Genomic DNA, 57,287 nt, shown 5'->3' with positions numbered 1-57,287 from the left:
AAGTATGGTTTCGCCCCGAAAAGCCCGCCCGCGCCCTCAGGGCGTGAGCGGGTAGGTATTTTTGATTAAGCGGCGATGGCTACCGGTGCCAACGTAGTAATAGACATCGGTATTGACGGGCCGGATAAGCAGGTCGTCGGCCAGCAGGTCCCGGTTTTGGTAGATGACTTCGATGCGTACGACCTCCGGCGTCACCCGGAACGGCACAATTATCCGCACCCAGTTGCCCAGCACCTCGGTGGCTTTGCGCCCATCAACCACGGTTGCGGTGGCTTCGCCTTTGGCGTTATAGGCCTTCACCTGCATGTTGCCGTAGCCATAGTCCGACTTCCCGTTCATCCACACCGAGGCTTCGTAGCGGCCGGTATCGGCGGGGGCCGGCACGGGGCCATCATACAGCGTCGAGAAGCCGTCGGCGGCCTGGTAATAGGCCCCCGCCCCGAGCCGCCCCCGCCGGTCGGGCGCCTGGTCGAACGACTGCACCAGCACCCCGGCCGGGGTAGTGGCGCGCAGCCCCCCGGCGCGCACCGGCAGCGTGGGCAGCAGCGAATCGGCCAGGATGCGCGCCCGGGGCAGGGCCGTGGCCGCCAGGGCCGCAATCGGCAGCTCGTAGAGCGAGGCCTCGGGCGTTTCCACCAGCAGGTGGCCCAGCTTGATGAGGCGCTGCTCGGCTTCGGTATAATAGTCGGGGGTGACGAGCAGCAGAATGGGCTTATCGTTGGGGAAGTGGGCCAGCAGCTCTTTGGGAACCATGTCGCTGCTGAACAGCTGAATATGCTGCATGGCCTGGCCCACCGAAGCCCGCGATACGTAGGTGGCCAGCAGGGGCAGGCCGGTGGTGGCCGCCGCCTTATCGCCCTGGTAAATTGAGTTACTGCTTCCGCTCAGGTCAAACTTGTCAGTGCCCATATTGTAATATGGCACCGGCAGAATAGCCTGAAAATCGGAAAGCTGACGCCCTGCCCACGACAGCCGGGAAACCACGCCAGTAGCGGGGTCCAGAAAGGTGCTGGCCCCGGTGCCCACCGTCACCTGGTCGGCCTTGGTGGATACCTGCAGCCAGGCCTCGGTGGCCCAAAACAGCAGCAGCGGCAGCCCCACCCACGCCAGGGCGGGCACGCGCTGGCGGCGCAGGTACCGCCACATGCGGTACAGGCAGTAGGCCGTGTAGGTAGTGGCTACGTAGTAAAAAGGCCAGGCAAAGCGGCCCAGCGAGCGGAACTGCTTCACGGGTCCCGCATGGTCCGTCACCCACGCGAACCACTCCCACTTAAATGGCATACCGAAGGCCAGCAGCAGCAGCAGGCTGGCCGCCCACAGCCCCGTGCGCAGGTGCAGCGGCAGGGCGGGCCGCCACAGCCGCTGCCACTGGCGCCGCCGCACCACGGCCACCAGGCCCAGCACCACCGACACCGCCAGGGTGAGCGTGCTCACCAGCCCGACGTAAGCAAACCCTTCATCGTTGTACTCGTCGCTCGGCCAGTGCGCCTGCCACCAGTCATGCAGCGGCCCTAGCACGGGCGTAAATACCGATTGGGTGTTGGAGATGTACACCGTGAGCCCGTAGGGATTGGGGGGGCGGTCGGCGACGTGGTCGGTGGCCCAGATGTAGCCCCGAAACAGCAGCAGCGGCAGCAGCGCCGCCAGCACCATGCGCCCCAGCCAGGGCCGCATACGGGGCTGCTGCCAGGCCAGCACCGCAATGTGGCCCATCAGAAAAAAGCAGCCGCAGGCCAGAAAATACAGCATCATGCCGCCCATCAGCAGGGTGCCCACCCCAAACAGCACGTACCAGCGCCACTGCCGCGGGGCCTCCTGCATGCGGATGATGCAGTACCAGAGCAGGGGCACGAAGCAGGCGTAGCTGAGCGAGATGTGGCCGTCGAGCCGCAGAATTTGCGGCGACATGAAGCCGATTAGCAAGGCCAGCACTGCCGCGTACAGAACCGGCAGCCGCGTGCGACGCAGAATGGCATACATCACCACCGGTGTGAAGGCGACCGAAACCAGGGGCAGCAAGTTGGTGATGGCCACCGTGTAGCGGCCCGTGGGCACCCCGTGCCGCTGCAAAAAACCCATTATGGTGGCCAGCAGGGGCTGGAGGTTGGGGTAGTTGAAATGCTCGCCGTAGGGGTAGTTCATGCCCGTGAAGCGGTTACCCACATCGTGCATGGTGTAGAAAGCCGTGGCGAAATAGCTTTGCAGCGCATCGCCGCCGTCTTTGAAAAAGTAGTCGTTCGGGTTAACCAGTATCGGCCAGAATAGCACGGCCGTTAGCAGGGCGGCCACCAGGGCCACCCCGGCCATACCCAGCCGGTGCGCGTTGCGGAAAGTTGGACTCATACGGAAAGGAATACGTGGCCGGTAGACCGTCTGGAAACAGCAAAGAATACCTGGCACTTTTCAGCCCGCTTTCAAATGCGGCCTGAATACTCGGTATTTACACGCTTCAAAACTACAGCCCAATCCCCGAGCGCGCATTATTCATCCGGGTTGCGCTTCTACTTTTGCCCGGCGGCGGGCAGCGCGAGCAATGACTTCGGGCGAATCCTCCAGGCACCAGCTCTGCATCGCCTCCTGCTCCTTCCCTGCATTTGCCATGGCGCTGAATTCTATAATCCGAGTTATTATCCTCGTTGTCCTGCTGGGAGCCGGCACCCTCCCCGGCAGGGCCCAGGGCCCGGTGAACTACGCCAACTGGCGCCTGGAATGGGCCGAAGAATTCAATACGCCCATCGATACCGCCAAGCTGGCCGAGCGGTGGCGCTTCTTCTATCCCTGGGGCCACGTCATCAACCCATCGTTTGAGGCGGGCTACTACACCGGCGAGGGCCTGCATACCGGCGACGGCCTGCTCAACATGACCATGCGCGAGCTGGCCGAGCCGCGGCCCTACCGGGGCAAAAACATGCGCTACGATACCCCCATGCTCATGAGCCGGCACCCCGCCGATTCGCTCCTGCCCTACAACTGCAACGCCGGCGAGGGATTCAGCTACGGGCTGTTTGAGGTGCGGCTGCGGCAGCCCCGGCACCGGGAATCATTTCCCGCGTTCTGGCTCTTTGGGGGGGTTCCTGATGAGATTGACATTTTTGAAGCCGCCGCCGACAACTTCAGCAACAATTTTCATCTGGCGGCAAACGAGTACTGGCGGCCGACAAGGCGAACATCGATGGCCTGCCAGTGCGAATACTACAACGTGGACCCCTCCGGCAACCTGCACGACCAGTTTCATACCTACGGCATGAGCTGGATGCCCGACGGGGTTATTTTCTATTACGACGGCATTCCCATCCGCCACGAAACCCGGTACATTCCGACCGGTTGCGGCATGGCCGTTATCCTGAACCTAGGCGTGGTCGACTGGGCCCGGCACGCCACCGATACCATGGCCGTCGATTACATCCGCATCTACCGGCCCCGCCAGCTGCCGCCCGTGCCCGTGGTGCAGCGCCCAGGGGCCGAATACCCGCACAACGAACAGGACTGGATGCCGGCCGAAACGCAGCCCGGCCGGGCCGACCAGGCCACCCGCCAGGACTGGCTACTGGCCCCGGCCCGCCGCGCCCCGCAGCAGCTCACGCTTCAGCTCACGGACAACTATAATCCGACCTGCGATTTGCACATGTCGCTGCCCGTAGCCGGCCGCTGGGCCCCCACCTGGACGCAAACCTATGGCACCCCCGAGCTGCGCGTGCGCATTCCCGCGCCCGACTCGCTGCATTGGACAATGCGTGATGCCTTTGGACAATTTGTTGGCAGTGGCACCAGCCCGGGCGGCAGTACGTGGCGGCCCAGCCTGGCGGCGCTCCCGCCCGGGGCCTACGCCCTGCACCTGCGCCAGGGCGCGGCAGCTACTGTGCAGCCCCTCAACATCATAGGCCGGGCCGTCCATTCGGCGCCCGATAGTGTGTGGCAGAAGCCGGCCATAGTCCCACTGGACACCGAATGAGCTGCCCCGCCAGCGCCGGGGGCGTGGGCCGGCTACTCCCTTTTCTCGACGGTCCGCAACCCGGCATCTGGTGGTAGTTGCCAAATTTACAATTCCTTATTTCCCCGTATTTATTTATGCGGGCTACTAATTCTCGTTCGGCCAAGAGCAGGGTGAGTGGGCTGAATGCTGTAGTTTTGCCCCATTATTCTCCATCCACTTTAATACAATGAGAAAAAATATTCTCAATTCGCTGGTCGTACTGGCCGGTACCAGTCTGCTGTTAGTTTCCTGCTCCAAAGACGAAGACAAGGTAAAGGGCACCCTGGTAACCCACAACGATTTTGAAGCGGTACTGGGCTGGGGCGGCACCACCGACATTAGCGTGAACACCGAAAAGGCCCATTCGGGCAAATATTCGATAAAAACCGGGCCGCAGAACGAGTATGCCTACACCTACTCGCAGACCCTGGGCCAGATGAGCCCGACGAAAATAAAGGAGCTGACCCTCTCGGCCTGGGTTTGGGTGCCCAACGCGCAGGCGTCCAGCACCCTGGTGGTTTCCATCAACCACTCCACCATGGTGAACACGGTAGTATACTACGGTGGCATCGACCTGAGCAAAGACGTGACCAAGTACAAGAGCTGGCAGCACGTGTCGAAGACCTTTACCCTGCCCGATTCGGTGCAGTCGACCAATCACCTGAAATGCTACCTGTGGCGGGCCGGCAACAGCGAAGCAGTCTATGTTGATGATATGACCCTGAGCGTTGGCGAATAAACTTCTCCGAAAAATCGGCCGGCTGGCCGCAGCGGGGCTCCTGTGCTTCGTTGCGGCCTGCTCCGGGTCCGACGCCGGCCATTGGGTGGGCGACTACGTGACGGACAACGACTTTGAGGCCATGCGCGGCTGGCTGCCCGATGCCTCCAGCCTCACCCGCGACCACGCGCACTCCGGGCAGTTTGCCACCTACGTGGGCCCCGAGCGCGAATACGGCCTGACCTTCGACCTGCCCCTGCGCGATGCCAGCGTGCACACGCTCAAGGGCGTGGCCGTGGAAGCCTGGGTTTATCTGCCCACGCCGGAGGCCGCCGCTTCGCTCGAAGTGCAGGTGCCCCTGGCCGGCCCCGACAGCCGCATGGGCTTTGCGGGCAGCATCAAGCTGGCCGACCAGGTGAAGGAAACCGCGAAGTGGACCCGCGTCCGGCAGGAGTTTGCCTTTCCGGCGGGCCTGCCCGGCGATGCGCACCTGCGCATTTTCCTGTGGCGCAATGCTACCCAGGCAACGGCTTACCTTGACGACTTGCGGGTGAAGGCCCTGGAGTAATTGCTGCCGGGCCGGCGCGTTGCGCGGGCCATATCCTTTCTGCTGATGCGTTTTCTTCCAACTTTGGGGGCCGTGGGCCCATTCCGGCGCGCCTGGCTGTGGCAGGCGGGGCTCTACCTCAGCTTCTGGGCCGAGCTGCGCCTGTTCACCGACCTGCGCCTGAACTATGGCCCGTTTCTGAACCCGGTGCTGTTCTACCTGTCCTCGGTGTTCCTGTGCGGGTTTGCGGCCCTCTACTGGCTCGACCGCCCCGTGGCCCCGGCCGATGCGGAGCGCACCAGCCGCCGCTTCCCGCTGGCCTGGATTGGGCTGTTGCTCGGCGCCGTGCAGGTGCTTTATGTGCAGGCCCCGATTATTGCGACGCAGGCCATCGACGTGCGCTCGTCCGACATCATCCCCATCCTGCAGGCCGACGTGAGCCGGTTTCGCGCGGGCGAGGTGGTGTACCGCTACATCACCACCCTGCCGTACCCACTGTTTCCGAACCACTTACCGCTCCAGTGGCTGCCCTACGTACCCGCCGACCAGCTGGGCATCGACTACCGCTGGTGGGCGCTGGGCATTTTGCTGTTGGTGGGGTTTGGCGCTTACCAGGCCACGCTGGCGCGGCAGCCCCTCAGCCTGGTCAATTTCCTGCTCAAGGTGGCCCTGCCAGCCTACGTGCTCTACCGCCTCATCTCCCGCGATGGGCAGCTGTACGCGCACCCCGTCGAGCCCACCATCATTGCCTACTACTGCATTCTGGCGGCCAGCGTGCTGAGCCGGTCGGCGCTGTTGCAGGGGGCCGCCCTGGTGCTGTGCCTGTTATCGCGCTACTCGGTGGTGTTCTGGGTGCCGTTTTATTTGTGGGTGCTGTGGCGTGAGGAGGGCCGCCGCCACGCCCTGTTAGTGGCCGGGCTGGTGCTGGCCGGCATCGTGGGCATTTACGTGGTGCCCTTCCTGAGCAAAGACTGGACGATTTTCACCCACGCGCTGAGCGAATACCGCATTTCGACCCTCGGCGAGTGGGGCCGCACCGACGGGGCCGGGGGCCTGCCGCCGCAGCTCTTCGGCGGCGTGGGCCTGGCCGCGTGGTTCTTCACCTACGGCCCCGATGATTTGAATGCCCGCATCAGCCTTATTCAGGCGGCCGATGCCCTGCTTTCAATAGGAGCGGTGGTGCTGGCAGCCGGGGTTTACTACTACTTCCGCCACCGCTTCGACTACCGCATTTTCGCCCTCATCGCGCTAAAGTTCTACCTGGCCACGTTCTACGCTTTTATCCAGACGCCCTACGCCTACCTGGAGTCGCTGGGCCTGTTCATTTCGGTATTTGTGGTGATGATGACCGGGGCCGGGCTGGCCACGACTACGCCCCGGGCCGATAAGCGCGCGCCGGCGGTCCTGCCGCCGCTGGTGCCCGCCACTGCCGCGTAAGGCCGCCGGGCTTACCCGCTTGGCGTGGTACTTCATAACTCTACTTTGGCAGGTTGTCGGTTGGGTGTAGGGGCGGGGCTTGCCCCCGCCCGTTGTTCGCGCCATTCCGACGGATTTCGTTCAACGATGGGCGGGGACAAGCCCCGCCCCTACACCCAACCGACATATGAAGTACCGAGCCAAGCGGGTAAGCCCGGCGGCCTACTGACCCAGCAGGCCGTATTTAATGATGCAATAGATGGCCCGAAACCCATCGCGCCAGCCAATTTTTTTGCCCTCGGCGTAAGTGCGACCGTAGTAGCTGATGCCGACTTCGTAAATGCGGGTGTCCTTCACCCGGGCCACTTTGGCGGTTACCTCGGGCTCGAAGCCGAACCGGTTTTCGACCAGCACCAGGCCCTGAATGATGTCGCGCCGAAACATCTTGTAGCAGGTTTCCATGTCGGTCAGGTTCAGGTCGGTCATCATGTTCGACATGAAGGTGAGCATCTTGTTGCCGATGCTGTGCCAGAAGAACAGGATGCGGTGCGGGTTGCCGCCCATAAACCGGGAGCCGAATACCACGTCGGCAAAGCCCTTCAATACCGGTCTTATCAACAGATTATATTCCTCGGGGTCATACTCCAGGTCGGCATCCTGAATGATGACGTAGTCGCCGGTAGCCTCGCGGATGCCGGTGTGCAGCGCCGCGCCCTTGCCCTTGTTTTCGGGGTGCTCCAGCAGGCGCAGGCCCATTTCGGGGTAGCGCGCCGCGTAGGCCCGAATGCGCTCGCCGGAAGCATCCGTTGAGCAGTCGTTGACGAGAATAATTTCCTTGCCGATATTATTCACCAGCTTCAGCTCGCGCAGCAAATCCAGAATCTGGTGAATAGTGCGGGCCTCGTTGTAGACCGGAATAACGATGGAAAGCGTATCGAATTTTACCACAGGAAAAAGGTTGGGCACGACAAAGGAGCCGTAAAGCTAGTGGTTCGCTGTTGGTTGCCGAGCTTTTTTTAAGCACCGGACTAACAACTGAAAACGAACACCTATAGCGTGCCCGTGCGGCCCCCATCCACGGGCACGCTGGTGCCGGTGATGTAGCCGGCCGCCGGCGAGGCCAGAAACGCGACAGCCGCCGCTACATCTTCGGCCAGGCCAAAGCGGCGGGCCGGGATGGCTTTCAGCATGTCGGCTTCGATGGCCGCGGTGGTCTGGCCGGTCTGGGCCGTTTTTTTCTCGATGAGGGACGTGTGGCGCTGAGTAAGGGTGGCGCCGGGCAGCACATTGTTCACAGTGATGCCGTGGGGGCCCAGCTCGTTGGCCAGGGTTTTGGCCCAGCTGGCCACCGCCCCGCGAATAGTATTGCTCACGCCCAGGCCAGCCAACGGAATCTTAACCGAGGTGCTCACAATGTTGATAATGCGCCCGAAGCCGGCGGCCCGCATGCCCGGCACCACCGCCTGCGCCAGCAAGTGATTGCAGATAACGTGCTGGTTAAAAGCTATTAGCAGGGCGTCTATCGGGGCATCGAGCAAGGGGCCACCGGCCGGTCCACCCGTGTTGTTCACCAGAATCTGAAAGCCATTGGCGTGTGTGGCCAGGTAGGCCTGCACCACCTCGGCCAAGTGGCTGGGGGCGTCGAAATCGGCTACCAGGTAGTCGTGGGTCTGGCCGGCGGGTATGGGCAGGGCGGCGGCCACTTCGCGCAGCGTGGTTTCGTTGCGGGCCAGCAGCGTGACGGTAGCGCCCTGGGCCGCGAGGGCTTCGGCCACGGCACGGCCGATACCTTGCGTGGAGCCGCCCACCAGGGCGCAGCGGGAGGAGAGAGGAAGGGCCATAGTCTGGGGCTGGGGCTGGGGCAAAGGGGATTGAGATGTTGCTTTGTAGCGGAGCTCGCGCAGGCGGGTTCAACGGGCCTGCAAGCCAGCCGGCGGCTTCCCGCTCATTCTACGCGTTTATTCCATGTTTTTATCGCAAGCAAAGCTACCAAACCGCCGCGTAGCGCTCCTGATAGTGGCCATTTTTGGCGCGGCCTACGGCTCGCTGGCGCTGGTGAATCATTACCTGTTTCGGACTTACGCCTACGACCTGGGCATTTATAACCAGGCCCTGTGGGACTACGCGCACCTGCGCCTGAACACCAACTCGGTGATGCGCTACAACAATTTGCTCGGCGACCATTTCACGCTGGTGCAGCTGCTGTATGCCCCACTATACTACCTGTTTGGCTCCTACACGCTGGTGCTGGTGCAAATTACGCTGGTGCTGGGCGGCGGCTACGGCGCCTACCGGCTGCACCTGCTGCGCACTCAGGGCCGGCAGGCGGGCGCGGCGCTGGGCCTTTTAGTGCTGTTTCTGAGTACCTGGGGCATTTATTCGGCCCTGGCGTTTGATTACCACGACAATGTGCTGGCCGCCATGCTGCTGCCCTGGCTGTTGTATTGGCTCGAAGCCGACCGCCGCGGCCGGGCCACCGGGGTGGCCGTGCTGATGGCGGCCAGCAAGGAAAACATGGCGCTCTGGCTGGTTTTTATTGCCCTGGGGCTGGCCGTGCTGCACTGGCGCGAGCCGGCGCGGCGGCGCTGGGCGCTGGCCGTGGCCGGGGCAACGGCCGTTTATTTCCTGGTCGTGGTCAAGCTCATTATTCCGGGCCTGGGCTCGGGCGATGCTTACCTCTACCAACAGCAGTATGTTGCGGTGGGGCGCTCGGCGGGCGAGGCCCTGAATACGCTGCTTACGCGGCCAAGCTACGTGCTGGGGCTGCTATTCAAAAACCACCTGGCCGACCCCAACGGCGACTACGTGAAGGCCGAGCTGCACATCATGGTATTGCTCTCGGGTGGCCTGGCCCTGCTGCGCCGCCCGGCCTACCTGCTCATGCTGGCCCCCATTTATGGGCAGAAGCTGCTGTCGGGCAATATTGCACACTGGGGCATTAGTGCACAATACTCGGTAGAGTTCGTGCCCGTGCTGCATGCCGCCCTGAGCCACTGGCTGGCCCCGGCCACCCCTCGCCGTGCCAAGTGGCTGGCCATAGGCGCGGCCACGCTGGCCCTTGCCGCCACCATTGTATCGATGCAGGTACGCAAAGCGCACGGGTACGACAAGAGTGCGGCCCAGTTTTTCCGTAGCCGGCACTATCATCGCGAGTTTGATGCCGGAGCGGTACATCGGGCCCTGGCCCTGATACCGGCCAACGCGCGGGTAAGTGCTACCTCGCCTCTGGTGCCCCACCTGGCGGCCCGACCCTACATCTACCAGTTTCCCTACGTGGGCGATGCCGACTACATCGTAGCCTTGCGCCTAGAGTCGACCTACCCGCTCACTGTAGCCGCCCTCGATTCGCAGCTGACCGAATACCAAGGTAGTAGCCGCTGGCGCATGTTGCTGGACCAGCCGCCCCTGCGGATATTGCAGCGTATCCACCCGCTGCCTGTGCCCAATCGGCGTTTTTTCGAGCGTCGGGGTATGGGCGGAAGTGACTCCGCGCGCGGGCCGGGTGCCCGGCAGTAAATTAGCCCCTGCAACTAACCCCACCCCACCCATGATAGCCCGCCCTTTCAACATCCAGCAGTGGATTGATGAACACCGCCATTTGCTGAAGCCCCCGGTGGGCAACATGCAGGTTTTCAAAAGCAACCAGGATTTCATCGTGATGGTGGTGGGCGGCCCCAACGCCCGCAAAGACTACCACGTGGATGCCGGCGAGGAGCTGTTCTGGCAGATTGAGGGCACGATGACCGTGAAAATCATCGAGGACGGCCAGCCGGTCGATATCACCATCGGCCCAGGCGAGATGTTTCTGCTGCCGCCCTACGTGCCCCACTCGCCGCGCCGCCCGGCCGGCACCGTGGGCCTGGTGCTGGAGCGCTACCGCACCGCCGGCGAGCTCGACGGCTTCCAATGGTACTGCGAAAACTGCAGCAACAAACTATATGAGGAATTTGCCGAAATCACCGACATCGTGGCCCAGCTGCCGCCCATCATGAATGCCTTTTGGGCCAACGACGACCTGCGCACCTGCAAGGTGTGCGGCACTTATATGGAGGCGCCCGCACCGGTAGTGCCAGCCGCCGAATAATTGCCGACCGTCATGCTGAGCGCGGTCGAAGCCCCTCTACCGCAACAGTAAATCTGATTACTTGCGCAGTAGAGAGGCTTCGGCTGCGCTCAGCATGACGGTCTTTTTCCCCAACCCCTCGCCCGCCCCGCCGTGTTGCCCCACCCTCTCAGCATCGATATCCACACCCACATTCTGCCCGAGCGCTGGCCCGACCTGCACGAGCGGTATGGCTACGGGGGCTTTATCCGGCTCGACCACCACAAGCCCTGCTGCGCCCGCATGATGCAGGACGACAAGTTCTTCCGCGAAGTGCAGGACAACTGCTGGGACCCGCAGGTGCGGATGCGCGAGTACGACCAGTTTGGGGTGCAGGTGCAGGTACTGAGTACGGTGCCCGTCATGTTCAGCTACTGGGCCCAGCCGCTGGACTGCCTCGACCTCAGCCAGTTGCTCAACGACCACATTGCCGACGTGGTGCGGCGCTACCCTACCCGTTTCGTGGGCCTGGGCACCATCCCGATGCAGGCCCCCAACCTGGCCATCCGGGAACTGGAGCGCTGCATGAAAATCGGGCTGGCCGGCGTGCAGATTGGCTCGCATGTGAACGACTGGAACCTGGACGCGCCAGAGTTATTCGAAATTTTCGCCGCCGCCGAGGAGCTGGGTGCCTGCGTATTTGTGCACCCCTGGGACATGATGGCCCAGCAGAAAATGCCCAAATACTGGCTACCCTGGCTGGTGGGCATGCCCGCCGAAAGCACGCTGGCCCTCTGCTCCCTCATATTTGGCGGGGTGCTGGAGCGCCTGCCCAACCTGCGCGTGGCCGTGGCCCACGGCGGGGGCTCGTTTGCCAGCACCATTGGGCGCATCGAGCACGGCTGGCAGGTGCGGCCCGACCTCTGCGCCGTCGACAACCCGCACAACCCGCGCCGGTACCTGGGCAAGTTTTGGGTCGATTCGCTGGTGCACGACCCGCTGATGCTCGACTACCTGATGAAAACCCTGGGGGCCGATAAAATCACGCTCGGCACCGACTACCCGTTTCCGCTGGGCGAGCTGGAGCCGGGCCAGCTCATCAAGTCCATGCCGTTTTCAGACGACATCAAAGCCCGGATGCTGGGCCAGAACGCGCTGGACTGGCTGGGGCTGACGGCCGGGCAGTTTGGGTACTCTTCTCATCCGCTGACGGCCGCGCGGTAAGCGCCTGCCCCCGCCACAAAGTACGTTGCTGAGCGTGGATGCTAACGCCGGGCTCATCTCTGTGTGGTGGCACTTTATTTTGTTACGGATTCCCCTTTCCTGCTGCCCGGCGCAAGCCTTCTATCCTTCCAACCACTTGTCACAAGTCCTCCCCCCTGCCCCCGCCGCGCCCCAACCGGCGCGGGAGCGGGCTGCCGCCTGGTTTGCTCAGCACCCTGCCTGGGGGGCGGTTGTATTGCTCGGCATCCTGTTCGGCATTCACCTGTATACCAACCGATACCACGAAAACCGGTACGATGCCCAGGGCTACTGGGAGCTGGCCAACAAATACTGGAGCACCGGCGGCTTCGAGCTGCTGTCCTTCGATAATATTCTGCGGGGCTATTTATTTCCCCTGATAATTTCTCCCTTCACCCTGCTCACGGCCTACTTTGGCTGGAAGCCGATTAACATCACCCGGGGGTTTGGGCTCGGCACGGCGGTGCTGCTGTTTGGCGTGGTGGGGCCCGGGTTGTGGCGCGCGCTGCGTGGGCCGTTGGCCCCGGCCGTGCCGCTGGGCCGCCGGCTGGTATTTGGCCTGCTGGGCTTTTTGATGTGGCGCGACTATTTCAACTTTGCCCTCACCGATTTTCCGGCGTTGCTGGCCCTGCTGGCGGGCATCTGGGCATTGTTGCGGCACCGGCAGTTGGTTTGGGGCGGCTTATTAGCCGGTATGGCGGTGGGGGCAGCCCTCAACTTTCGGCCCGTATATGCGGCCACCCTGCCCCTCGTGCTGCTATTGAGCGTGTGGCCCCGCGAGCGGCCTACTACTGGCGGCAGGTGGCTCGGGGCATTGCATTGGGTGCGGGGGGGCACTTTCCTGCTCGGCGTTGCCTTGGTGCTGGCTCCCCAACTGCTCATCAATCGGGCGCATTTCGACAGCAATAGCCCGCTGGTGCTCACGGCCCCGCCCGACAGCCCCAACCTGTACCTCTCGCAGGTGCACGGGGGACTGTTCATCCAGAAATACGAAACGACGGTGGGGGTAGACTACCCCACTCCCAGCGTGGTGTTTCGGGATGCCACCGGCGATGCCCTGGCCACCGAGGCCCAGCTGCCGCCCGACATGTCGTTTGCGGACTACTTGGCCATGGCCGGCCACTACCCGGGGCCGCTGCTGGCGCTCTGGCTCCGGCACCTTTTCAACGGGCTCGACCTGCAATACCCAACGCCCTATCCCCAGGCCATATTTGTCAACACCTCTGCCCTGGCCCTCACCAACTACCTGGTGCTCATCACCGGAATATTAGTGCTGGTTCGGCTGGGCTGGCGGCGGCTTACGTGGTCCCGCGGCCCGGCCATTATTGTGTTGCTCATTTTACTGGGGCCGTGCGCCGCTACCTTGCCGGTGGTGATGGAATGCCGGTTTCTGATGCCGCTGCACCTGCTGTTGTGCGCCATGGTTGCCTTTGGGGCTCATCCGCTGCGGCAATGGCGGGCGGCTTCGCTGGGCCGGCGGGCCGCCGGCTTCGCCCTCTACGGGCTGTTGGTGGTGGGTAGTTTTGCGGTTTCGGCCAGTACCCAGCGCCAGCTGGAAGCGAAGCCCCGCCTGCTTTTCAAGTGGCAGGAGCCCGTGCCGGGGTCGTGGTAGGCCATATTTTGTTAGCATCGGCGCGGCCTTTGCTCCGACCTTTACACCCCTGGAGTGGTGGTGATGAACACCCTGACCGTGAACCCACACCTGCTGCTGCTACGGTCGTTTTACCACCCCGCCGGCGCGCGCTACAAAATTCTGATGGAAGGTGGCACGCTCCCGTCGGACCAGTACGCTTGACTTAATGTGAATAATGCCTTTTAGAATGCTACCCAATTCCGCTGCAACCACTTCCCCTTCCCGCATCACTGCCTGGGTCGGCCGCCATCCGGGCTGGCTGGCTTGGCTGGTCCTGACCCTCCTGTTTTCCATTTATTTACTTAGCAGTGAACCGCTACCTATTATCTACGATGCGAAAGAGTACTGGCAGCTAGCCGAGAAATACCGGGCCAACGGAGATTTCCGCTTTCTGGCTTTCGACAGCGTGTTGCGGGGCTACCTTTTTCCACTGCTGCTCTCGGGGTTGGTTTGGCTGCTTCAGCACGTCGCCCTGACCCCGCTCGATTTGACCAGGGCCATGGGGGCAGTTACGGCGGGCCTGCTCTTTGGCGTGGTGATGCCCGGCCTGTGGCGGGCGCTCCAGCCGATGGGCAGCCCACCGGTGCCCCTGGGCCGGCGCCTAATGCTTGGAGCCCTGGGCTTTGCGTTCTGGCGTGGCTACTTCAATTTTCCGCTCAGCGATTTTCCGGCCTTGCTGGCACTGGCCGGCGGCCTGTGGATGGCCGTGCGGAGCCGGTCGGTGGGGAGCGGGCTGCTGGTGGGCCTGTGCGTGGCGGCGGCGGCTAATTTCCGGCCGGTATATGCGGCCACGCTGCCGCTAGTGCTCCTGCTCAGCCTGTGGCCCCAGCCCGGGGCAGCACGGCCCCAATGGCTGGTCTGGTTCCGCGGGCTGGCCGTGGTAGCGGGCATGGCCCTGGTAATGGCTCCCCAAGTAGCCGTCAACCAAGAGCATTTTGGCGTTCGCAGCCCATTTGTGCTCACCGACCGGCCCGGGAAGCCCAGCTTGTATCTTAATCAGCTGGAGTGGGGGCTGCGCTACCAGAAATACGAAACCAGCATAGCCGCCGACTACCCGATTCCGCCCATGGTTTTTGGGAGCAGAGAAGGTTATCAGCTGTGGACAGATAGTGGCCTGAACAGACTAACCACCTATGCGCAGTACGGGCAAATTGCCCAATCGGCCCCGCTCACGGTGGCTTCCATATGGTTGGTTCACTTGTTCAATGGCCTGGATTTACAGTATACCACCCCGTACGTTCAGCGGGTTTATGCTTCTACCTGGGGCCTTGCCTGGTTGAATTACACGGTTTTATTTGGGGGCTTCTGTGTGCTCGCCAGTCGGGTGCGCCGTCGGCCCTGGCGCAGCTATGTGCCCATTGCGCTGGTGTTGGCAGCCTTTCTCGGCCCGTGCCTGGCTACGCTGCCGGTGGCCATGGAATGCCGCTTTCTATTGCCGATACACCTCATTCTTTACGCGGGCTTTGCGTTTGGGGCGCAGCCGCTGGCCTTCTGGCGGCGCAGCGACCTGCGTCAGCACCTGGCCGGCGTGGCCCTGTATGCCACCGTGGTAGTGAGCTGCTTCATCGTATCGACCAATATGCAGCTCAGCCTGGACAAAGCTCCTCGCTACGTTTTCAAATGGCAGCGGCCGGAAGTCGGGCCGCCAAAAGTCGTGACGTGGTAACTCCCTGCCAAACAACGCTATTTTTTGCCCGCCTGCCGTTTCGGCGGCTTATTACCACTCAGTCATGAATCCTTTGGCCCCCTCCACCGCCCACCTCGACGCTGCCGACCCGCTAGCCGCTTTCCGCCAGGAGTTTCACCTGCCGCCCGGCCCCGATGGCCGGCCCTGCGCCTACTTCTGCGGCAACTCGCTGGGGCTGATGCCGAAAGCTGCCCGAGCCGCCGTCGAGCAGGAGTTTGCCACTTGGGAGCGGCTGGGCGTGGAAGGCCATTTTCAGGCCCCCTCGTTCTGGATGCACTTCCACGACACCCTCACCGAGGCCACGGCCCGGCTGGTGGGCGCCCTGCCCCTGGAGGTAGTCGTGATGAACAACCTGAGCGTAAACCTGCACTTGCTACTGGTGTCGTTTTACCGCCCCACGGGCTCGCGCTACAAGATTTTGATGGAAGGCGGCGCATTTCCATCGGACCAGTACGCCATCGAAAGCCAGGCCCGCCTGCACGGCCTCGACCCCGCCGAGGCCATTGTGGAGCTGGTACCGCGCCCCGGCGAGCACACCCTGCGCACAGCAGACATTGAAGCCAAAATCGCGGAGCTGGGCGACTCGCTGGCCACCGTCCTCATCGGCGGGGTGAACTACTACACCGGGCAGGCCTTCGACATGGCCGCCATTGCCCGGGCGGGCCACGCCGTGGGGGCCTACGTGGGCTTCGACCTGGCCCATGCCGCCGGCAACCTGGAACTGCACCTGCACGACTGGGATGTGGATTTTGCCTGCTGGTGCACCTATAAGTACCTCAACTCCGGCCCCGGCGGCACCTCGGGCGTGTTTGTGCACGAGCGGTTTGCCCAGCGGCCCGACCTTGTGCGGCTGGCCGGCTGGTGGGGTCACGATGCCTCGGTGCGCTTCCAGATGAAAAAAGGCTTCCGGCCCATGGCCGGCGCGGCCGGCTGGCAGCTCTCCAACGCCCAGATTTTCCCAATGGCCATTCACCGCGCCAGCCTCGAAATCGTGGACCGGGCCGGGGGCATGGCCGCGCTGCGCCGCAAAAGCGAGCAGCTCACCGCCCGCCTCGAAAGCCTCATCCACGGCCTGGGCCTGCCGGCCAATAAGCTCGAAATCATCACGCCCGCCGACCCGGCCCAGCGCGGCTGCCAGCTCTCGGTGCTGGTGCACGAGCGGGGCCGCGAGCTATTCGATTTCCTGGCCGCCCAGGGCATCATCGCCGACTGGCGCGAACCGAATGTCATCCGCCTGGCACCCGTCCCGCTCTATAATTCGTTTGAGGATGTGGAACGGGTGGGCGCGGCGCTGGCGCGCTTCTTCAGTTAAGCGTTAGGAGTTGTGAGTTGAAACCGCCTTGCTGCCGATGACTGCCAAGCCCCGTTTTCATTCAACGAAGCTGTTTAGAAAGTCCCCGAACGGTCATGCAGCGCGCAGCGAAGCATCTTGCTCGCATCCTCAGGCCCGTTCAACGAGGCGAGCAAGATGCTGCGCTCTGAATGACCGTTTGAGTACCTTTTGTGACTTTCTAAACAACTCCAACAACTCCAGTTTTCAACTCACAACTTTTAACTCACAACTCTTAACTAGAAAAGATGGAAGATTACGCCGCTAAGATGCTGCTCAAAACCGACGTGGCCCTGCGCGAATACGTGACCGGCCATGTCCAGTACCGCGAGGCCGCCGTGCTCGCCGCGCTCGATGAGCTGCGCCGCCGGGGCCAGCCCGCCCCCGAGGAAGCCGCCCTGCGCCCCGCCCTAGAAGCCGGAGCCGCCGCCCAGCGCCCCCTCGACGAAGCCGCCGCCGAAGCTGCGCAAGACCGGACCCGGCCGGCTGAAACCCCCGATGCCATTGAACCCGATGAAACTGCGCCCGCGCTGTATTCGCCGGTGACCATCGTGCTGTTTTCCATTCCATTCACCTTTATAGCAGGCGGCGTGCTACTGGGCCTCAACCTGTGGCGGCTGGGCCGCAAGCAGGCCTTACTGGGGCTGGGGGTCTTCATTGTGACCTATCTGCTGGCCGGGGTGCTGGCCCTGAGCTGGGCCCTGCCCCGCTACGGCCTGAGCCCGTGGTACGGGCCGCTGTTTAACCTGCCCGCTATTCTGGCTTACGTGCTGTGGTTCTGGCCGCGCTACGTGGGGCAGCCGGTGTACCGCAACCGTAGCTGGCTACCGCCGCTACTGCTGTGCTTTGCCCTGGCTTACGGGGCCCAGCACTTCCAATCCTATATGCTGAAGCAGCAGCCCAAGGAAATGCAGCAGGAATTTGAGCGCATGATACCGAAGGAGTAGGGCCGTCGGCTTACCACGGGTGCAGCACCGACAGCGCCGTGACCCCGTAGGGCTTCAGGGTGTATATCTCGCCCCCTAAGCTCGGCGGATACGCCTCGGGATGGGTGCGGTATGCTCCCAGAAAGTAGAGCTGCTTGCCGGCCTCCTGCTCCTGGCCCGGCTGCCACACCCGGAAACGCGCCCGCACCTCGGGCTTCATGATGGCGAGGTTGTTCTCGATAAGGCCACCGTTCTGGCCCATCACGTTGAGCTGAGCAGCGGGGTCGTGCTGCGCCACCCACTCCAGCCCTTGCCGGTACGAGAGCCCCCAATAATCGCGCTCAAACAACCGGTCAACTTCCTCGCCCGGCAGGAAGGAGAAGTACACCTGCTCCTGGGGGTGGGCCTGCACCATGCGCCCAACAGTGTACACCATTTCGAGCCCGGCCAGCCCGGCGGCTCCTACCGCCACCGGCCGCAGCCAGCGCAGCCGCTGCCCCTGCTGCCACAGTGCCCGGGCCCCGCGCAAGGCCACCAGCAGCAGGGCCGGATACACAAAGTACAGATGCCGCCAGCCGTCGTAAATGACCGAGTGCAACGCAATTACCATGATAATGGGAAGCGCAAACCAGCCGATGAACAACACGTCCAGCCGCCCCTCGAAAGTGCGCAGCGTGGCAATGGGGTGCCGCAGCAACGCGTAGCCGGTGGCCACTGAGCCCAGCAGGAAGGCCACGATGTAGGCCACGGGCGTGGTAACGGCAATCCAGACCGGCGCGTAGTGCCACGGCAGGGCCAGCGTCGAAACCCGCTCGCCCAGGTAGATTACCTCCCCGTCCCAGCGAAAACGCTTCATGTTTTCGAGCGAGGTCAGGAAGTTGTCAACCGGGGCCTCCCACAAATAAGGCCAGCCGATGATAACAGCCACCACCACCACCACGCCAAAAACCGGCAGCGCCCGGGCAAATTGCCAGCGCCGAGCCTTGGCATCGTCCCCGAACAGCACTTCCAGGCCCACCATGCCCACGGTGAGCGCAATGAGCAGAATACCCAGAATACGCACGTCGATGGCCGCCGCCGTGGCCACGCCGTGCACCGCCGCGCGGGCCAGCGACGGCCGTTGCAGCAGGCGCACCAGCGTGTAGGCGCCCAACGTAAAAAATGCCAGAAATACAATGTCCTTGCCGTTGTAAAAGGCTTCGGCAAAGAAGCGGGGCGATAATACCAGCAGCGTGCTCAGCAGCAAGCCCAGCCGCCAGCTATTAAAGCGCACGCGCCCAATGTGGTACAAGGCCCAGGTGCCGGCAACAAATACGAGGAACACGGCAAAGTGCCGGAGCAGGTAGTAGGTGCGTGAGTCGCGGATATCAATGAGCTGGTCGACAAAGGCCAACGGCATTTCAAAGAGCACGCCGTGGTCGTTCTCCCGGTAGCCGTGAATGTCGGGCGTGTCGGTAAACGCCGCCTGGTTGCTCGTCCATTCTGGTGCCACGAGCCCCCCCACGTACTTGGCGCTCACCATGCCGTTGGTACGGTCCACGGGCTCATCCCACGATACCCCGTAGTCTTTGTAGCAAAACAGGCCCACCAACAGCAGCAGACCAAAATAAAGCCGTACGTAGAAGGAGCGCTGCCGAGCGGCAAAAAAAGTGCGCAGGGGGAGAGGAAGCATGAGGGCTGACCAGTGGGAAAGGCGGTTTTGGGTAGTACCGGCCAAAAACTTCTCAAAAGTACTTTCGCCAGGACCTAGCCTTCCCACTCGGGCAGCAATTTTACCTGGCGGGCCTGCCTGTTATCGGCCGGGGCTGCCACCCACCGGGGCAGTTTCGCGTACAGTCCTAGAGTACTCCCTGCTTCTGCTCCCTCCCATCATGGCCAAGAAACCCGTCAAACCCAAAAAAGCTGCTACCGACCCCGCCAAAAAGGCCCGCGTGCACAAAGAGCTCGAAGGCTTTGAGATTGGGGTGAACCCACTGGGCGAAATCACCTCCAACTACTCCATCGAGCAGATAAATCAGTTTCTGGGCCGCCACGTGCGCGACAAAAAGCTGGTGGACCGCGCCGGCCAGTTCGGCGAAAAGGCCGGCGATGATGACCCCGAAGATGGAAACTTCCCCATCGAAGACGGCCAGGCCGAGCCCGAAGAGTCGGATGAGGACTTCATCAAGCGCACCAGCCGCGAGGCCAAACGCAAAAAAGCCGTTGGCGACCCCGAAAAGGAAACCGCTGACACCCGCAGCGAACTCCCATCAGAGGAATAGTTTTTAATGTAGGACTTACGCACTTCAAAAGCTGTGTAACCTGAAAATCAACGACTTGCATTCAAGACGCATGTTTGTTATATTGCTGTTTTTCAGATGGTTAGTGTTTCAACTGCGTAAGTCCATTAATCACAGCGTATTGGTAGTGCCGATGCGCAGGCCTTTTTCAAAGGACTCTACTTTGATGAGCTGGCCGTCGGCATAGGTTTCGAGGCGGGTGCGCTTGTTCCGGTCGAAGGTTTCAATCTGCGTGAGCTGGCCGTTCTCGTAGGTTTCGGCGCGGGTGATGTTGCCATCGGCATAGGTCTGCACGGCCGAAATCTGCCCATCGGGCGCGTAGCTCGTCCAGGTGCCGTACCAGTAGAAGCGCGGGACCTGGCCCTTACCGGTTACCCACTGGGCCGGGCCGCGCCGGGCCAGTTGCCCGCCCGGATGCCAGTAGCTCACCTCGCAGTAGCCCTCCTTGCGGTAGGTTTCGGTGCGGTCAAGCTGGCCTGCTGGGTCGTAGTACTGAAAGGTGCGGACCGGTTGGCCGTGGCGGTAGCGCCCGGCGGTATGGGGCCGGTGGCGGCCATCGTCGTAGTAGGTGCGCCAGCGGCCGGTTTCGAGGCCATGCCGGTCGAAGCGGTTGGGCAGCCAAAAGGCCCACGCGGGCGGCGCAAGCGCAAAGCGTGAGCCGACGCAGCCGCTCAGCAAGGCACTGAATACAAGCAATAACGGGAGTCGGAAGGACGTCATCGGCGGAAGAAAAAGGAGCTAACTATAAAGCTAGTTAACAGAAGCCTTTTCAACGCATTTGCAAAAAAATATTGCGCCCGTCGCTATTCATCCCATTGCAAATAGCCCTTCACCTATATCTTTGGCTACCCCAACCATTCCCGCTGCCATGACTTCCCACGACGTTGACTACCGCATCCTCGGCTCCGATATTCAGGTGCTCGAAATTGAGCTCGACCCCAACGAAACCGTCATTGCCGAGGCCGGGGCCATGGTGTACATGGAAGAAGCCATTGCCTTTGAAACCAAGATGGGCGATGGCTCCGAGCCCGACCAGGGCCTGATGGGCAAGCTATTCTCGGCCGGCACGCGCCTCATCACCGGCGAGTCGCTGTTTCTCACGCACTTCACGCACCGGGGTGGCTTTGGCAAGAGTAAAGTGGCCTTTTCGGCTCCCTATCCCGGCACCATCATCGCGGTCGATTTGCGGGAGATGCCCGCCGGCCTCATCGTGCAGAAAGATGGGTTCCTGGCCGCCGCGCGGGGCACCAAAATCAGCCTGCACTTCAACCAGAAACTAGGAGCCGGCCTGTTTGGCGGTGAGGGCTTCATCTTGCAGAAGCTGACCGGCGACGGCAAAGCCTTCGTGCACGCGGGCGGCACCATCATCGAAAAGCGCCTCAACAACGAGCTGCTGCGCGTGGATACCGGCTGCGTGGTGGCCTTCGAGCCGGGCATTGATTTCAGCGTGGCCCGGGCGGGCGGCCTCAAATCCATGATATTTGGTGGCGAAGGGCTACTGCTGGCCACCCTGCGCGGCAGTGGCCGCGTGTGGCTGCAGTCCATGCCCGTCAAAAAGCTCATCCGGGCACTGGCCCCGGGCGGCGGCAATTCCCAAAAAGAAAGCGGCGGCGTATTGGGCGGCCTGTTTAATGGGATGATGGACGAATAGCAGCGGCTTCGGGGCTACTATTGCTGCGCTCCGGTAGTCACGGGCTCGGCGGGGCTCATGGCCCCCTTGAGCATAAATGCCAGGGCCAGGGCCAGCACGAGGGCCACGCCCACGCCTACGCGCACCAAAAATTTAACATCGCTGGATTCATCATGCTTGCGGCGGTCGGTTTCGCGACGCTGCTGGCGGGACTTATAAGGGCGCTTATAAGCTGACTTCTGGGCAGTTGGTAATTCAGTGGTATAGAACATTGGGCGGGAATGCAACGGTAATATTACTGCCTAAATTCCAATATATATCACTATGACTCGACTAAAGTCTAAACAATCTTTACCAAACGCCTATTTGGCTCCACAAATGATGATTAGCAGATTATCAAATTGATTACTACGCCTGTCGTGCGGCTACGCTGGCAGCGCGCAGCACGGCCTCCAGCACCTCGCGCGAGTTGAGCAGGCGCGGCACTTTGTGCTGGCCACCCAGCTTGCCCTGGTGGGCCAGCCACGCCTCGAAGGTGCCGCCGGGCACGGCCCGCACCCTGGGCGGGGCCAGGGCCAAGCTACGGTGACGCTTGGCGGCATAGTCGGAATTGAGCGCGCACAGGGTGGCATCGAGCACGGCCCCAAACCGGGCCAGGTCGGGCACAACGGGCGCGTCGGCAAACTCAATCACCCACTCGTGCCCGCCCCGCGAGGTGGCGCTGTCGGCCGTGAACCAGACCGGAGCGGCCGTAAAATCGCGCACCAGCAGACCGGTGGCGTGGCTGGCGGCGGCTACGGCGGCCTCGGCGGTTTCAATCACCACTTCTTCGCCGAAGGCATTGAGAAAGTGCTTGGTACGGCCAGTAATACGCACCCGGTACGGGGCCAACGAGGTGAATCGCACGGTGTCGCCCACCACGTAGCGCCACAGGCCGGCGTTGGTGCTGATGACCAGGGCATAGGGCCGGTGCAGCTCCACTTCGGCCAGGGGCACGGGGCGTGGGTCGGGCGCGGCCCACTGGTCGGCGGGCAGAAACTCGTAGTAGATACCGTGGTCGAGCAGCAGCAGCAGGTCTTCGCCCTCAGGCTCGTCCTGCAGGGCGAAGTAGCCCTCCGAGGCGTTGTAGATTTCGAGGTAGCGCATGCGCGCATCCGGAATAAGCTGTCGAAAAAGCTCGCGGTACGGCCCAAACGCCACCGCGCCATGCAAAAACAGCCGTAGCTGCGGCCACACCTGGGTAATGTTGTCGGCTCCGGCCAGGGCCACCACGCGGCGTAGCAGCACCACCATCCAGGTGGGCACGCCGGCCAGCACCCGCACATCCTGCCGCAGGGCGTGCCGGGCAATGCGCTCAATCTTCTCTTCCCACTCCTCCAGTAGTGCCAGCTTGAGCGGCGGCGTGCGCAGCCGCTCGGCCCAGCCCGGCAGCTGCGCCATGATGACGGCCGACACGTCGCCCACCCGCGAGGCCGGCTCGTGGGGCCGGAACGGGTTGGGCGCGTGCGCCCCGCCCAACGACAGGGTTTTGCCGGCCAGCAGCCGCTCGCGGGGGTAGAGATGGGTGCTCAGGGCCAGCATATCGCGCCCGGCGCGGTAGTGGCAGTGATAGAGGGCCTCGGCCGTGACGGGGATAAACTTGCTGCGGGCATTAGTGGTGCCGCTGCTCTTGGCAAACCACTGCGGGCGGCCGGGCCACAGCACATCGGGCTGGCCCCGCAGCACCTTTTCCAGCTCCGGATACAGCTGCTCATAGGTGTTGGCGGGCACGCGGCGGGCAAACTCGGCAGGCGTCATTTTCTCGCTAAAGCCGTAGCGCCGGCCCCATTCCGTGCCCTGCGCCCGCCCCAACAGCCCCCGCAGCAGCCGCGCCTGCACCTCATGCGGCTGCTGCCGGATGCGGGCCAGCCGCGGCAGGCTGCTAAGTTGAACGGCGTGGGCGACGAGCTGGTCGAGCATCTTTACTAATGTGGAGATGTGATGATGTGGAAATGCAGGAAAGAGCCTGAATTTGTGGGGGTGGAGCCTGGTTTTAGCCCACAATAGTACCAAGGCCAGCTTTTCTGCCAATCTCGCTTATTTCATTTTCACATTTTCACATCCAGCACCTTCCCACATTTAAAAAAACTACACATTCCGCTTCAGCTCGAAATTCTTGCCCAGGTACACACGGCGCACGGTTTCGTCGCCGGCCAGCTCTTCAGCGGTGCCGGCTTTAAGGAGCTTGCCCTCGAAGAGCAGGTAGGCGCGGTCCACGATGCTGAGGGTGGAGTTCACGTCGTGGTCAGTGATGAGCACGCCGATGTTGCGGTGCTTGAGCTTGGACACGATGCCCTGGATTTCTTCGGTGGCAATGGGGTCGACGCCGGCAAAGGGCTCGTCGAGGAGCACGAATTTGGGGTCTACGGCCAGGGCGCGGGCTATTTCGGTACGGCGCCGCTCGCCCCCGCTCAATACTTTGCCCAGGTTTTTGCGCACATGGGTCAGGCTGAACTCTTCGAGCATTTCCTCCACCTTGGCGAGGCGGGCGTCTTTTTTCATGCTGGTCATTTCGAGCACGGCCATGATGTTTTCCTCCACGCTCAGGTCGCGGAACACGCTGGCTTCCTGGGCCAGGTAGCCCACCCCGAGGCGCGCCCGCTGGTAGATGGGCATAGTCGTTATCTCAGTGTTATCCAAAAAGATACGGCCGGAATTAGGCTTCACCATACCCACCATCATGTAGAAGCAGGTGGTTTTGCCGGCCCCGTTGGGCCCGAGCAGACCCACGATTTCGCCCTGCTCCACGGTCACCGACATGTCGTTGACGACGGTGCGGGCTTTGTATTTTTTAACGAGGTGGTCGGCGCGAAGAATCATGGGCACAAAGGTAGGGGGCAGCGGCAGGGGAGCAGAACCGCCAAACAAACGATTGAACGAAACAAATTATTCGGCTTGCCTAACAAATCCCTTAAAATTTTCCCCTACTTTTAACCCCCACAATCTAACCCACCCTCAATCTCACATTTTATGACGGTTAAAAAACTACTCCTCGCGGGGGGCGCCCTGTTGGTCAGCGCGTCGGCGGCGTCGGCCAGCGGCTTTCAGGTAAACCTTGGCGGACAGAAAAATATCGGTATGGGTGGCGTAGGCGTGGGCTTGTCGCTCGACCAGGCCGCCATGTTCTACAACCCCGGTGCCCTGGCCATGGTGCGCGAAAACGGCGTGCAGGTGGGCTTCAATGCTGCCCTGGCCCGCGTGAGTTTCCGCAGCGACAACAGCACCCCGCAGCGCAATCTCGAGAAGCAGGTGGTGTTTCCGTTCAACTTCTACGCCAGCTTTGGCCCGAAGGACGCGAAGTACAAGTTTGGTATTGCCGCGTACACGCCCTACGGCAGCACGCTGAAATACGCCAGTGACTGGGAAGGCCGCTACGCCCTCACCGAAATCACGCTGCAAGCGATATATGTGCAGCCCACGGCTTCCTACGCCATCACGCCGACGCTGAGCGTGGGCGCGGGCCTCACCATTCTGGCCTACGGCTCGGTGAACCTGCAGAAGGATATTCCGCTGCCCACCGGCACGGGCCACATCACCCTCGACGGTAAAACCAAGACCCAGTTTGGCTACAACGCCGGCATTTTCTTTAAGCCGTCGGAGAAGTTGAGCGTGGGCGTGAGCTACCGCTCGAAAATTGACGCAACCGTAGACAATGGCAGCGTGACCTATTCGGGCCTGCCCGCGGCGGGCAGTGCCAGCGCGGCACTTATCAACCGCAGCTTCACGGCTACCAATTTCACGGCTACGCTGCCGCTGCCGGCCGTGGCCAACATCGGCGTTGGCGTGACGCCGAACGAGAAACTGACCATCGGTCTGGATGCCTCGCTCACGTTCTGGAGCGCTTACCGCACCCTGGACTTTGGCTTCAGCGGCAACAACGGCAACGCCGGCACGGCTACCGATGCTAACACCGGTCTGGTGGGTGGCAGCAGCCTCAGTTCCTCGAAGCGCTACTACCAGGACGCGCTGGCCTTCCGCCTGGGCGGCCAGTACAAAGTGGATGACAAGCTGACCGTACGGGCCGGCGCGAGCTACGACTTCACGGCCGTAAAAGACGGGTACGTGGGCCCCGAAACGCCCGATGCCGACCGCGTAATCCTGACGGCTGGCCTGAGCTACCAGGTAACCGAGCACTTCGGCGTGGATGCGTCCTTCCTGTTCGAGGACTTCCTCAAGCGTACCCAGACCCAGGCCCAGCTGCTCGACAACGGCACCACCGACCGCCTGGCCGGCACCTACAAAACCCAGGTTTACGTGCCCGGCATCGGCCTGCACTACAAGTTTTAATCACTCCCACCCGACTTTAGCTTCCTCCTGACATGAACCTAATGATTAAACGTACCGCGCCGGCACTCGCGCTGCTGGGCCTGGCCGGCTGCCAGCCCGATATTGAAGCGCCCTCGACCTCGGCCGGCTCGGCCGATTTTTCCAGCTACATCGCCGTAGGCAACTCGCTCACGGCCGGCTATTCCGACGGCGGCCTGTACCGCGAAGGCCAGCTGAGCTCGTACCCCAGCATCCTGGCCAGCCAGTTTGCCAAGGCCGGCGGCGGCAACTTTGTCCAGCCCCTCTTTACGGAGGCTCAGAGCAATGGCTCGGGGTACCTGCGGCTTGCCGGGTTTACGGCCACGGGCTCGCCCATCACGGCCAACGTGACCACCAACCTGGCCGTGCGCGGCGGCACGGCAGCAGCCCCGCTCTACACGCAGTTCCTCGACCCAGTGAACAACCTGGGCGTGCCCGGCATTCGCATGTCGGACATTCAGACCGTGGGGTACGGCAGCACGCTGGGCAACCCATATTTTGAGCGCATCACGCCCGCAGCCGCGGCCGGGCAAACCTACCTGCAGCGCGTGCAGGCTACGGTAGCGTCGCTGAAGCCGACCTTCTTCACCGAATGGCTGGGCAACAACGACGTGCTGGGCTACGCCACCGCCGGCGGTGGGGCCAACTCAATAACCCGTACTGATACCTTCACCCTCAAGACCAACCGGATTTTGAATGTATTGGTGTCTGGTGGGGCCAAAGGTGTGGTTTCGACCATTCCCGACGTAACTGGTATTCCGTTCTTCACCACCGTGGGCCCATCGTTCCGCGCCACGCTGGCGGCAGCCAACGTACCCAGCGCAGCACCGTTTGTGTACACTACTGGCATACTGGCCCCAAGCGCTACGCCGGGCACTAATGCCCGTGTAAGCACTACGCTTGCTAGCATTCGTGATGCCAGCGGCAACGGTAACCTGCTTCTAACCCTGACGGCCTCGCCCTACGCCGGTCTCTACGGTCGCCCCACTGGTAAATACTGGCGCGATTTCTACAAACAAGCAACTGGCGCGTATCCAACAAGCTCCTCCGACCCGGTCTACAATGGCTTTTTGAGAGGCATGGCTGTAGATACCACTCAGGCCTTCGGCCAGAGCACGGGCAACCCCTTCCCCAGCACGCTGGTGCTGGACGGCACCGAGCAGACGACTGTAGCAACAGCTACCACCGCATTCAACGCGGCCCTGGTAGCGGCAGCCAACGCGCGCAATCTGGCCGTATTCGATGCCTATGCCTTCTTCCGCACGATAGCGGCCGGTGGCTACGTGGTGAATGCCGCCAACAACACGACCGGCTACCTCTCGGGCTACATATTTAGCCTCGACGGCGTGCACCCTACGCCGCGCGGCTACGCCATTATCGCCAACGAAATGCTGAAGGTTATCAACGCCAAGTATGGCAGCTCCTTCCAGGGCGTGAACGCCAACAACTACCGCGGCGTCGTTTTCCCGCAGTAACCTACGGGTGAGCAACCACCAGCAAAAAGCGCCTTCCCCGGCTGGGGAAGGCGCTTTTTTTATGATGAAATTCGCCGAAAATCAGGCCGCCACAGTAGCCTGCGTGGCCAGATGCGCGGCAATGAGTTGGGCGTGGTGCCGGCCGTTTTCGATAAACCAGCGGCTGGTGGCGCGGCCGCCGCACACGGTGCCGGCCACGAACACGCCGGGCTGGGTGGTTTCGTGGGTGGCGGGGTCGAAGAGCGGGGCGCGGGCTTCGTCGGCGGGGTCGGGCTCAATGCCGAGGCGGCCGAGCAGGGCCTCGTCGGGGTGGTAGCCGGTGAGGGCGTACACGAAATCGGTGGGGATGGTGAGCGGGCCGTCGGGCGTGAGGACTTCGATGGCCTCGGGCGTGATGGCGGCGACAGTGGTGTTGAAGTGCGCCGTAATGCGGCCCTCGGCAATGCGGTTGACGAGGTCGGGGCGAATCCAGTATTTCACAGAATCGCTGATTTCGGAGCCGCGCACGATGAGCGTGACTTTGGCCCCGGCGCGGGTCATTTGCAGGGCGGCTTTGGCCGAAGAGTTTTTGGCCCCGATGACCACAACGTGCTGCATTACGTGCTGGTAGGGCTCCTTGTAGTAGTGGCTGACGTGGGGCAGGTCTTCGCCGGGCACACCCAGCGGGTTGGGCAGGTCGTAGAAGCCGGTGGCTACCACCACGTTGCGGGTCGGAATCTCCCCTTTGCTGGTGGTGATAATGAAATCACCCTGCTCCCCGCGCAGGCTCAGCACTTTCTCGTGCAGGCGGATGTCGATTTTTTCGTCGCGGGCCACCCGCTGGTAGTAGTCGAGGGCATCTTCACGCAGGGGCTTGTAGTGCGCCGTGGGAAAGGGGTAGCCGCCGATTTCAAGCAGCTCGGGCGTGGAGAAAAACTCCATGTTGGTAGGGTAGCCCACCAGGGAATTGACCAGCGCGCCCTTTTCGATAATGGCCACTTTGAGGCCTTTGCGCTGGGTTTCGAGGGCGCAGGCCAGGCCCACGGGGCCGGCTCCGATGATGAGAACGTCGAGCATAAGAATCTTGGGCGAAGTAGCGCGAACTTTGCAGTTCGCGTCCCCGCGTTGTTGTTACGAAATTGACCGTGCGGCAACGCGAACTACAAAGTTCGCGCTACTTCCATGCGTACCTGCGACCTGTGCGGCAGCACCGATTTTAAGAAGCTGCCCTTTTACTACGAATTTGAAGGCCAAAAGCTGCAAGGCACCCAATGCCGCAGCTGCAACCTGATGTTTCTCGACCCCCAGCCCACGCCCGCACAGCTGGAGCGGCTCTACGGCAAAGACTATTTCACCGAGCGCCCCAACTATGACCGGACCCAGCAGGAGGTCGTTTTCATCGAGGAAGGCCAGAAGCAGGCTGCTTTAAACCAGGTTCGGCCCGACAAGTTCACCAACTACATCCTGGCCAAATATCCCGGCCGCAGGTTCCGCTACCTCGACGTGGGCTGCGGCCCTGGCTACACCCTCAAAAGCCTGGAGGCCCTGGGCTGGGAAGCCCACGGCCTCGAAATATCCGAGCACGCGGCCGACTTCGCCCGCCGCGAGCTGCACCTGCCCGTCGTCACGGGAAACATCGAAACCACCGAGGACTTCCACGAAAACCAGTTCGACCTCGCCTACATGGGCGACGTGCTGGAGCACCTGCTCTCGCCCGCCGCCACGCTGGCCAAGTTCCACCGCATTCTGGAGCCGGGCGGGCTACTGGTGCTGGCCCTGCCGGCCACGCTCAATCTTCCCGCGGTGCGCCTGGGCTTTGCCGCCTACGCGGCTTTGGGCAAGGAGCGCAAGATGGATATTCCGCCCTACCACCTGTTCGAGTTTACGCCGGCTACCATCACCAGGATGCTCAAAAAGCAGGGATTTGAAGTGGTGGAGCTGCTGAATCCGGTGAAGCCGCCGAAGAATATTCGCCTCGGCGGCAGCGTGGTGGAGAAGGTGAGCAAGCTGGCCGGGCAGTACCCAACATACTATCTCAACAAGCTGACGGGACGGTTTGGCGACCGGATGTTTGTGGTGGCGCGGAACGTGAAGTAACCTCCCCAACGGCGTCCCCTCACGAGCCACCCGCGTCGCGAATGACACCAACTCTATAAAAAACGCCCACTGCAGATGCAGCGGGCATTTTTCTTTATCGTCAGGCTCCCCTCTCCCCAAGGAGAGGGGCCGGGGGTGAGGTTATAGCTTAATCGTGCGCTTGCTCACCACTTGCCCATTCACCGTGACGGCGGCGATGTAAAGCCCGGCGCTGAGGCGGCTGCCATCTACGGCGACGGAGTGAGTGCCCGCAGCGAAACGCTTATCGCTCAACACGCTCTGCACGCGGCGGCCCATTTCGTCGAACAGCTCAACCGTAACGGCCCCGGCCGTCGGCAGCGTGAAGCCGACTTCGAACTGATTCACGAACGGTACCGGGCTGAGCTGGAGCTGGGCTTTGGGGTCGGCGCTGCTGGTGCGCAGGCCGAGCGTAGTGCCGAAGGCGCTGATATTCAGGAAGTCGGCCATGATGGGCGTGATGGCGGTATTGTCGAGCAGGCCGCGGCCGGTAATCTGCTGGGCGTGGGTATTGGTGTTGTCTTCGGCTCCTACCCAAATGTCCTGTGGGGTGTGGTTGCCGGGCGTGGCGCCCTGGTTGCTGCCTACGCCGGTGCTGGCGCGGGTGCCGTTGCCGTTGGTGAGGGGATTTGAGCCGTAGGCCACCACGATGCGGCGGCCGGTAGCCGAAGCCGGCTGCGGGTAGTCCTTACCCTGGAAGGTATTCATCACGTAATCAGGAAACCAGCCGCCCGCGCCGCCGTCGCCGCGCACCAGGTTAGTGGGGGTGGCATAGCCCGCCTCGGCCGCTACCGACTTGGTAATCTGGCCCGAGTAAGTGCGGATTTTGGTGCCGTTAGCTTGCGCATCGGCCTCATCGTGCAGGCCCGTTACGGCGAAGCCGCCGCACTCGTGGTCGGACGTGCTAAAAATCAGGGTTTTGCCGGTGGCAGTGGGCGTGGCAAGCAGGGCCCGGCCCTCGGCCACGGCGTAGTCGAAGGCCATTACCTCCTTAATCATGTAATCGGAAGCGTACACGCTGGTGGTGCGGGGCGTGGCGGGCGTGGCGATGTAGTTGGCCTCGCCGCCGCCCGTCAGGTAGGCCGGCTTGTCCGAATCGACGGTGTACTGGTTGCCGCCGGCGGGGTTGGCCACCACCGTGATGCCGCCGGTGTTGGCGTGCTCCAGGTGGTCGATGCGGCCGGCCTCCACCATCAGGAAAAAGCCCTTGCCGTTGCTCTTAGCCTTGAGGACTTCGATGGCCATGTGGGTCATCTCGGCCAGCGAGGGCTCCCAGGCGGCGCTGGTCTGGCGGTCTTGCTCGTAGTTGACGTGCGAGGAGTTGAACAGGCCCAGCAGCTTCTTACCGCCGGGGCCATACTGGCTGAGATTGATGTTGTTGAGGGCGTCGCGACTGTTCACGTAGCCGTAGTTGCGCTGGTTCACGGCGTAGCCCACGAGGTCCACATCGTCGGCGCGGTTGCCTTTCAGGGTGGCGGCCACGCCGGTGGCCGGGTCGATGATGGCCGCACCGTTGCGGTCCAAGATGGTTTCGTAGGAGCTGGCCGCCGTGCGGGAGCGGGGCATGAAATGGCGGGCCCCGCCGCCGAGAATCACGTCCAGCTCTACGCCTACTTTGGGCGTGGGCAGCACCCAGTCGCGGGCCGCCGTGTAGCGGTACGACGTGGTGGGGCTGCTGTTGAAAACGGCTTCGTACTGCGTCTGCGTCGAGGCAATGTACTGGGCCGAGATGTAGTCCTCCAGGTCGCGGTACCAAATGTGGCTGGCAAAGGCAGCCGGCGTGGCGTGCGTGATGCGGGCCGTGCTTACGAGGCCCACGGCATAGCCCTGCTTCTTGGCGGCTTCGAGAATGGTTTCGATGGCCGCGCCCGAACCGGGGTTCAGCGAAATCACCTCGTTGTCCTGCTTGCCGGGCTTGCCACAGGCGTACACCGCCGCCCCCGGGGCCGAGTCGGTAATCCAGGAGTTGAGCGAGTGGGTGGTGACGGTGGCGTTGTACTTGAGCTTATCGAGCGCCAGCACCTGGAACCCGGCATCGGACGTGAAGCGCTTGCCCGTGGTGCCCTGGCCCATGGCCATGCGCGCCGCTGTTTTCGGGGCCAGCCCAAAGCCGTCGCCGATGTAGATGATGACGTTGTTGTTGGTGGCCGATGCCTGGGCCCGCGCCTCCTGTCCTGCCACTGCCGCCAGCACCAGGCCACCGAGTAAAATTTTCGCTTTCATAAAAGCCGGTTGAAGTTGATGAATGGAATACTAACCGGCCGCAAAATTGGGCGAGTGCCGTGAGGCCATGGTTACTCATTCATCAAGCCTGCATTATGAAAGCCGCACCAACCAAACACTTAATTAATCATTAAGTAATCAGCTGGTTGCGCAGGCAATTCTACCTTTGCACGAATCATCAAACTGTCCTGGCACCATGCTTTTTTTCCTGAAATTTCCGTGTCTTCGCCAGTGGCTGCCGGGGCTATTGCTGCTCAGCGCCAGCCCGGCGATGCAGGCCCGCCCCCGGCCGCCCTACGCGGTGCCCGGCCACGAGCAGCCCGTCGCCCTGCTGCACGCTGGCAAAGCCACCTACCTGATTACCCAGCACAGCGTGCTGCGGCTCGAAGGCCGGCGGCTCGTGCGCCACTTCCGGAGCGAAGCCGCCATTCAGTGCGCCACGACCCACGATACGGCCCTGTGGCTGGGCACGCGCCAGGGCCTGCTACGGCTGAGCCCGCGCACCTTCCGCCCGCAGCCGCTGGCTCTGCCCGGCGTGGCCGCGCCCAACGTAACGGCGCTGTTTGGCGATGCCCGGGGCCAGCTCTGGGTGGGAGCCAACGGCGCGGGCGTGTTCCGCCGGGCCGGCCAGGCCTTCGAGCAGGAGCTGCATACGCCTGCCATCAACGGCGGCGTGGCCACGGCCGACAGCGCTGTCTGGATTGCCACCAGCATCGGCCTCAGCCGCAAGCAGGGCCCCGAGTGGACGCGCTACAACGAGGAAGGCGTGGCCAACCACGAAATCCCCGATAACATCGTGGAAAAGCTACTGCCCGACAACGACGGCAACCTCTGGGTGGTGATGTCGGACGCCATCTGCGTGTTCGAAAAGGGCGGCCAGCGCGGCGCGGCCGAGACCGAGCTGCCCACCGTGAAGTTCATCGGCCGGCCCGGCAACGAGGTGTTCGGCGTGGCCCACGTGCCCGGCGCGGGCCGCCTGTTTGCCACCGCCCAGGGCCTGCTGCTGCTACCCGATGCGCCCACCACGCCCCTCCCCGACTTCGCCGCCGCTACCGATAAAATCGAGCCGCAGCGCCTGTTGCAGCCGCTGCCCGCGCTGCCGGGCGCTGGCAACCCTACCCTGCTGGCCGTAGACAAGCAGCAGCGGCTGTGGCTGGCGGGACCGGAGGGCGTGGTAGTGCTCACAGCTAAGGGGTTTCGGCAGTTTGCGCTGAAGACAGCTCCTCAAACAACTTTGACAACGAACCTCAACTCGCAAAGCCGGCGACTTCCGATGAGGTAATATGCACGGCTACAGGGCCGCCACGTATTCCTGGACTTGCGTATGAAATGCCAGAAAGCTGGCAGAACGACTGGCCAGCCAGTCAATATCCAGTCCGGCCACTAATTCCGCCACTATTGGGTTAGAATGCTTGGTGGAACACTTGCGGGCATTGTAAACCGCCTGCTTAGCCTCTGGCCGGGGCTGGGTTTCAAAGCTGATATTTTTGGTCTGACCGGGATTTTCCCGGTGCCATTTCAGGTACCACAGCCAGTGCTCGATGCACTGCACCGGCAATAGAAGCACCGCCTCTACTCCGCGACCTTCCAGCCGCAATCGCATTTCCTGCAGCTTCCGGGAGAATGCTGCGGGGTCGTGGTCGTCCAGGTCGCGGCCCACAAAAAAGCATTGCTGCTGATACTGCGACAGTCCGACTGTACAGGCTTCAGCAAAAAGGTCGTCAACCTGCTTTTTGTTGGTGGCCCGAAACCGGAGGGCAAAGGCTTCATCGAATTCGAAACGGTGCGGCGAATCGGCCGTCAGGGCAGTCAGGTAGTGCTGCAGAAAAAGCCGTTGCGCGTCGTCTTCCCCAAAGAAACCTAGCGAATGCTGCTCATGCCGGCACGCCTCCCAGGAAGCCCGATACCCAATGCTCGCCCAGCGAATCGGTGCAGCGAATGGGCGGCTTGCCTTCGGCGGCCAGCTGCGCGTTGCTTTCACTGATGAGGTCGCCGGCATTGCGAATCACCGTTTCGTCATTTTCGCGGTCGAATACGGAAATGTACTCCGGAATATCCGCAAAATGGTCGACCACATAGGGGCTGTGCGAAGTCAGAATAATCTGAATCCCCCGCAGCTCGGCCAGCTCAAAAATGAAATCCATCACCTCCTTGATGCGGCGAGGGTGAATGCCCTTCTCCGGCTCCTCCAGCAGCAATAGTTTCGGTGGGTCGGGCTGGTGCACGATGCAGAGTAGCGCCAGGAAGTAGAGGACACCTTCGGATACCTCTTCGGCCCAGTAGCAGACGTCGTTTTTGTCGAAGAATTTGAGCTTGAGCTTACCCGGTTCGTCTGGAACCGGAGCGGTTGAAACGTGAACCAAATCCCGAATACACTCTCTGAAATCTGTTTGTATCCTCTTCGCCTGAGCCCGATAATTCTGTTCCAAATAAAATAAAAACATTACCAAATCTGCTCCATCAGCGCTTGGCCTGAGCATATTCTTCAGACCAGCACTTGCCCGCAGATTTTCCGGATTGATATTATATATGATTGTACCCTGCGTTGCTTGTCTAATTTCTGCCGGGGTTGCTTGAAACTGGCCATCAAGTAACTCGGGGTTAATGACACCTTGATTATTCAGCACTTTTACCGAAGCAGCTATGTACTGACTGATAGTGTCATCTTTTAAGGCTGTTGTGACAATTGCCTCTTCACCATTATTACCGCGGAATCCCGTTATAAAAGCTACAGTAGCAGGAGAATCATACGGCCTATTTTGCAATGATTTCGACAGATTATTGCGCCCAATATTTCCGTCCTTATTTGTGTTTGATAGTAGAGCAGCCGCTACTTCAATCCCCTTCAAGAAATTTGACTTGCCCGAGTTGTTCGGCCCGATAAACAGGTTGACTTGCCCCAGCTTTACCGAGGCGTCGCGGATGCTGCGAAAATTCTGAGTGCGGAGGGACGTAAGCATGAAAGCCAAGGTAGGAGATTGGGCGTACAAACGGCCGGCCTGCTAACGCAAAAGCGGCCCCTGGCAAATTGCCAGGGGCCGCTTTTTATGGTTCGCGGACTCGCAGAGTCCACGCTACGTCCGTTAGCCCAGCAACTCCGTGCTGCGCTTCACAAACGCCGTCAGGGCTTCGCCTTTCAGCATCCCCTGGGCCAGAAGGGCCAAATCAAACGCTTGCTTGGCGAGCTTCTCGCCGCCGTCGGCCAGTACTTTGGCTACCAGCGGGTGGTTGGCGTTCACGGTCACGTCGTACGACTCGGGGAAGGCCCCGAACATCTGCATGCCGCCGCCGCCGCCGGTGCGCTGCATGTCCTTCATGCGGCGCATGAATTCGTTCTGGGTGATGGTAACCGGGGCGTCCTGCGGGCTGAGGGCGGCCACTTTCACGTGCATGGCCGGGTTGGCAATGGCCGTAGTAAAGCTTTCCTCCAGCTTCTTGGTGTCGTCTTCGGTCAGCACGCTTTCGGTGGTGCCTTCCTTCTCGATGAGCTTGCTCACCGTGTCGGCATCCACGCGCTTGAAGCTGGTTTTTTCCAGCTTCTGCTCGAGCTGGCCGATGAAGTGCGGGTCAAGGATGTGGTCGAAGTTCAGCACGTCGTAGCCGCGTTCTTTGGCGGCGGCCACGTAGCCGTGCTGCTGCTCGGCATCGTTGGTGTAAAGCACCACGGTGTTACCGTCCTTGTCCTGCTGGTTGGCCTGAATGTGCTCAGTGTACTCGCTGATGGTGAACAGCTTGCCGTCCACATTCTTGAGCAGCACGAAGTCCTTACCCTTGTCGTAGAACTTCTCGTCACTCAGCATGCCGTACTTCACGAACATGCCGATGTCGGACCACTTCTCCTCGTAGCCGGGCCGGTCCTGCTTGAACAGGCTGCTCAGCTTATCGGCCACTTTCTTGGTGATGTAGGTGTTGATTTTGCGCACAGCCGCGTCGGCCTGCAGGAAGCTGCGGCTCACGTTCAGCGGGATGTCGGGCGAGTCAATCACGCCGTGCAGCAGCATCAGGAACTCGGGCACCACGTCCTTCACCTCGTCGGTGATGAACACCTGGCGCGAGTACAGCTGAATCTTATTACGTGAAAACTGGAGCTCGTCCTTCACCTTCGGGAAGTACAGAATACCAGTGAGATTGAACGGGTAGTCCACATTCAGGTGAATCCAGAACAGGGGCTCGTCCATGCTCATGGGGTAGAGCTCCTGGTAGAATTTCTTGTAGTCCTCATCGGTCAGCTCGCTTGGCTGCTTGGTCCAGATAGGGTTGGTATCGTTGATTAGCTGGCCCTCGAACTCAATCGGAATAGGCAGGAACTTGCAGTACTTGGTGAGGATGGTGCGCAGGCGGGCTTCCTCCAGAAACTCGTCCGAATCTTCGGCCACGTTCAGCACCACGTCGGTGCCGCGCTCGGCCTTGTCGGTACTTTCCAGGGTGAAGGACGTGCTGCCATCACAGGTCCAGTGGGCGGCTTCGGTGCCTTCCTTGTAGCTCTGCGAGAAGATTTCAACCTCCTTGGCCACCATGAACGCGGAGTAGAAACCGAGGCCGAACTGTCCGATAATCTGGTCCTTAGTGGCGGCATCCTTGTCCTTGTACTGCTCCACAAACTCGGTGGCGCCGCTGAAGGCAATCTGGTTGATGTACTTCTTGATTTCCTCGCCGGTCATGCCCAGGCCGTGGTCGGAAATCGTGATTTTGCGGGCTTCCTTGTCCACGGTCACGCGCACTTTCAGCTCGCCCAGCTCGCCTTTGTACTCGCCCAGCTGGGCCAGGCTTTTCAGCTTTTGGGTGGCATCGACGGCATTGCTGACCAGCTCGCGCAGGAAAATCTCGTGGTCGGAATACAAGAACTTCTTGATAATCGGGAAGATGTTCTCGGTGTGGATGGAGATGGAGCCGGTTTCTTGCATGGTATAAAGGGGAAACGGTTGAATACAGACGGAATGGCCGGGCGCACGGGCGCTGGCCACGGTTTCCGGAGCTTTCAAAGGACGTTCCAAGGGGTACTTGACTGTCAGATTGACAGCGGCGGCGGGCTACAGCCGCTCGGGCTGGTGCCGGTGCGGGGCTTCGAGGCTACCGGCCTGCACCAGGCCGGGACCAAATACGGCATCCCACTCGGCCTGCAGCTCGGGCAGACGCGCCGAATAGTCGGCCAGCCATTGCAAGCCAGGCTCAGGCTGGGGGAAATACTGAATATCAAACCTGATGATGCTCCGGAACATGGCCAGCAGCGAGTCGATGGCCAGTTGGTTGTGCACGCGGTGGCGGTGGTTCACGAGCACCACGCGCTCCAGCGGCAGCTTCACAATGCCCGGCATCCAGCTCACGCCCAGCCACACCTGGTCGTAGACCGAGATGTCGGGAAAGGTATTCATGTTGAACAACAAATTGCGGACGCCCAGCTCCCGGTCCAGGACCAGGAGCTGCTCGGCACTTTGGCGTAGGGTACGAGTGTCGGCCCCGGAGGCCCATTCAATGCGTAACAGACTCAGCTGTTCGTCGTATTGCAAAGACAAGTCGGGAATATTGCTAATTATCACAAAAAAAGGCGCTAAAAGGCCGCTCGGGCAGCAAGATAGTGCACCGATACGAGAAATGCGCTGCCCATGATTTGTGAACTGTGACGCCGCGTGCAATTTATTTACGGAGCAACTTCCGGCGTTTACCGCCATCTTTGTATTGTGCAAGCCCTGCGTTCACCTTTAGCCCTGCTGCTGCTGCTCTGCCTCGTGCGGACGCTGCTGCCCGAGGCGTGGATTCTGGCCCTGCACCCCCACGCCCACACCACCGAGGAGCCGGCCCAGGCCCCGGCTTTTCGCCACAAGGGCAAGGCCCTCGTCAGCGCCCGGCACCAGCACTGCGACGTAGAGCAATTCTACAACGTAGCGTTTCAGGCGGCAGGGCCGGTGGCGGCGCCCCAGCACCGCGTGGCCCGGCACTACGCCGCCACGCCGCCCCTGCCGCCCGTGCGGCCAGCGGCGGGCGAGGTGCTTTTTGCGCGGTCGCTGCGCGGCCCGCCCTGCCGCGCCTAGCTTCCGGCGCATTCCTTTTTCTTTTTGGTGATACCCTACCTTGTCCGCAGCCGCGCTTTTGCAGCGGCTGACGGGCCGGGCTGCTTTAGCTTTTTTATGTCATTCAATCTTTCCCGGTTTTCTTTATTGATGGGCCTAGCGGCAGTGCCCACGGCGCTTGTTGCCCAAACGGCCCCGCCCGTGGCGGCGCGGGTGCGCCCGATGGCCCCGCCCCTCACCGGCCGCATTACCGATGCGGCTACCGGCGAGGGCCTGCCGGGGGCTAATATTATTTTCGACGACCTGAAGCAGGGCACGGCGGCCGGGCCGGATGGCTCGTTCAGCTTCAGCAGCCTGCCCCGGGGGCGCTTCACGGTGCAGGTGCGCTCGCTGGGCTACAACACCGTGTCGCAGACCGTGGACACGGGCAGCGGCCAACCCCTCGATTTCAAGCTGACGGTGGCGGCCACTGAGATTGGGCAGGTGGTGGTGACGGGCGTGTCGCAGGCCACCCAGTTGCGGCGCTCGCCCATCCCCACCTCGGTGGTGGACCATACACGGCTGAACCAGACGGCCGGCTCGAACCTCGTGGATGCCATTGCGCACACGCCCGGCGTGAGCCAGATTACCACCGGCGCGGCCATCAGCAAGCCCGTGGTGCGCGGGCTGGGCTACAACCGCGTCATCACCCTGAACAACGGGGCCAGGCAGGAAGGCCAGCAATGGGGCGACGAGCACGGCATTGAGATTGACGAGTTTAGCGTGGACCGGGCCGAGATTATCAAAGGGCCGGGCTCGCTGCTGTACGGCTCCGATGCGATGGCCGGGGTTATCAACTTCGTGGCCCCCGACCCCATTGCCGAAGGCCACATCACGGGCACGGCCACGGCCAACTACCAGACCAACAACAACCTGCAAGCCTATTCTTTTCAGAACGCGGGCAACCTCAACGGCTTCAACTGGCTGGCGCGGGGTACCCGCAAGGTGGCCGGCGACTACCAGAACCGCTACGACGGCCGGGTGTACAACTCGGGCTTTAATGAATGGGACGCCAACGGCTACGTGGGCGTAAATAAAAGCTGGGGCTATTCGCACCTGACTTTCAGCACGTTCAACCAGCGGCTGGGGCTGACCGAGGGCGCCCGTGACCCGCAAACCGGCCGCTTCGTGAAAGACGTACCCAGCGGCGACTCGACCCAGAGCGTGCCCGTGACCGACGGCGACCTGCGCGGCTATGGCCTGGCCGTGCCCCAGCAGCAGATTAACCACCTGCGCATCGGTACCGACAACAGTTTCATTCTGGGCCCGAACGGCGGGCGCATCGGCCTGCAGGTGAGCTACCAGCAGAACCTGCGCCGCGAATACGGCAACGTGCTCGACCCCAGTGAAACCTCGCTCTACTTCCAGCTGCGCACCGTGGACTACTCGCTGCGCTATTTCCTGCCCGAGCGCAACGGCTGGAACCTGACCGTGGGCACCAGCGGCCTGCACCAGCAAAATCAGAACCTGGGCCAGGAATTCCTGATTCCGGCCTACCGCGTGAGCGAGGGCGGCGTGTTTGGCGTGGCCAAGAAAACCATTGGTGCGCTGGATATAAGCGGCGGACTGCGGTATGACGTGCGCCAGATTGCGGCCGATAAGCTGCTGCTCGACGGCCGCGAGCGGCCCACCACTAGCGCGAACCCCGATGCCGAAATCAAGTTTCCGGGCTTCCTGAGCACTTTTCGTAACTACAGCGGCAGCTTGGGCGCGGCGTATAATCTGAATGAGAAGCTGACGGTGAAGGCCAACCTCTCGCGCGGCTTCCGGGCCCCCAACATTGCCGAGCTGGGCTCGAACGGCAAGCATGAAGGCACGATTCGCTACGAAATCGGCAACGACAACCTCCGCCCCGAAACCAGCCTGCAGGTGGATGCCGGCGTGAGCTACGTCACGGACCACGTCCGGTTCAGCGTCGATGCGTTTGAGAACAGCATCAGCAACTACATTTTCACGCGCCGGCTGCTCACGGCCAGCGGGGGCGATTCGCTGCGCAACGACACCCGCGCCTATAAGTACGCCCAGGGCCAGGCCCGGCTGGTAGGCGGCGAGGTCAGCTTCGATTTCCACCCCCACCCACTCGACTGGCTGCACTTCGAAAACTCGTTCTCGATGGTGCGCGCCGAGCAGCTGAACGTGGCCGCCGCCGAGAAATACCTGCCCTTCATCCCCGGCGACCGGCTGCAATCGGAGCTGCGGGCCAACTTCCGCCGCCAGGGCCAGCGCATCACCAATCCCTACGCCCGCGTGCAGCTGGAGCACACCTTCACCCAGAACCGCTACTTCTCGGCCTTCGATACCGAGACGGCCACGCCCGGCTACACGCTCATCAACGCCGGCATCGGCACCGATTTAGCCGATGCCCGGGGCCGTACGCTTTTCTCGCTGTTCATCACGGCCAATAACCTGTTCGACGTGGGCTACCAGAGCCATTTGAGCCGGTTGAAATACGCCGATTTGAATGTGGCGAACGGGCGCACCGGCGTATTTAACCAAGGCCGGAATGTGAGCGTGCGGCTGGTGGTGCCGCTGGCGTTCAAGTAACGACGACGCGGCGGCACTGCCCCAGGTCAACCCGTTCTCCCCGCCGGGGAGGGCGGGCGGCTTTTTTTGAATTAGGGCGTGTTGGTTTCCAGCGGCCAAGGGCTGACGGTAGCGATGCACCCAAAACCCGCCGCCCTGCGTTTAGGACGCAGCCCCCAATAGTTTTCCGCCCAGTGCCCCACGACCACGACCATTCTGCCCCCGGCCACTCGCACGCCGGCCACCAGCATGCCGCCCCGCCGCCCGGCGGCGGCTTCAGCGCCGCTTTTGCCATTGGCATCGGCCTCAACCTGGCCTTTGTGATTGCCGAAACCATTGGCGGCTTCTGGGCTAATTCCAGCGCCCTGCTCTCCGATGCCGGCCACAACCTGAGCGACGTGCTGAGCCTGGCCCTGGCCTGGGGCGCAGCCTGGCTGGCAGGCAGGCCGGCCACGCGGCGCTACACGTTTGGCTACCGGGGCGCAACTATTCAGGCGGCGCTGCTGAACACGGCGCTGCTCTACGCCGCAGTGGGCTTTATCCTCTGGGAAACCATTGACCACCTGCGCCACCCGGAGCCGGTGAACGGCCGTTGGGTGATGCTGCTGGCCGGCGTTGGCATTTTGGTGAACGGCGTCACGGCCCTGCTTTTCCGCAGCGGGCAGAAGGCCGACGTGAACGTGCGCGGGGCCTACCTGCACATGATGGTGGATGCGCTGGTGAGCGCGGGCGTAGTGGCCGGCGGTGGCCTGGTGCTGCTCACCGGCTGGACCTGGCTCGACCCGGCCATCAGCTTTATCATCCTGGGCATCATCGTCTTCAGCTCGTGGGGACTGCTGCGCGACAGCCTGCGCCTGAGCCTGCAGGCCGTGCCCGATGGCATCGACCCCGAAGCCGTGCGCAACTACCTGCTGCAGCAGTCCGAAGTCGAATCCGTGCATGACCTCCACATCTGGAGCCTGAGCAGCGCCGGCCACGATGCCGCCCTCATGGCCCACCTCGTGCGCCCCGGTGGGGCCGATGCCGCCTGGCTGGCCACCCTCACCAAGGGCCTCGAAATTGAATTCAACATCCGTCACTGCACCGTGCAGGTGGAAGATGGCGAGCTACCCGGCGGCTGCCACAGCCACTGCGAGCTAAAGGCCGGTAACGCGGACTTTTAGTCCGCACGGGATACAGCAAGGGGTGCCAATGGCCTCGCGGACTAAAAGTCCGCGCTACATTTCGGCCATGCAAGCTTCCCACCCTACTAAAACCACCGTGTTCACGGCTGTCGTCGTTGTGGCGGCGCTGGGCTATTTCGTCGATATCTACGACCTGATTCTGTTCAGCATCGTGCGGGTTAAGAGCCTCAACGACCTGGGCATTATCGACAAAGCCGCCGTCACAGACCGGGGTTTGTTCCTGATAAACATGCAGATGGGCGGCATGCTGCTCGGCGGCATCCTGTGGGGCATATTGGGTGACAAGAAGGGCCGGCTTTCGGTGCTGTTCGGCTCCATCCTGCTCTATTCGCTGGCCAATATTGCCAACGGCTTCGTGCAGACCATCGACCAGTATGCCTGGTTGCGGCTCATTGCGGGCGTGGGGCTGGCCGGCGAGCTGGGCGCGGGCATCACCCTGGTCAGCGAAAGCCTGCCCAAGGAAAAGCGCGGCTACGGCACCATGATAGTGGCCACCGTGGGCGTGAGCGGGGCCATGCTGGGCTACTGGGTGGGCGAAAAGCTGGGCTGGCGCAATGCCTACTTCGTGGGCGGCGGGCTGGGCCTGGCGCTACTACTGTTGCGCGTGAGCGTATTCGAGTCGGGCATGTTCCGGCAGCTGCAGGCCCAGGCGGCGGTATCGCGGGGCGATTTCCTGAGCCTGTTTACCAACCCGGCGCGGCTGGGCAAGTACCTGCGCATTTTGCTGATTGGGGTGCCGCTGTGGTTCGTGGTGGGCATTCTGGTGACGCTGGCGCCCGAGTTTGGGCGGGCCCTGGGGCTCACGGGCGAGGTCACGGCCGGGCTGGCGGTGTTCTGGTGCTACTTCGGGCTGGTGTTTGGCGATTTTATCAGTGGGGCGCTCAGCCAGCTGTGGCATTCGCGCAACAAGGCGCTGCAGGTGTTTTTGGTATTTTGCGCCGTGCTGGTGGGCGTGTACCTATTCGGAATTGAGGGCGCTTCGCCGACTACCTTTTATGCCGTGTGCTTTGTGATGGGTATTTCGGTGGGCTTCTGGGCCTTGTTTGTGACGGTGGCGGCCGAGCAGTTTGGCACCAACCTGCGGGCCACGGTGGCCACCACCGCGCCCAACTTTGCGCGGGGCGCGGTGGTGGGCCTGGTGCCGGCTTTCAAGTACCTGAGCGGGGTGTTGGGCTTTGTGCCTGGCGCGGCGGTGCTGGGCGGCATTTCGCTGCTGGTGGCCTTCTGGGCCGTGAGCACCCTGCCCGAGAGCTACGGCAAAGACCTGGACTACGTGGAAGAATAGCCAACGGCTTCGGCTGAACTTTATCCGAAGCTACAATTCTGAGAACCTTGTTTTAGGCCCGGCGTACACAGGCCGAATCTAACGGGTTTCACCACCCCTCCCCATGAAAAAAACACTCGGCCTGTTGGCCATCATTGTGGCCTCGGCCTTCTCTGCCCACGCCCAGACTACCCTAGCTCCCATTCCCGCCACTGCTGAGCCGGCTCTCACCGCTGAGCAGCAGCAGCAGCGCGCCAACGACGCCAAAGCCACTTACGACGCCCAAAAGCAGCAGACCAACAGCAGCGACCAGGCCGTTCGCGACAGCCGCAACCAGCTGAAAGAAACCGCCAACCAGCAATCGGACCTTAAAAAGCAGCTCCACGAGCAGCGCAAGCAAGAGAAAGCACAGAAAGCACAGCTTAAAGAGCAGCGCACTGCCGCTAAGGAAGCCAAGAAGCAGGAGCGCACCGCCCGCGACACGGCCAAGGCCGAAAAGAAACGCGCCAAGGAAATGAAATAACGAAGCGGCCATTCCGTCGTATGCATAAAGACTCCGGCTTCGGCCGGAGTTTTTTATTGCCCGCTTATCAGTCCGCGCCCCTACTTTCGCCCACCTCAACCCCTCTTACCCGTATGGCCACGCCTACTAAAAACACTGCCATGTATTATCCGTGGCACCATTTTGTGCTGCTGCCGCTGGCCCTACTTATGGCCGGCTACACCATTGTGCACTATACCAAAGTAGCCGGCGACGACGACCAGACGGCCCGGCTCTGGTTCAGCGTGGCGGCGCTGGCCGTCATCGGCTTCGGAGTGCTCGTGATGCTGCGCCAGCACTATGCCCTGCAATTGCAGGACCGCATCTGCCGGCTCGAAGTGCGCCAGCGCTATTTTGAGGTGAGCGGCCAGCGCTTCGCCCCACTCGAACAGCAGCTCAGCACTGGCCAAATCCTGAGCCTGCGCCTGGCCGGCGACGCCGAGTTGCCCGCCCTGGCCCAGGCCGCCGTCACATCCAACCTTACACCCAAAGACATTCAGGCCCGTATCACCGACTTTCAGTTCGACGCCATGCGCGTCTGAAATGGTGAAATGGCGAGATGGTGGAATAGTAAGTTATTTCCCTTGATTTCCGTCTCTCAACTCACCCGAAGCTGTTTAGAAAGTCACAAAAGGCACTCAACCGGTCATGCTTCGCTGCGCTCTGCATGACCGGTTGAGTGCCTTTCTAAACAGCTTCACCATTTCATCACCTCACTATCTCATCGAATTATGATTCTCTACAACGTCACCAGCAGCCTCGAGCCCACCGCCGCCGACGAATGGCTCGACTACATGCGCACCACCCACATTCCTGAAGTAATGGACACCGGGTTTTTCATCAAGAGCCAGCTTCTGCGCCTGCTCGACGAGGAAGAAGGCGGCATCACCTACGCCGCCCAATACTACTGCCTCAGCCTGGAGCAGTTGGAAGAGTACCAAGCCATCTGCGCCCCGGCCCTGCGCGCCGACATGGAAAAACACTTCGCCGGCAAGTACGTCTCGTTCCGCACCGTGCTGGAAGTGGTGGAGTAAGTTTGTTTGCTGCCCCCCACGCGGGAACCTCACCCCCGGCCCCGGTTCGCTTGAAGCGCGAAGCCTGCGGAGAGGGGCCGGGGGTGAGGTGACACCGGGCACGAAAACGCCCCGTTTGCTGTTAAATCAGCACTATATGAAAAACATCATTTTCTTCGGCGACAGCCTCACGGCCGGCCACGGCCTGCCAGCCGCCAACAGCTTCCCCAGCCTCCTTCAGCAGCGGCTCGATAACCAACCACTTCTTTATAAAGCCTACAACTACGGCGTGAGCGGCGAAACCAGCGCCGGGGGCCGCCAGCGCCTGTCCGCCGTGCTGGCCCGCCACCCGATTGACGTGTTTATGCTGGCCCTGGGGGCCAACGACGGCATCCGGGGCATTCCGGTCCGCGAAACCACCCAAAACCTGCAGTTCATCATCGACGCCGTGCGGCGGCAGCATCCGGAGGCCCAACTGGTGCTGGCCGGCCTGGAGTTTCCCTTCGACCTCGGCCCGCTCGGCGGCCACCGCCTGGCCCACTACGCCACCGAGTTCAAAGCCCTGTTCCGCACCCTGGCCGATAAAAACACGCTGCCCTTCGTGCCCTTCCTGTTACAAGGCGTGCTGGGAAACCGCGCGCTGAACCTGGCCGACGGCGTGCACCCCAACGCGGCGGGCCAAAAAATCCTGGCTGAAAACGTGTGGCAGGTGTTGGGGCCGCTGTTGCAGCAAGCGGTTGCTCAGTAACAGGAAGTTGCTTAAAGCACGTCCATCATGCAGAGCGCAGCTCTGCATCTTGCCCGCCACCAGTAATCCTTTTAATTGGATTGCGTTGTGCGGTAAAGATGCTTCGCTGCGCTCTACATGACAGACGTACGGGTCGCTCAGCCCCTAAAACCCAAACAGATTTCCCTGCACCGGCTGCGGAATAATGTGCGGCGGCGGCACCACAATCCCGGTAAGCCCCCGGATTTTCTCCAGTAAGTACTGGGCGAAAACCGGCGCGTGGCGCACGTCTTTCTGGTGGATGAAGAAGTAGACCTCGTGCACGCCCTGCGCCACCCAGGCGGCAATGCGCTCGGCCCAGGCGTCGGCGCGCTGGTAGTCGGTGCTGTGCAGGCCGTGGCCGTTGAAGCGGATAAAGACCGTGGGCGTGGTCAGGCGCAGGGGCAGCACGTCGCGCCGGCCGGCCACGTCGGTTATCACCAGCGTTTTGCCCAGGGCTTCGAGGGTGGCGAATACGGCATCGGCCAAAACCGGGTCGGCAAACCAGCGCGGGTGGCGCAGCTCCACAGCCAGCGGCACGGTAGTGGGGAAGTCGACGAGGAAGCGCTCCAGGCGCGGCAAATGCTCGGGGCCGAAGTGCGGCGGCAGCTGCAAAAAGGCCCAGCCCAGGTTCTCGCCCAGCCCTTCGAAGGCCCGCGCCGTGGTCACCACCAGGTCGTCGGCCTGAAACAACTCCCGCTCGTGGCTGATGCTGCGCGGCAGCTTGGGGCAGAACTTAAAGCCCGAAGCCGGCCCCACGGCCTCGCGCCAGCGCCGCACGGTAGTGGCATCCGGGATGCGGTAGTGCGTGGTATTCAGCTCGATGCTATTGAACTGCTGCGCATAGTAGCGCAGGTAGTCGGGCTCCCTGATGCCGGCGGGGAAATACGTACCCAGCCACTCCTTGTTCGTCCAGATGGGGCAGCCGACATAGATGCGGGCCGGCGTGGGCTGCGTGGGCCGGGCGCGGGCCAGCACGCGGGCCGTTTCGGGGTGGTCGGGCGGCAGGCTAAAATCAACATAGCGAAGGTCAGGCAGGCGGCCAAAATCCATGGGGCAAAGGTAGGGTTGGGGCCCGGCGGTGGGCTACTACTCTTACGAAAAAAAACGGACTCGCGCAACCCGGTTCCGAAGGTAGTCGTGGGGGCGATGCCCAAATTTTACACCCGTCGCATAATCTAATTTTCGCACCTACGCAATGCCAAAGGCCTCATTCGGCAAAATATACTTTGAGACAACCTCACGGCTACTTTTAACCCCAACATGAAGATTAATTAAATGCAAAATTTCTGGATAAAGGACAATTTTTAGCCTAATTCGGTTAGTAGAGGTCAGCGTATTTTTAGCATTGCTCAAATGGATAGGTCTATGTTTGTCATGCTCACCACCTGCGAATCGCATGATTTTATTTCGTCGCCTACAAGTACTCGCCCTTTCCAGTTGCTTCTTTTTTCTGCTGACTTTGCTGGGCGCTTCGGCGCATACCGCCCCCGGTACCACCAAAGTAGCTCCCGCCTCTCGCACCGCCACCACGGTGCTGCGCGGCCGGGCCTCCTGGTATGGCAGTTACTTCCAAGGCCGACGCACCACCAGCGGCGAGCGCTACAACCGCTTCAAATATACCTGCGCGCACAAAACCCTGCCCTTCGGCACCCGCCTGCGGGTTACGAATGTGAAGAATGGCAAATCCGTTGTGGTGCGTGTTTCCGACCGCGGCCCCTACCGCCACCAGCGCATCATCGATTTATCCGAGGCTGCCGCTAAGCCCCTGGGCGTGGTTGAATGCGGTGCCGCCACCGTGGTAGCCGAAGTAGTAGCCCCCGAAACGCCCCTCGGCCCCGCTTCCACCCCCGAAAACCTGGCCGCCCTCTTCGCCGCCGACCCCAACCCCGACGCCGCCTTCACCACCTACTCCGTAACCCCGGAAGCCCTCATCAGCCCCGCCGACTCGGTGGCCCGGGTTGGCGCTACGGCAAAGCTCATCGCGGCTTCCACCACCAGCAAGGCCGAGGTCATCACGGCCACCGAATCGGTGAACTGCCCGGCGGGCTTCCTCATTCAGGCCGGCTCTTTTATTGATGCCGCCAATGCCCAGACGGTGCAGGCCCGCATCAAGGCGCTGCTGCCCGAGCTTAAAGTGACCATCTCCCAAGATTTGCTCGATGGCCGCCAGCGCAGCCGCGTGCTCGTGGGCCAGTTTGGCGAGCGCCCCGAGGCCGAAGCCATTCGCCAGCAATTGCTGGTGTGGGGCATCGGTGGGCTGGTGCGCGAAGTCGCACTCCGATAACGATATAAGTAGCCGCATAGCGGCGACAGATTTGTAGCAAACCAATCACAACCGATAAAAGCCGCGTAGCGGCGACAGAAAACCCGCGTGGATTCTGTCGCCGCTACGCGGCTTTTGTCATTATGAATGACCCGCTGGCTACAAACCTGCCGCCGCTACGCGGCTGGTTTTAAGGACAGAACGGCAACATTGTCGTTAATTGGGCTCTGCTTTTACCCTGACACCCAAAACCCGAATGCTCAAAGCGCTACTGACCCTCGCCGCGTGCCTCACCCTCATCTGGGTGCTGAATACCAAACAGGGCAACCTGCCGCCCTTCGGCAAGCTGCTGAGCCCATACCGGGGCTTTTGGCAGAATGGCGAGCGGCCCGAAGACTTTCCGGCCCGGCAGCAGCTGGCTATCGCGGGCCTGCAACAGCCCGTGACGGTGCGCTACGACGACCGCCGCGTGCCCCACATCTTCGCCCAAAACGACCACGACCTGTACCTGGCCCAGGGCTACCTCACGGCCCGCGACCGGCTCTGGCAGATGGATTTTGTGGCGCACGTAGCAGCCGGGCGGCTGGCCGAAATTCTGGGGCCGGAGCGGCTGGAAACGGACCGGTTTTTCCGGCGCATGGGCCTGGGCTTCGGAGCGCAGAAATCGGTGGCCGCCGTGCTGGCCGACCCCGTGACCAGCGTAGTGGCGCGGGCCTATTCCGACGGCATCAACGCCTATATCAACACCCTCACGCCCGCCACTTACCCGTTTGAGTACAAGCTGCTCGACTACGCGCCCGAGCCCTGGGAGCCGCTGAAAAGCGCCCTCATCCTCAAATACATGGCCTTCGACCTCACCGGCCGCTCCGACGACCTGCGCATGAGCAATGCCCTGCGCAAGTACGGCCCGGCGGTGATGCGCGACCTGTTTCCGGACTACCCCACCCGCGAGTCGCCGGTGATTCCGGCGGGTACGACGCTCGACTTTAAGCCCCAGGCCACGCCGCCCGTGCCGCCGGCTTTCGTGGCGGCCGAAGCGCCCTATGCGCCCAATCAGGAGCCTTCGCGCGACCTGGGCTCCAACAACTTTGCGGTGAGCGGGGCACGCTCGGCCACTGGCTTTCCGATGCTGGCCAACGACCCGCACCTGCAGCTCAACCTGCCCAGCATCTGGTACCAGGTGCAGCTGACGGCACCGGGCGTGAACGTGTACGGCGTGTCGATTCCGGGCGCGCCGATGGCCATCATCGGCTTTAATGAGCAGGCGGCCTGGGGCGTAACCAACACCTACGCCGACGTGCTGGACTGGTACCAGGTGCAGTTTCGGGACGCTCACAAGCGCGAGTACTGGCACGGTGGCCGATGGAAGCCCGTGCGCCGCGTGGTGGAGCGCATTAGGGTGCGCGGCCAGCCCGACCGCCTCGATACCGTATTATATACCCACCACGGCCCGGTGGTGTATGACCGCCCCCAGAAGCCCTTCCTAACCTACGTGCCCATCGGCTACGCGGCGCGCTGGACGGCCCACGACGCGGCCAACGAGTTCCGGACGTTTTACCAGCTCAACCGCGCCCACACCTACGCCGACTACACGGCCGCGCTGGCCAGCTACGGCGCGCCGGCCCAGAACTTCGTGTTTGCCGATGCCGGCCAGGACATTGCCATCTGGCCCAACGGCCACCTGCCGCTAAAGTGGCACGAGCAGGGCAAGTACCTGCTCGACGGCCGCGACCCGGCCCAGGACTGGCAGGGCTGGATTCCGGCCGCCCAGAACCCGCACGCCAAGAACCCGGCCCGGGGCTTCGTGTCGTCGGCCAACCAGTCGTCGGTGCGGCCCCAGGACTATCCTTATTATATGAACTGGGATTACGGCTCGTCGGAGCGCGGCCGGCGCATTAACCAACGCCTCGGCCAGATGCCCATAGTCACGGCCGACAGCCTGCGCCTACTCCAGAACGACGTGCTCGGCCTGAATGCCCAGCTGATGCTGCCGCGCATGCTGGCGCTGGCCGGCGCACAAGCTGCCACCACGCCCGAAGGCCAGGCCCTGGCCGCCCTGCGCCGCTGGGACTACCAATACACGGCCGATGCCGTGGGCCCCAGCCTGTTTGAGCTGTGGTACGAAAACCTGGTGAAGCGCCTTTGGGACGATGATTTTCCTTCCGACCCCAAAGGCCCGGCCTACCGCCGCCCCGCCCGCGACCGCACCAACAACCTGATTCTGACCGAAGACAGCAGCCGCTGGATTGATGACCGCCGCACCCGCACCCGCGAAACCCTGCCCCTGCTGGCCCGCCAAAGCCTGCGCTGGGCCGTGGACAGCCTCACCCGCAAATACGGCGCGCAAGGCCCCAAATGGCGCTGGGCCAGCCAGAAAAGCACCGACATCCTGCACCTGCTCAGTCTCCCCGGCTTCGGGCAGATGGATGTGGACTGCGGCGGCGGCTCCGGCATCGTGAACGCCACCACCGAGCGCCAGGGCCCCAGCTGGCGCATGGTGGTGGCCCTGGGCCCCCAGGTACGCGCCTACGGCGTGTACCCCGGCGGCCAGAGCGGCAACCCCGGCTCACCCTTCTACAATAACCTGCTGGAAACCTGGCGCGTGGGCCAGCTCGACGAACTGGTGTTCCTGCGCAACGCGGAGGAGCCGAATGCGCGGGTGGCTACGAGCTGGACGCTGCAGGGAAAGTAATTTGCGCGAAGCTGACCAATCGTCGCCAATTCTTAAGTTTTAACTCTTCAATCTAACGCTGGTGAAACCTACTCTGCTTTCCACCAAAACCCTTGTGTTTCCCGCTTTCTGTTTACTGCTGGGGCTGGCGGCACCCCGGTTTGCCGTAGCTCAGGTCACCCCGACTGCGCCAGCCAGCCCTGAAGTTGAACGGGTTGTGGGAAAAAAATATACATATGTGGAGCAAATGCCGCAATTGCCCGGCGGCGGTGGCAACAAGGCCATTGTGGAAGCGCTTCAGCGGCTGGTACATTACCCCCGGCAGCGGCCCTACGGCAACAGTTGCAGGGCCGGGTATTCGTCAGCTTTCTGGTAACGGAAAGCGGTGAGGTGCGGAACGGCAAGATTGTCAAGGGCATCGGAGGGGGGTGCGATGAGGAAGTGTTGGCCGCCGTACGGCTTCTACCTCGCTTTATCCCCGGCACCCAGCAGGGCAGGCCGGTATCAGTTTCCTTCACGGTACCCGTCACGTTCAATATTCAGGACACCAAATCCGTAGCTGCCGACACGCTGACTCGCATTTACCAACTGGTCGACCAGATGCCGCGCCTCCCGTCCGGGGAGGGTAGCCGCCCCATTGCCCAAGCCATTCAACGGGCGTTGGTGATGCCCGCTGAGGTAGCCAATGATTCTTTGCTCCGCAAGGTATTCGTGGGATTCATCGTCGGCCCCAGCGGGGTGATTCGTGACGTTAAAGTAATCCGGGGGCTGAGCGCCAACTGCAATGCCGCCGCGTTGGCCGCCGTGAAGCAGCTGCCACGCTTCGTAGGAGGCAAGCTAAACGGGCTGCCCGCCTCCGTGAGCATGACCGTGCCCGTGCTGTTTGGCCGGCTGCCGCAAAAACCCTGAATGGGACCTCTACTGGGGTGGCCGCAGATTACGCCCGGCTATAAATTTGCCGCATGAATACCGACCAACTAAAGCGACTGCGCCCCCTGTACCGCCGCCCCTGGCTGTTGGGTGGATTGTTCTTTCTACTCCTTACTATTCTTCCTAGGCTCGCCGCTACCCAGTCCTACGGCCAGTACGCCACCGATACCACGCAGATATTCAACTACGTGGACCAGGTACCCACCCTGCCCGACGGCGGCGGCAACCTGGCCTTGGTAAAGGCCGTGCAGAAGCAGCTTCAGCTGCCGCTGGAAGTGCGCGAAGGCCGCACTGAAGGGCGAGTATTCGTGCGCGTGGTGGTGGGGGTGAGTGGCGTGGGGCGAAAGGCAGCCGTGGTGCAGTCGCTCAGCCCTGCCTGCGATGCCGCCGCGCTGGCCGCCGTGAAGCGCATGCCGCGCCTGCTGCCGGGCCGCTACCAGGGCCAGCCGGTGGCGGTGCTGCTCACGGTGCCGGTGATGTTCCTGTCGCCACGCCACGTATTTACCAGCACGGAAGTCACCCGGCCGGCCCGGTTCCCCGGCGGCGATGTGGCCCTGGAACAATACCTGCAAAAGAACAAAGCTACCCCCGCCGAAGTAAAGCAGCGCGACCTCCAGGGCCGCGTCGCGGTGCGCTTCGTGCTGAAGGCCGATGGCCGCATCGGGGCCAGCGAAGTCATTAACCCCCTCTGCCCCAGCTGCGACGACGAAGCCCTGCGCCTCGTGCGCGGCTTCCCGCGCTGGCAGCCCGCCCTGGGCTACGACGACCAGCCCGTGGCCATGTACCAGGTGGTGAACATCTCGTTCAGCCCGCCCGCGCCGCCCACCGGCCAGGCCGCGCCGGTACCCGAAAACCAGGTGTACAGCCAAGTCGAGCAGATGCCCGTGCTGCCCGGCCGCAACGGCCCCGATGGCCTGCAAGCCGCCCTGCAGGAGCTAATTGAATACCCCGAGCGCGCCAGCAGCGGCGAGGGCCAGGTCAGCTTCGTGGTGGAGCCCGATGGCCGTGTCACGCGCCCGGTCATGCTCAAGCCCATCAATAGCGCCCTGGACGAGGCGGTGTTAGCGGCTGCCCTGCGCCTCCCCCGCTTCGAGCCCGGTCGCCATAACGGCCAGCCGGTCGCCGTGCGCCTGGCCGTACCGGTCCTGATTGACATTCGCTGAGGCGACGCAGCTTACGATATCCCTTAGGCCACCGAAATTGCGGAGGATCAAACCTTCGCCCCGGAGGAGCGGCATATCGGTAGCACAACCCGCTGATTACTGTTTTTAAAGCCCCATCGGGGCGACACCCATCTAATAAATGTCGCCCCGATGGGGCTTTGACGTTCATTTTCACCATTATTACGACCGATATGCCGCCCCTCCGGGGCGAAGGTTTGGTCCTCCGCAACTTCGGCAAGACACAAAAAAGGCGACCTTCCGCAGAAGGCCGCCTTTGGTATATCAGACTGGCAATCCGCTGTTCCACAGCAGAAAGCCAGCTATCAGCTAGTCGTTGCTGGCGCGGTTGATGAGCACCACCGTCACGGCGGCGATGGCGGCAATGCCGAGCACCATCTGCGTGGGCGTGAAGCGCTGAGCAGCTTTGCGCAGAAGCACGCCACCGTTTTTCAGCAGGTCGTCAACGTGCTCGGTTTTGCCTTGAAATACGTGGTAGGCGCTCTCGAAAGTGCGGGCAAGGTCTTCGGGCAGGATGTCTTCGAGTTGTTTTTCGATTTGCGCTTCCATAAAGCTGGTATTGAATAGGGAGAGGTGAAACAGGGCCGTTGCCGCCCCTGACTCGCTGTACGGAAAAGAGCCGGGCCGGGCTGCCTTTTTTCTGGTCGAGAACCAAAACAATCCACAATATCAAAATGCAAATCATTCATTATCAGCAGCATTTACCAAAACACATTACCTGACAATTCCTCGCTTTACTCTATCACCACAATGCGCGAGCCCGTGCGCCGGTCCTCCCGCACCTGGCAGTAGTAAGCGCCTGGCGCCAGGCCGCTCAGGTCCACGGGCAGCAGCTGGGGGCCGCGGGGCAGCACCTGGTCCACGGTGCGGCGCACCTCGCGGCCCAGGGTATCGAGCATCACGATTTGGACGTGGCCACCGGCGCTTTCGTAGGCTACGGTGGTGCGGCCGTCGCGCGTCACTGGATTGGGGTACACCGTGAACTCGGCCACCTCGGCCGCCGCCGTTGTGGCCGTGGCAGCCCCGGGCCGCAATACCGGCACGTAGGTGAAGGGCTGCCCGAAGAGCTGCGTGAGCGTGGCCGGCGTCACCTGGAACCAGTCTTTCAGAATGCTGGTATAGATGCTGCGGAAGTCGAACTGCATGGGAATGTTGTCGTTCACGCCGGCGCTGGTGGGCAGCGTGGGGTTGGCCCCATGCACAATGGGGTTCACCTTAGTGCCAAAAACCAGCAGCGGGGCCGCCGCGCCGTGGTCGGTACCGAAGCCGGAATTGGACCGAATGCGCCGCCCGAATTCCGAGAACGTCATGCCCACCACCCGGTCCTGGATGGCCAGCCGCCGCAGGTCGTCCTGGAAGGCGTTCACGGCCTCCGCAATCTTGCCCAGCAGCGTGGCGTGGGTGCCCACGGTGGTGCTGCCCGTGCTGGGCACTTGCAGCGTGTGCGTATCGAAGCCGCCGAGCTGGCACACGTAGATGCGGGTGCTCAGGCCGCCGGCCACCAACTGGGCCACTATTTTGAGCTGGTCGGCCAGCGAGTTCTGACCGGCCGTGGGGTACAGGGGCGAGAGGTTCTGGGCCCGCCCGGCCGCCGCCTGAATGGCCGTGGTGTACACCTGCGTCTGGCTCACCACCTGCCGAATAAAAGTGAGCTCATGCCCGGCCGGCGTGTTCGGCGCGGCATCAACGCCACCGCTAAGCAGCTGGTAGAAAGACGACGTGCTGGCGATGGCCATGCCCATGTTCACGGTGGGACCCTGCACGCAGTTGCTCACCACCGAGCCAATGCTGATGGCCAGCGGGTCGGGGTTCTGGGTGCTGGGGTAGCCGGTGGGGAAGCCCGCAAACTCGCCGTCGAGGTAGCGGCCGGCCCAGCCCGTGGTCCAGGTCACATTAGACTCGGAGCCCGAGGTCCAGATATCGGTGGCCCGGAAGTGCGAGAAGTTGGGCGTGGGGTAGCCCACGCTCTGCACCACGCCCAGCTTGCCGTTCTGGTACAGGTTCTGGAGCGAGGCCATGGCCGGATGAATGCCGGTGGCCGTGGTGAGCGGCAACACGGCCGTCTGGGGCAGAGCGATGTTGCTGCGCGCCGCCAGCAGGGCCGGGTACTGGTCTAGGGGGATAATCATGTTCAGCCCATCATTACCGCCTTGCAGCTGAATGATGACCAGCACCTTATCCGAAACCGTGGTAGCATTGGTGAGGGCCGCCAGCTGGGCCGAATGCCCGTAGGCCCCAATGGGCAGCCCGCTCAGAAAAGCAGTACCAACCGAGGCCGCAGCCGTAGTCTGTAGAAATTCGCGACGTTTCATGATTAAGCTGCTGGCTAATAGCTGTTAGCTGTTAGCCAGCAGCTTCAATTGACGAATGAGATATTGCGGAAGCTAACAGCCAATAGCTGTCAGCTAACAGCTTAAGAAAGATGGTATTCGGCCAGGCCCATTAGGGCGCGCAGCATGGCTTGCAGTTTGGTGGTCACAGCGGCTTTTTTAGCCGTGTTGGTGGGCGCGGCCAGGTACTGCTGCCACTCCACGGTCCACTCAAAATCGGGCAGGCCAGGCAGCAGCGCGGTTTTCAGGAAGGCAGTCTGGTTGGTAGTGAGGGCGATGGGCAGCATCAGCTTCACATACTCGTCAATCAGCAGGTTGCAGTCTGAGGCCGTGGCGGCCGGGAACGATTGCGTGAGCGCCAGCACGTCAATCGCAATTTTGACCCCGCTGCGCGTATAGCCCGAGCCAATGAACAGGTCCGTAACCTGGTTGCGGCGCGGCAGCGTCACGGCGTTTATCCAGAGTTCGTGGTACTGCGGCGTCTGGTAGTAGGCGGCCCAGCCGGCTACGTTGGGCGGGTCGCCCAGCGTTTGCTGCTGCACAAAGGTCAGACCGTTGAGGTAGTTCCACATGCCGTACTGCACGGCCACGTTGGTAGCGGGCGGAAACGCCACCTGCATCTGCCGGCACAGCCCCACCGTGAAATCGAGCGGGCTTTTGATGAGGCAGCCCATATTCAGGGCATCGAAGAAATGCTCGGAGCTGAACAGCGCCCGCAGCACCGGCACGACATCGAAGCCATTGTTAATGAGGATGGTAGCCAGCGGCCGAATAACATCCGTTTCCACCTGCGTATCAATCAGATAGTACACAAACCAGCGGTACAGCTTGCGCACGATAAACCGCGCCGTTTCCACCTGCTGAAAAATCAGGTTGATAAGCGCCTGGTATTCGGTGTTGCCGCTGGCCACAATGCTGGCATTGCCAAAGGCCGAGGAAAACACCTTGGTCGTGGTATCGTGGCGGCTGGCCGTGTAGTAGCTGCCCACGGGCACGGTAGCCAGGTCGCGCCAGCCGGTGAGGACTTTGGCGGCGGCCTGCACGTCGGCCTCGGTGTAGTTGGTGTAGTTGCCCGGCCCGATGAGCGGCCCCTTGCCTACCGTGAACAGCTCCAGCAGCTCGCGGCCGTAGTTCTCGTTGGGCGCACCCACTACGCTCTGGTTGCCATTGAGGTAGCGCAGCATGGCGGGCGTCACGGTCACGTCCTTGGCCAGCTGCTTCACGTTGCCGAGGGCGTGCTCGCGCAGCAGGCGCACGTATTCGTAGCCCATACGGGCATCGTTAATGTTGCTGATTTCCACCACAAAATGGTTGTGCCAGAACAGCGTCATCTTCTCCGCCAGCGTGGTGCCCTGGCCCAGCACCTGCCCCAGCCACCAGTCGCGCAGCGAAGTGCGGCGCACGCCCTCAAAGTTCTGGTCGAACACCTGCGCCGTCCAGGTCTGCCCAATGGGCACGCTGGTATCGGTGGCCGACACGTTCACGGGCGGGTCGGGGGCGGTGGCGGGGGCCGTGAGCAGGCCATTGAGCACCGCCGTGAGGCTGGAGCCGGCCGCCGCCAGAATCTCCGGCCGGGTGGGGCCAAACAGGCAGCGGCGCAGCAGGTGCGCGGCCTGCTCGTAGCCCCAGGGGCCGGCGTAGGGCGTGAGCGTGCTGGTGGTGCGGGCCAGGCCGGTGGGCAACTCCTTATTAGCGTAGCGGCTCACGGTTTCAGGCGGGTCCTGCTGGGCCAGGTCGGCCGCAGGGCCGGCCAGCGGCGCGGGCCGCCCGGCCACAGCCGCCACCGGGGTATTAATTACGGCCGCGTTTCGTTGGAGGAAATGTCGACGGTTCATAAATAAGCGCGAAAAATGAGGCCAGAAACGTTGCTACAAGGCACCGTTCAGCCGCCGAATACGACGGCATTAACCGGCTGTTTAGCAAAGACTACAGTCTTCGCCTCGGGTTTAATGCAAGTATGGGTTTCTTTTAATGGGCATCGCATGAAGCGGTGGCCGTTTCAGCCGCCTCCTGGCCCGGGTTGCCAGCTCCGGGCGGCCACAAAAAAAGCGCCCAACCACAAGGGTCAGGCGCTCTGTCTGGCGCTTTGGCAGGCGCGAATTTCCTATTCGGTGGCGGAAGCCAGGGCCGTGGCGGCTTCTTCCAGCGCGGCAGCATCGGCGGCTACGACGGCGGGCACGCGGCCGGCGGCGTAGAAATTACGGTGGTAATAGGGCTGGTTCAGCGAGCTCACCATTACGCCGCCATTGCAGGCCGAGTGGGCAAATTTGCCGTCTTTCAGGTAAATACCAACGTGATAAATCGGACCCTTGCCCCGGCGGAAAAACACCAGGTCGCCGGTTTCCATCTCGCTCTTGGCCACACGCTTGGTGTTGCTAAACATAGCGCGCGACGAGTGAATGAGGTTGATGCCATATACTTCGTGGAATACGCGGGTTACAAAACCCGAGCAGTCGGTGCCCTTGCGCGAATTGCTGCCGTAGCTGTAAGGCGTGCCAATCCAGTCGGTTACCATGCGCAGCAAGTCCTTGTTTTCGTCGAAGGCCAGGTGCAGGCCCAGGGTTTGGGCGTAGTAGTGGTAGGTGAGCGAGTCGCGGGAGGCGGCCAGCTCGGCGGCAGTGGGCCTGGTGGCCGGTGGGTTGCCAAAGTCGCGGGGCTCGGTGGCGGGCTTTCCTATCGTCAGGGCCGGAAGCAGCGAAGCTTCGGCCACGACCGGTGCCAAGGAGGCACGGGCCATAACCGAAGCTTCGGGGGCGCGTTCAAAGAAGAAGGAGAGGGCCAGCGAGGTAGCGGCGAGGCAATACAGGAGGCTGTGTTTCATTGTCCGTCGTTAGGATTGGGGGCAAAAAACCGGATTCCAAGGTGAGGGCGGAAGAGCCGGAGTAGTAGCTTTCTTAGGCGATAGGCAAGGCTGACTGCAGCCAAGTGAAGATGTGATGAAAAACAGTTGTACCCGATAATTTCTATTGTTCGTAGAACAGGTCACAGGGTAAAGCTAGGTTAAACTTTTCG

At 62.2% G+C, this 57,287-nt stretch carries 49 protein-coding genes; 30 read left to right on the top strand and 19 right to left on the bottom strand.

Annotation, left to right across the window (positions count from 1 at the left end):
- Positions 1-36: 36 nt before the first annotated feature.
- Positions 37-2,343: a hypothetical protein gene (locus tag KQ659_RS01005; protein WP_216685575.1), complete on the bottom strand. Its 2,307-nt coding sequence runs from the start codon at positions 2,341-2,343 to the stop codon at positions 37-39.
- 256 nt (positions 2,344-2,599) lie between these two features.
- Between KQ659_RS01005 and KQ659_RS01000 the strand changes: the two genes are divergently transcribed.
- The 4 genes from KQ659_RS01000 to KQ659_RS00985 all read left to right on the top strand — a co-directional run bounded on the left by KQ659_RS01000 (position 2,600) and on the right by KQ659_RS00985 (position 6,675).
- Positions 2,600-3,952, top strand: coding sequence for a glycoside hydrolase family 16 protein (locus KQ659_RS01000; protein WP_216690434.1), 1,353 nt, complete (start codon positions 2,600-2,602; stop codon positions 3,950-3,952).
- 208 nt (positions 3,953-4,160) lie between these two features.
- Positions 4,161-4,712, top strand: a complete 552-nt coding sequence (locus KQ659_RS00995) for a carbohydrate binding domain-containing protein (protein ID WP_216690435.1) — start codon at positions 4,161-4,163, stop codon at positions 4,710-4,712.
- Complete coding sequence (locus KQ659_RS00990; RefSeq protein WP_216679208.1) at positions 4,702-5,259, top strand: hypothetical protein; 558 nt, start codon at positions 4,702-4,704, stop codon at positions 5,257-5,259. Before KQ659_RS00995 ends, KQ659_RS00990 begins: the two co-directional genes overlap by 11 nt.
- A gap of 45 nt (positions 5,260-5,304) precedes the next feature.
- Positions 5,305-6,675, top strand: a complete 1,371-nt coding sequence (locus tag KQ659_RS00985; protein ID WP_216679209.1) for a hypothetical protein — start codon at positions 5,305-5,307, stop codon at positions 6,673-6,675.
- 201 nt (positions 6,676-6,876) lie between these two features.
- On the opposite strand, the gene KQ659_RS00980 is transcribed toward KQ659_RS00985, so the two are convergent.
- Both KQ659_RS00980 and KQ659_RS00975 read right to left on the bottom strand, forming a co-directional pair.
- Complete coding sequence (locus KQ659_RS00980) at positions 6,877-7,602, bottom strand: glycosyltransferase family 2 protein (protein WP_216679210.1); 726 nt, start codon at positions 7,600-7,602, stop codon at positions 6,877-6,879.
- A gap of 101 nt (positions 7,603-7,703) precedes the next feature.
- Positions 7,704-8,495 (bottom strand): SDR family oxidoreductase, encoded by a 792-nt coding sequence (locus tag KQ659_RS00975; RefSeq protein WP_216679211.1) that lies wholly within the window; start codon positions 8,493-8,495, stop codon positions 7,704-7,706.
- 124 nt (positions 8,496-8,619) lie between these two features.
- Between KQ659_RS00975 and KQ659_RS00970 the strand changes: the two genes are divergently transcribed.
- From KQ659_RS00970 to KQ659_RS00940, 7 genes are all read left to right on the top strand, one after another.
- Positions 8,620-10,170, top strand: a complete 1,551-nt coding sequence (locus KQ659_RS00970; protein WP_216679212.1) for a DUF2079 domain-containing protein — start codon at positions 8,620-8,622, stop codon at positions 10,168-10,170.
- A gap of 31 nt (positions 10,171-10,201) precedes the next feature.
- A complete protein-coding gene (locus KQ659_RS00965; RefSeq protein WP_216679213.1) occupies positions 10,202-10,738 on the top strand; it encodes a 3-hydroxyanthranilate 3,4-dioxygenase in 537 nt (178 codons plus the stop codon).
- A 132-nt stretch (positions 10,739-10,870) separates the two neighbouring features.
- Complete coding sequence (locus KQ659_RS00960; RefSeq protein WP_216679214.1) at positions 10,871-11,920, top strand: amidohydrolase family protein; 1,050 nt, start codon at positions 10,871-10,873, stop codon at positions 11,918-11,920.
- Between the two features lie 136 nt (positions 11,921-12,056).
- Complete coding sequence (locus tag KQ659_RS00955; protein WP_216679215.1) at positions 12,057-13,550, top strand: hypothetical protein; 1,494 nt, start codon at positions 12,057-12,059, stop codon at positions 13,548-13,550.
- 208 nt (positions 13,551-13,758) lie between these two features.
- Positions 13,759-15,237 carry a hypothetical protein gene (locus tag KQ659_RS00950; protein WP_216679216.1) on the top strand — a complete coding sequence of 493 codons (1,479 nt, stop codon included), beginning with the start codon at positions 13,759-13,761 and terminating at the stop codon, positions 15,235-15,237.
- A gap of 64 nt (positions 15,238-15,301) precedes the next feature.
- A complete protein-coding gene (gene kynU, locus KQ659_RS00945; RefSeq protein WP_216679217.1) occupies positions 15,302-16,570 on the top strand; it encodes a kynureninase in 1,269 nt (422 codons plus the stop codon).
- 266 nt (positions 16,571-16,836) lie between these two features.
- Positions 16,837-17,535, top strand: coding sequence for a hypothetical protein (locus KQ659_RS00940; RefSeq protein WP_216679218.1), 699 nt, complete (start codon positions 16,837-16,839; stop codon positions 17,533-17,535).
- A 10-nt stretch (positions 17,536-17,545) separates the two neighbouring features.
- Here the strand turns inward: KQ659_RS00940 and KQ659_RS00935 are convergent, their stop codons facing one another.
- On the bottom strand, positions 17,546-19,186 hold the full coding sequence (locus KQ659_RS00935; protein WP_216690436.1) for a glycosyltransferase family 39 protein: 1,641 nt from the start codon (positions 19,184-19,186) through the stop codon (positions 17,546-17,548).
- A 199-nt stretch (positions 19,187-19,385) separates the two neighbouring features.
- On the opposite strand from KQ659_RS00935, the gene KQ659_RS00930 reads away from it, so the two are divergent.
- Positions 19,386-19,775 carry a hypothetical protein gene (locus tag KQ659_RS00930; RefSeq protein ID WP_216690437.1) on the top strand — a complete coding sequence of 130 codons (390 nt, stop codon included), beginning with the start codon at positions 19,386-19,388 and terminating at the stop codon, positions 19,773-19,775.
- 129 nt (positions 19,776-19,904) lie between these two features.
- On the opposite strand, the gene KQ659_RS00925 is transcribed toward KQ659_RS00930, so the two are convergent.
- Entirely contained in the window at positions 19,905-20,513 is a 609-nt protein-coding gene (locus KQ659_RS00925) for a toxin-antitoxin system YwqK family antitoxin (RefSeq protein WP_216679221.1), read from the bottom strand.
- Positions 20,514-20,661: 148 nt separating this feature from the next.
- Between KQ659_RS00925 and KQ659_RS00920 the strand changes: the two genes are divergently transcribed.
- Complete coding sequence (locus KQ659_RS00920) at positions 20,662-21,444, top strand: TIGR00266 family protein (RefSeq protein WP_216679222.1); 783 nt, start codon at positions 20,662-20,664, stop codon at positions 21,442-21,444.
- Positions 21,445-21,461: 17 nt separating this feature from the next.
- Here KQ659_RS00920 and KQ659_RS00915 read toward each other — a convergent pair whose 3' ends face one another.
- The 3 genes from KQ659_RS00915 to lptB form a co-directional block, all read right to left on the bottom strand.
- Positions 21,462-21,695 carry a hypothetical protein gene (locus KQ659_RS00915; protein WP_216679223.1) on the bottom strand — a complete coding sequence of 78 codons (234 nt, stop codon included), beginning with the start codon at positions 21,693-21,695 and terminating at the stop codon, positions 21,462-21,464.
- A gap of 136 nt (positions 21,696-21,831) precedes the next feature.
- Positions 21,832-23,382 carry a GH3 auxin-responsive promoter family protein gene (locus KQ659_RS00910; protein ID WP_216685584.1) on the bottom strand — a complete coding sequence of 517 codons (1,551 nt, stop codon included), beginning with the start codon at positions 23,380-23,382 and terminating at the stop codon, positions 21,832-21,834.
- 168 nt (positions 23,383-23,550) lie between these two features.
- Entirely contained in the window at positions 23,551-24,282 is a 732-nt protein-coding gene (lptB, locus tag KQ659_RS00905; protein ID WP_216679225.1) for an LPS export ABC transporter ATP-binding protein, read from the bottom strand.
- A gap of 150 nt (positions 24,283-24,432) precedes the next feature.
- Between lptB and KQ659_RS00900 the strand changes: the two genes are divergently transcribed.
- Positions 24,433-25,749 carry an OmpP1/FadL family transporter gene (locus KQ659_RS00900; RefSeq protein ID WP_216679226.1) on the top strand — a complete coding sequence of 439 codons (1,317 nt, stop codon included), beginning with the start codon at positions 24,433-24,435 and terminating at the stop codon, positions 25,747-25,749.
- Positions 25,750-25,790: 41 nt separating this feature from the next.
- Positions 25,791-27,242, top strand: a complete 1,452-nt coding sequence (locus KQ659_RS00895; RefSeq protein WP_216690438.1) for an SGNH/GDSL hydrolase family protein — start codon at positions 25,791-25,793, stop codon at positions 27,240-27,242.
- An 81-nt stretch (positions 27,243-27,323) separates the two neighbouring features.
- Here KQ659_RS00895 and KQ659_RS00890 read toward each other — a convergent pair whose 3' ends face one another.
- A complete protein-coding gene (locus KQ659_RS00890) occupies positions 27,324-28,298 on the bottom strand; it encodes a YpdA family putative bacillithiol disulfide reductase (protein ID WP_216679228.1) in 975 nt (324 codons plus the stop codon).
- A gap of 105 nt (positions 28,299-28,403) precedes the next feature.
- Between KQ659_RS00890 and KQ659_RS00885 the strand changes: the two genes are divergently transcribed.
- Entirely contained in the window at positions 28,404-29,318 is a 915-nt protein-coding gene (locus KQ659_RS00885) for a class I SAM-dependent methyltransferase (protein WP_216685587.1), read from the top strand.
- Between the two features lie 141 nt (positions 29,319-29,459).
- Here KQ659_RS00885 and KQ659_RS21670 read toward each other — a convergent pair whose 3' ends face one another.
- On the bottom strand, positions 29,460-31,559 hold the full coding sequence (locus KQ659_RS21670) for an alkaline phosphatase (protein ID WP_216690439.1): 2,100 nt from the start codon (positions 31,557-31,559) through the stop codon (positions 29,460-29,462).
- Positions 31,560-31,755: 196 nt separating this feature from the next.
- Here KQ659_RS21670 and KQ659_RS00870 point away from each other — a divergent pair, with 196 nt between their 5' ends.
- Positions 31,756-32,841, top strand: a complete 1,086-nt coding sequence (locus KQ659_RS00870) for a ligand-binding sensor domain-containing protein (protein ID WP_216690440.1) — start codon at positions 31,756-31,758, stop codon at positions 32,839-32,841.
- 9 nt (positions 32,842-32,850) lie between these two features.
- On the opposite strand, the gene KQ659_RS00865 is transcribed toward KQ659_RS00870, so the two are convergent.
- The 4 genes from KQ659_RS00865 to KQ659_RS00850 form a co-directional block, all read right to left on the bottom strand.
- Entirely contained in the window at positions 32,851-33,540 is a 690-nt protein-coding gene (locus KQ659_RS00865; protein WP_226929793.1) for a hypothetical protein, read from the bottom strand.
- Positions 33,434-34,519, bottom strand: a complete 1,086-nt coding sequence (locus tag KQ659_RS00860; RefSeq protein ID WP_216690443.1) for an AAA family ATPase — start codon at positions 34,517-34,519, stop codon at positions 33,434-33,436. Before KQ659_RS00860 ends, KQ659_RS00865 begins: the two co-directional genes overlap by 107 nt.
- Positions 34,520-34,642: 123 nt before the next feature.
- On the bottom strand, positions 34,643-36,463 hold the full coding sequence (gene htpG / locus KQ659_RS00855; protein WP_216679235.1) for a molecular chaperone HtpG: 1,821 nt from the start codon (positions 36,461-36,463) through the stop codon (positions 34,643-34,645).
- Between the two features lie 126 nt (positions 36,464-36,589).
- Complete coding sequence (locus KQ659_RS00850; protein ID WP_226929792.1) at positions 36,590-37,066, bottom strand: hypothetical protein; 477 nt, start codon at positions 37,064-37,066, stop codon at positions 36,590-36,592.
- 171 nt (positions 37,067-37,237) lie between these two features.
- Between KQ659_RS00850 and KQ659_RS00845 the strand changes: the two genes are divergently transcribed.
- The 8 genes from KQ659_RS00845 (at position 37,238) to KQ659_RS00810 (ending at position 44,879) form a co-directional block, all read left to right on the top strand.
- Entirely contained in the window at positions 37,238-37,588 is a 351-nt protein-coding gene (locus KQ659_RS00845) for a hypothetical protein (protein WP_216679237.1), read from the top strand.
- Positions 37,589-37,684: 96 nt separating this feature from the next.
- Complete coding sequence (locus tag KQ659_RS00840) at positions 37,685-40,150, top strand: TonB-dependent receptor (RefSeq protein WP_226929791.1); 2,466 nt, start codon at positions 37,685-37,687, stop codon at positions 40,148-40,150.
- A gap of 173 nt (positions 40,151-40,323) precedes the next feature.
- A complete protein-coding gene (locus tag KQ659_RS00835) occupies positions 40,324-41,292 on the top strand; it encodes a cation diffusion facilitator family transporter (RefSeq protein WP_216679238.1) in 969 nt (322 codons plus the stop codon).
- Positions 41,293-41,359: 67 nt separating this feature from the next.
- The gene (locus KQ659_RS00830) at positions 41,360-42,598 is read left to right on the top strand and encodes an MFS transporter (RefSeq protein WP_226915695.1); all 1,239 of its coding nucleotides are present in this window, start codon (positions 41,360-41,362) and stop codon (positions 42,596-42,598) included.
- A gap of 103 nt (positions 42,599-42,701) precedes the next feature.
- Complete coding sequence (locus KQ659_RS00825) at positions 42,702-43,100, top strand: hypothetical protein (protein WP_216679240.1); 399 nt, start codon at positions 42,702-42,704, stop codon at positions 43,098-43,100.
- 113 nt (positions 43,101-43,213) lie between these two features.
- Positions 43,214-43,660 (top strand): DUF6526 family protein, encoded by a 447-nt coding sequence (locus KQ659_RS00820; RefSeq protein WP_216679241.1) that lies wholly within the window; start codon positions 43,214-43,216, stop codon positions 43,658-43,660.
- 189 nt (positions 43,661-43,849) lie between these two features.
- Positions 43,850-44,152, top strand: coding sequence for a DUF4286 family protein (locus KQ659_RS00815; protein ID WP_216679242.1), 303 nt, complete (start codon positions 43,850-43,852; stop codon positions 44,150-44,152).
- 136 nt (positions 44,153-44,288) lie between these two features.
- Positions 44,289-44,879 (top strand): arylesterase, encoded by a 591-nt coding sequence (locus tag KQ659_RS00810; RefSeq protein WP_216679243.1) that lies wholly within the window; start codon positions 44,289-44,291, stop codon positions 44,877-44,879.
- Between the two features lie 144 nt (positions 44,880-45,023).
- Here KQ659_RS00810 and KQ659_RS00805 read toward each other — a convergent pair whose 3' ends face one another.
- The gene (locus KQ659_RS00805) at positions 45,024-45,950 is read right to left on the bottom strand and encodes a DUF72 domain-containing protein (protein WP_216679244.1); all 927 of its coding nucleotides are present in this window, start codon (positions 45,948-45,950) and stop codon (positions 45,024-45,026) included.
- Positions 45,951-46,296: 346 nt separating this feature from the next.
- On the opposite strand from KQ659_RS00805, the gene KQ659_RS00800 reads away from it, so the two are divergent.
- The 5 genes from KQ659_RS00800 to KQ659_RS00780 all read left to right on the top strand — a co-directional run bounded on the left by KQ659_RS00800 (position 46,297) and on the right by KQ659_RS00780 (position 51,927).
- On the top strand, positions 46,297-47,184 hold the full coding sequence (locus tag KQ659_RS00800; protein WP_216679245.1) for a septal ring lytic transglycosylase RlpA family protein: 888 nt from the start codon (positions 46,297-46,299) through the stop codon (positions 47,182-47,184).
- 235 nt (positions 47,185-47,419) lie between these two features.
- A complete protein-coding gene (locus tag KQ659_RS00795) occupies positions 47,420-49,855 on the top strand; it encodes a penicillin acylase family protein (RefSeq protein ID WP_216690444.1) in 2,436 nt (811 codons plus the stop codon).
- Positions 49,856-49,916: 61 nt separating this feature from the next.
- Positions 49,917-50,210: a hypothetical protein gene (locus KQ659_RS00790; RefSeq protein ID WP_216690445.1), complete on the top strand. Its 294-nt coding sequence runs from the start codon at positions 49,917-49,919 to the stop codon at positions 50,208-50,210.
- On the top strand, positions 50,177-50,743 hold the full coding sequence (locus tag KQ659_RS00785) for a TonB family protein (protein ID WP_216690446.1): 567 nt from the start codon (positions 50,177-50,179) through the stop codon (positions 50,741-50,743). Before KQ659_RS00790 ends, KQ659_RS00785 begins: the two co-directional genes overlap by 34 nt.
- Positions 50,744-50,796: 53 nt before the next feature.
- Entirely contained in the window at positions 50,797-51,927 is a 1,131-nt protein-coding gene (locus tag KQ659_RS00780; RefSeq protein WP_216690447.1) for an energy transducer TonB, read from the top strand.
- 327 nt (positions 51,928-52,254) lie between these two features.
- On the opposite strand, the gene KQ659_RS00775 is transcribed toward KQ659_RS00780, so the two are convergent.
- The 4 genes from KQ659_RS00775 to KQ659_RS00760 all read right to left on the bottom strand — a co-directional run bounded on the left by KQ659_RS00775 (position 52,255) and on the right by KQ659_RS00760 (position 57,096).
- Positions 52,255-52,494: a hypothetical protein gene (locus tag KQ659_RS00775; protein ID WP_216679249.1), complete on the bottom strand. Its 240-nt coding sequence runs from the start codon at positions 52,492-52,494 to the stop codon at positions 52,255-52,257.
- Positions 52,495-52,679: 185 nt separating this feature from the next.
- Positions 52,680-54,257: a DUF1501 domain-containing protein gene (locus KQ659_RS00770; protein WP_216690448.1), complete on the bottom strand. Its 1,578-nt coding sequence runs from the start codon at positions 54,255-54,257 to the stop codon at positions 52,680-52,682.
- A gap of 101 nt (positions 54,258-54,358) precedes the next feature.
- Complete coding sequence (locus tag KQ659_RS00765) at positions 54,359-56,110, bottom strand: DUF1800 domain-containing protein (RefSeq protein ID WP_216685597.1); 1,752 nt, start codon at positions 56,108-56,110, stop codon at positions 54,359-54,361.
- Positions 56,111-56,379: 269 nt separating this feature from the next.
- Complete coding sequence (locus tag KQ659_RS00760; RefSeq protein ID WP_216690449.1) at positions 56,380-57,096, bottom strand: C40 family peptidase; 717 nt, start codon at positions 57,094-57,096, stop codon at positions 56,380-56,382.
- Positions 57,097-57,287: the final 191 nt, after the last annotated feature.

This window comes from Hymenobacter siberiensis (genome assembly GCF_018967865.2).
Lineage (GTDB): Bacteria > Bacteroidota > Bacteroidia > Cytophagales > Hymenobacteraceae > Hymenobacter > Hymenobacter siberiensis.
This window is presented reverse-complemented; position numbering and strand designations above follow the sequence as displayed.

Excerpts from the sequence above, each read along its gene's own strand:
- KQ659_RS01005 (WP_216685575.1), bottom strand. The coding sequence starts at position 2,343 with ATGAGTCCAACTTTCCGCAACGCGCACCGGCTGGGTATGGCCGGGGTG.
- KQ659_RS01000 (WP_216690434.1), top strand. The coding sequence starts at position 2,600 with ATGGCGCTGAATTCTATAATCCGAGTTATTATCCTCGTTGTCCTGCTG.
- KQ659_RS00995 (WP_216690435.1), top strand. The coding sequence starts at position 4,161 with ATGAGAAAAAATATTCTCAATTCGCTGGTCGTACTGGCCGGTACCAGT.
- KQ659_RS00985 (WP_216679209.1), top strand. The coding sequence starts at position 5,305 with ATGCGTTTTCTTCCAACTTTGGGGGCCGTGGGCCCATTCCGGCGCGCC.
- KQ659_RS00975 (WP_216679211.1), bottom strand. The coding sequence starts at position 8,495 with ATGGCCCTTCCTCTCTCCTCCCGCTGCGCCCTGGTGGGCGGCTCCACG.
- KQ659_RS00970 (WP_216679212.1), top strand. The coding sequence starts at position 8,620 with ATGTTTTTATCGCAAGCAAAGCTACCAAACCGCCGCGTAGCGCTCCTG.
- KQ659_RS00965 (WP_216679213.1), top strand. The coding sequence starts at position 10,202 with ATGATAGCCCGCCCTTTCAACATCCAGCAGTGGATTGATGAACACCGC.
- KQ659_RS00950 (WP_216679216.1), top strand. The coding sequence starts at position 13,759 with ATGCTACCCAATTCCGCTGCAACCACTTCCCCTTCCCGCATCACTGCC.
- kynU (WP_216679217.1), top strand. The coding sequence starts at position 15,302 with ATGAATCCTTTGGCCCCCTCCACCGCCCACCTCGACGCTGCCGACCCG.
- KQ659_RS00940 (WP_216679218.1), top strand. The coding sequence starts at position 16,837 with ATGGAAGATTACGCCGCTAAGATGCTGCTCAAAACCGACGTGGCCCTG.
- KQ659_RS00935 (WP_216690436.1), bottom strand. The coding sequence starts at position 19,186 with ATGCTTCCTCTCCCCCTGCGCACTTTTTTTGCCGCTCGGCAGCGCTCC.
- KQ659_RS00930 (WP_216690437.1), top strand. The coding sequence starts at position 19,386 with ATGGCCAAGAAACCCGTCAAACCCAAAAAAGCTGCTACCGACCCCGCC.
- KQ659_RS00925 (WP_216679221.1), bottom strand. The coding sequence starts at position 20,513 with ATGACGTCCTTCCGACTCCCGTTATTGCTTGTATTCAGTGCCTTGCTG.
- KQ659_RS00920 (WP_216679222.1), top strand. The coding sequence starts at position 20,662 with ATGACTTCCCACGACGTTGACTACCGCATCCTCGGCTCCGATATTCAG.
- KQ659_RS00915 (WP_216679223.1), bottom strand. The coding sequence starts at position 21,695 with ATGTTCTATACCACTGAATTACCAACTGCCCAGAAGTCAGCTTATAAG.
- KQ659_RS00910 (WP_216685584.1), bottom strand. The coding sequence starts at position 23,382 with ATGCTCGACCAGCTCGTCGCCCACGCCGTTCAACTTAGCAGCCTGCCG.
- lptB (WP_216679225.1), bottom strand. The coding sequence starts at position 24,282 with ATGATTCTTCGCGCCGACCACCTCGTTAAAAAATACAAAGCCCGCACC.
- KQ659_RS00900 (WP_216679226.1), top strand. The coding sequence starts at position 24,433 with ATGACGGTTAAAAAACTACTCCTCGCGGGGGGCGCCCTGTTGGTCAGC.
- KQ659_RS00895 (WP_216690438.1), top strand. The coding sequence starts at position 25,791 with ATGATTAAACGTACCGCGCCGGCACTCGCGCTGCTGGGCCTGGCCGGC.
- KQ659_RS00890 (WP_216679228.1), bottom strand. The coding sequence starts at position 28,298 with ATGCTCGACGTTCTCATCATCGGAGCCGGCCCCGTGGGCCTGGCCTGC.
- KQ659_RS00885 (WP_216685587.1), top strand. The coding sequence starts at position 28,404 with ATGCGTACCTGCGACCTGTGCGGCAGCACCGATTTTAAGAAGCTGCCC.
- KQ659_RS21670 (WP_216690439.1), bottom strand. The coding sequence starts at position 31,559 with ATGAAAGCGAAAATTTTACTCGGTGGCCTGGTGCTGGCGGCAGTGGCA.
- KQ659_RS00870 (WP_216690440.1), top strand. The coding sequence starts at position 31,756 with ATGCTTTTTTTCCTGAAATTTCCGTGTCTTCGCCAGTGGCTGCCGGGG.
- KQ659_RS00860 (WP_216690443.1), bottom strand. The coding sequence starts at position 34,519 with ATGCTTACGTCCCTCCGCACTCAGAATTTTCGCAGCATCCGCGACGCC.
- htpG (WP_216679235.1), bottom strand. The coding sequence starts at position 36,463 with ATGCAAGAAACCGGCTCCATCTCCATCCACACCGAGAACATCTTCCCG.
- KQ659_RS00840 (WP_226929791.1), top strand. The coding sequence starts at position 37,685 with ATGTCATTCAATCTTTCCCGGTTTTCTTTATTGATGGGCCTAGCGGCA.
- KQ659_RS00830 (WP_226915695.1), top strand. The coding sequence starts at position 41,360 with ATGCAAGCTTCCCACCCTACTAAAACCACCGTGTTCACGGCTGTCGTC.
- KQ659_RS00825 (WP_216679240.1), top strand. The coding sequence starts at position 42,702 with ATGAAAAAAACACTCGGCCTGTTGGCCATCATTGTGGCCTCGGCCTTC.
- KQ659_RS00820 (WP_216679241.1), top strand. The coding sequence starts at position 43,214 with ATGGCCACGCCTACTAAAAACACTGCCATGTATTATCCGTGGCACCAT.
- KQ659_RS00815 (WP_216679242.1), top strand. The coding sequence starts at position 43,850 with ATGATTCTCTACAACGTCACCAGCAGCCTCGAGCCCACCGCCGCCGAC.
- KQ659_RS00810 (WP_216679243.1), top strand. The coding sequence starts at position 44,289 with ATGAAAAACATCATTTTCTTCGGCGACAGCCTCACGGCCGGCCACGGC.
- KQ659_RS00805 (WP_216679244.1), bottom strand. The coding sequence starts at position 45,950 with ATGGATTTTGGCCGCCTGCCTGACCTTCGCTATGTTGATTTTAGCCTG.
- KQ659_RS00800 (WP_216679245.1), top strand. The coding sequence starts at position 46,297 with ATGATTTTATTTCGTCGCCTACAAGTACTCGCCCTTTCCAGTTGCTTC.
- KQ659_RS00795 (WP_216690444.1), top strand. The coding sequence starts at position 47,420 with ATGCTCAAAGCGCTACTGACCCTCGCCGCGTGCCTCACCCTCATCTGG.
- KQ659_RS00780 (WP_216690447.1), top strand. The coding sequence starts at position 50,797 with ATGAATACCGACCAACTAAAGCGACTGCGCCCCCTGTACCGCCGCCCC.
- KQ659_RS00775 (WP_216679249.1), bottom strand. The coding sequence starts at position 52,494 with ATGGAAGCGCAAATCGAAAAACAACTCGAAGACATCCTGCCCGAAGAC.
- KQ659_RS00770 (WP_216690448.1), bottom strand. The coding sequence starts at position 54,257 with ATGAAACGTCGCGAATTTCTACAGACTACGGCTGCGGCCTCGGTTGGT.
- KQ659_RS00765 (WP_216685597.1), bottom strand. The coding sequence starts at position 56,110 with ATGAACCGTCGACATTTCCTCCAACGAAACGCGGCCGTAATTAATACC.
- KQ659_RS00760 (WP_216690449.1), bottom strand. The coding sequence starts at position 57,096 with ATGAAACACAGCCTCCTGTATTGCCTCGCCGCTACCTCGCTGGCCCTC.